The sequence below is a fragment of the Neobacillus sp. BF23-41 genome, from assembly GCF_041106275.1.
Map to the genome: position 1 here is coordinate 38,182 of NZ_JBGBPR010000005.1, position 57,671 is coordinate 95,852.

A 57,671-nucleotide genomic window follows, 5' to 3' on the forward strand; every position below is an offset into this window, starting at 1 on the left:
GCTCAAAGAATCATTCATCGTCTTCCGGTGATAAAGAGTGCTCAAAGAATCATTCATCGTCTTCCGGTGATAAAGAGGATTCCAAAAAGAAGAAACAAAAAAATTCGAATAGTAAAGAAAATTCTGCTAAGAAAAAAGAAGAGCCCGTTAAAGAAGAAGTGATTGAACCTAATAATACAATGGTTTGGTCACAACCAATAAAAATTGAGTCAACAATGGTTCAAACCAAGGATGAGTTCGTTTCTAATATCTTTAAGGTTAAGAAATCACAAACAGAAGAAAATGACTCATTCAAAAATTCCACTGAAATGAAACCAGTAAAAGAAGCAGTTTCTATTCAAAAAACAGATAATCAGCCAGCTCCACCTTATAAATTACAACAGATTGAAACAAAATCAACAAAAACACAAGAAGAAGCAGAGAAAGTAGTTAAATCAACAACTACACAAAACCAAGCAACTAAGAAAACAGAAGATAATAAACCAAATGATATGAACAATAATAGCAACAATCAGAATGTATGGAAACAAAAGGAGAAAGAGCAAAGAGTTCTTCGTTTTTCCGGTGAACCAGTTAATACTGACAGCAAAATACCTTTCCCGTTTTCCGGATGGCCAAACAGAAACAATCGAACATCAAGATTGAATTAATGAAATCACATCGTAATAGTGAAAATATATATAAGACCATTCCTTCATATTGCCCCTGTTAAAATCCCCAAACACCATACAAATATGAGTTGGGCAGTTCTAATCATGTATACAAGTTATAAGTAGTTAATGATATCAGCCCTCCTCTATTTGTAAAATGGGATTACCTAGGAAAGGATGTGGAAAAATGAAGTTGAAAGATAATATTGGAAAATATATCAGACTTGAGATTTCGGGAAAGAAATTCATTAGTGGACTACTGATTGATGTAGGCAGCGATTTATTGGTCGTTTTTAATGGATATGACTACCTGTACATCCCTGTTATTCATTGCCAAAATTGGCGGTATTTAAAACAAGATGAAATTAAAGAATTTGATGAAATTACCCTTAATGACGAACCCACACCTATTTTTAATAATAACGAAGAAATTTCACTAAGAAAAACTCTGACAGCTGCTAAAGGTATTTTTACAGAAATATATGTAACAAGCAATCTAGCAGTACATGGCTATATCATAAGTATTATGAATAATTATTTTGTTTTCTACTCGCCAATATACAAAACCATGTTTATATCTCTTAACCATTTAAAATGGCTAATTCCATACACAAATAATCAACGTCCATACGGTCTAAGCAACGCAAATCTGCCAGTAAATCCGAGCAATATCACCTTTGCCAGATCGTTTGAGGTTCAAATTGAAAAACTAACTGGAGAATTGATCGTCTTTAATATCGGAGAGAATGAAAATGTTATCGGAAAGGTAAAAGGGATTAAGGACAATTTTGTGGAATTAATCGGTGCAAAAGAAGATCCAGTCTTTATTAATCTTCAACATATTAAAACAATCCATTTGACTTAACTGGTTTCTTTTTTATAGCTTATTTGTAAACAAGCTTTTAAAACAAAAAAACAGAGTGTCTAAAGACACTCTTTTTATTAAACTATTTTTCTTTTACATAAGCAGTTTCCGTTTTTCGAGTAAATGACAATAATTCAAACGCAATTCCGTATAGGAAAGTAACAAGGAACATCGAACCAATCATATCAAATATGACATGCTGTTTAACAAATAAGGTTGAAATGATAATCAAAGTCCCGACAACATGGATACAAACATTGTTAATTAGATGTTTGTTTTTAATATGAAGTGAAGCAAGCATGATAACAAATGTGGTAAGTACATGGATACTCGGAAAACAATTAAACGGACGATCATTTGCATAAATCCACAAAACAAGATGATTAAAGATATTATTACCTTCAATAGTTGGTCTTGGGACTGTGGTTTGAAAAAAGAAATAAATAACAAAACAAATCAGTTCTGCTACAACAATTAAAATTAACGTTTTAAGGTATACTTTTGTGTCCTTAAAACAAAAGTAGATTAAATAACAAAAAATATAAGCATACCAAAGAATATATGGAATGATAAAGACCGACAAAAACGGGATCGCTTGGTCAATTGACGTACTAATATCTACAGCTCTATGTGAACGGGAATTTAATAATTCATAAATTTTGGCTAGAAGAGGAATCACAAGCAAAAATAGTAAATAGGGAGCTTTTTTTATTAAACTTTTCAATCATATTCCTCCCTTAATATATATTTAAAAACCTAATTTTCTAGTTTACTATACAGAAATAGTCGAACACACTCCATAGTACCACAAATACGGTAAAAATAAACGAAATTTCCATACAACTCTCAAATTTTTTTGGAGTCCTTAAAAAGTGTTCCAGGATGAAATTATGCTAAACTAAATTACAAAACAAACTTAGTTGTGAAGGTGGTGGAATAGTGGACCGAATTATCTTGTTTGATGGGGTTTGCAATCTGTGTAACAACAGTGTGAAATTTATAATAAAAAGAGACACCTCGGGCTATTTTAAATTTGCCTCACTCCAAGGTGAGACTGGCCAAAGATTATTAAAAAAGCATAGCTTAAACTATGACCTAAATAGTTTCGTCCTAATTGAAAAGGAAAAGGTCTATATAAAATCAAGTGCTGCTCTTCGTGTTTGCAGTCAATTAGGCGGGGCTTGGCGCATATTATCGATCTTCCGCTTCCTCCCTCCACTTTTCAGGGATTTCCTTTACGACATAGTTGCAAAGAATCGTTATAAATGGTTTGGAAAAGAAGAAAGTTGTATCCTCCCTTTGCCAAAATGGAAGCAGAGATTTTTGGACTAAGGGTGAATTGTTTAATACATCGGTAACTGGTAAATGGTGGCAGACACTCTAATTCTAACTAATATTTTATTCCCTATAGCATAGATATTATTAATACTATTTTTTACAGCAGGAGGGTATTTATGGAGGTTGTGGTTAGAAATGGAGATTCATTATGGCATTACAGCCAGATGTTTCATATAAATTTGCAGCTAATAAATGATTCGAATAGGAATGTCGATCATAATAATCTTTCTGAAGGCCAACGTGTACGAATACCAGGCTTTACTGCCCAGGATTATCAGATTCGCCCTGGCGATACCTTATGGAGTATTGGTCAACGCAGATCTCTTCCCCTAGAGGCTATTACTTTGGTTAATCCCAACCTGGATGAAAAAAATCTAAATGTAGGTCAAACCATTAAGGTTCCAACTAGGATCACTTGGAGATTAGTGGATAGTGGCCAAAGTTATGATTACTTCAAATTGATGAATGATATCAAGAGATTATTAGAGGTTTATCCGTTTATGCAGATACCTGTGATTGGTAAGACTGTTCTTGGGAAAAAAATCCCAGAGATCGTCATCGGAACGGGTGAAAAAAGAGTTCATTATAATGGATCATTTCATGCCAATGAATGGATAACCACATCAATCATCATGACCTTTTTAAATGATTATTTATTAGCCCTGACAAATCATAATCTGATCCGCGGATTACCCATGTTTCCACTTTACCAACAAAGCATTTTATCTATTGTCCCAATGGTAAATCCAGATGGAGTAGACCTCGTTCTACATGGCCCCCCAGAAATCGAAAATTGGAATAAAAGAGTGGTTGATTTCAATAAGGGCAGTACAGATTTTACGGACTGGAAAGCTAATATTCGAGGGGTTGACCTAAATGACCAATTCCCGGCTAGATGGGAATTAGAAAAGGCAAGGAATCAGACTGAGCCTGGACCAAGAGATTTTGTCGGAGAAAAACCTTTATCAGAGCCTGAAGCAATGGCAATGGCGAAACTAATAAAAAAACGAGATTTTGTAAGAGTTCTAGCCTTTCATACTCAAGGTGAGGTCATCTACTGGGGTTTTGAAAATCTTGAACCTCCTGAATCAGAGGACATTGTGAAAGAATTTAGCCGAGTAAGTGGTTACGAGCCTATCAAAACGATCGAGAGCTATGCCGGTTGCAAGGATTGGTTTATTCAAGATTGGAAGCGACCAGGATTTACGATTGAACTCGGCCGAGGAATAAATCCACTTCCATTGTCACAATTTGATGAGATCTATCAAAAATCACTGGGAATTTTCTTGGCGGGACTTTATATGTAAAAAAGGAGGCCGAAAAACTCCTGCCTCCTTTCCCTCTAGATAATATTAGGCTTTTGTATAATTAAGATCCCAAATCACACCAAAGGCATCTTTTACCTTCGCATATTTTGCTCCCCAAAAAGTATCTTGCAGCTCCATATAAACCGTTCCTTTTTGACTAAGAGTATCATATATCCCACGGATTTCATCTTCGCTTTCAAATTCCAGTGTTAATGAAATATTACTCCCTACTACGACAGAATTCCCCGGAAACGCGTCTGAGGCCATTAGGAAAAGATCATCCTTTTTAAATTGAGCATGGATTACACGATCATGCGCCTCTGGCGGTGTCGGATAGTCTGCCTCACCAAAGGTTTGAAGATTTGATATTTCACCGCCGAATACTTCACGGTAGTACTCTAAGGCCTCTTTTGCATTTCCATCGAACATTAAGTATGGTGTCGCTTGACCCTTCATTTACAACACTCCCTTTTGATTAACATCAATATTATTTACTCCACTTACCGCAACAAGACCTGCTATTCCTAAAAATTAATTTTTATTTCCTCCGACTTCTGATCCCTGATATGATGCCTTATGAAACTTTTCAATTAACTTAAACAGTTCCTCACCCTTTTCAGGCAAGTTGGTGTCAGGCACCATGTTCAAAAACATAGCTCGGTAAGATTCGGGCACCCATTTGTAATCATGTATGTAATCAGTTAAGGTAAAACCGCACTTTTTCCAAAAATGATTTCTTGAAAGTGTCTCTGGCGTTTCTTCGGATTCAACTTCAATCACTAGACTTTTCATATTTCCTTTGGTCATTGACCATTCTTGAATATACTTCATCATTTTCATGCCTATCCCACGATGCTGCCATTTGTGGTGGACAGCCAAATAATCAATTAGCAGGGCCTGCGTTCCTTCCAACTTCCCGGTCAATGCCATCGCCACTATTTGACCTTCTTCAACTCCAATATGTAGGAAACAAAGCTGTTTCTGAAACATATTCAGAATGATCTTCTCCGGCTTCGCTCCTTTTCCATCGAAAGCTTGATGGTAAATAGGACTCACCTGTTTCCAAAGTTTTTCATCCCATTGATTTATTGTTTGAAATTCCAAGGCAGTTTGCCTCCTACATTTTTCTTTTATTACCAAAATACCCAGTAAGGAAGATTTTTATAAAAAAAAGGACCTTTGAAATAAAATCAAAGGTCCAAATGAGAACTTGGTGGTCTAGGCCAAGTCCTTAATTAGGAGGTCTAAACTCAGAAGAATTTAAACATCTTTATATTACCATTTTCAAAATTTTCTTTCAATCATTATTACTTTAAAGTGTAAAAGTTTTTGCAATTTAAAAAAACAAAAATTTTCCTAGTTGACATACATGTATATACAAGCTAGAATGAAATCGTAATCATAACTTGTATATACAAGCAACGATCGTTTATGAAAACGTACCCATTGACTGTATATAGAGTGATAAAAAAATAGAGGATAGAAAATGGGGACATACCCATTCAAACAGGGGGAAAGACAAATGACGAAGTACACAGATCCTTCAAATGATCTATTAAAACACATTGGCGGTAAAGAAAACATTGCAGCCGTTACCCATTGTGTTACAAGAATGCGGTTCGTTTTAAACGATCCAAGCAAAGCGGATATTAAAGAAATCGAGTCCATTAAGCTGGTAAAAGGTACATTTACCCAAGCCGGACAATTCCAAGTCATCATTGGGAATGAAGTATCTAGCTTTTATAATGAATTTGTAAAAATTGCTGGTGTGGATGGAACTTCTAAAGAAGAAGCAAAAGAAGCAGCCAAACAGAATATGAACTGGCTGCAACGAATGATGGCCCACCTAGCTGAAATCTTTACCCCATTAATTCCTGCATTAGTTGTCGGAGGTTTAATCCTCGGCTTTAGAAACATCATCGGTGATATCAAATTACTTGAGAATGGAACAAAGTCCATCATCGAGGTTTCACAGTTCTGGGCAGGTGTTCATTCCTTCCTATGGTTGATTGGTGAAGCAGTATTCCACTTCCTTCCAGTCGGAATTACTTGGTCCGTCACAAAAAAAATGGGCGGTTCACAAATCCTAGGTATCGTCCTTGGTATTACCCTCGTATCTCCTCAATTGCTTAATGCCTATGGTGTAGCAGGTGCAAAGGATATTCCTGTCTGGGATTTCGGTTTTGCAAAAATTGAAATGATTGGTTACCAAGCACAAGTAATTCCTGCCATTTTAGCTGGATTAGTGCTTGCTTTCTTAGAAACTAGATTACGTAAAATTGTTCCAAATTCCATTTCGATGATTGTCGTTCCATTCTTAGCGTTAATTCCTACTGTTTTAATCGCTCATACTGTTTTAGGCCCTATCGGCTGGAGCATCGGTTCTGGAATTTCTCATGTAGTGTATTCAAGCTTAACTTCTGCATTTGGCTGGGTATTTGCGGCAATCTTCGGGTTCGCATATGCACCACTTGTTATTACAGGGTTGCACCACATGACGAATGCGATTGACTTACAATTAATGAGTGAACTTGGCGGAACAAACCTATGGCCAATGATTGCACTATCTAATATTGCCCAAGGTTCTGCTGTACTTGCGATGATCTTTATCAATCGTAAAAATGAAGAAGAAAAACAAGTATCGATTCCAGCAGCCATCTCTTGTTACCTTGGAGTAACAGAGCCAGCAATGTTCGGGATTAACTTAAAGTATGGCTTCCCATTCCTTGCTGCGATGATTGGTTCCATGATTGCAGGAGTTGTCTCCGTTGGTAGCCACGTTATGGCTAACTCAATCGGTGTCGGTGGTCTTCCAGGCTTCCTTTCCATCCAAGGTCAGCACATGACGATGTTTGCCATTTCAATGGTTGTAGCCATTGTCGTTCCATTCCTACTAACAATTGTTTTTGCTAAAACACGCATGAATAAATTTTCTTTTAAAAAATAAAAGCTAAATCACATATTTAGGAGGGAGAAATGCTCCCTCCTTTTCTCCATTAAATTACTTAAATTAAATAGGCAGGTGTTTTGAAATGTCAGTTGCATGGTGGAAAAAAGCAGTCGTCTATCAAATCTATCCAAAAAGCTTTCATGATACGACTGGAAATGGAACCGGAGATATCCAAGGCATTATTGAAAAATTAGACTATCTAAAAGATCTCGGTGTAGAAGTCCTTTGGCTTACTCCCATCTATAAATCTCCTCAAAGAGATAATGGTTATGACATCAGCGATTACTATACCATTCATGAAGATTATGGAACGATGGAAGACTTTGACCAGTTGTTAGCAGAGGCCCACAAACGTGGCTTAAAAATCATTATGGATATTGTCATTAATCACACATCCACTGAACATGAATGGTTTAAACAAGCACGGTCCTCTCGAGATAATCCTTACCGTGACTTCTACATCTGGAAGGACGGCAAGGACGGTGAGACGCCGACAAACTGGGAATCTAAATTTGGTGGTTCGGCATGGGAATATGATGAGACAACTGAACAGTATTACTTACATTTATTCGATGTGACCCAAGCAGATTTAAACTGGGAAAATGAAAAGGTCCGGGCAGCCCTATACGAAATGATGCACTTTTGGTTAAAAAAAGGTGTCGACGGCTTCCGCCTCGATGTCATCAATCTAATTTCCAAAGACCAAAGTTTCCCACAGGATGACAGTGACGGTCGTAAATTCTATACCGATGGACCAAGAATCCATGAATTTTTACATGAAGTTAACGAACAAGTTTTTTCAAAATACGATATTATGACGGTCGGTGAAATGTCATCCACATCGATCGATAACTGCATTAAATACACGAACCCAACCCAGGAAGAATTAAACATGACATTTAGCTTCCATCATTTAAAAGTTGACTATCCCAATGGTGATAAATGGACTAAAGCGGACTTTGATTTTCATACCTTAAAACAGATTTTATCTAATTGGCAGGTTGGAATGAATCAAGGCGGCGGCTGGAATGCCCTCTTCTGGTGTAATCATGACCAGCCACGAGTCGTGTCCCGTTTCGGCGATGATCAAAAATATCATAAGGAATCGGCTAAAATGCTGGCCACCGCCCTTCATATGCTTCAGGGGACCCCTTATATTTATCAGGGCGAAGAATTTGGGATGACCAATCCTAACTTCAACTCGATCGATGAATATCGAGATGTAGAGTCCTTAAATATTTTTAACATCAAGAAAAATGAAGGCATGGACGAGCAGGCGATTATTGACATCCTAAAACAAAAATCCCGTGACAATTCAAGAACGCCTGTCCAATGGAATGCAAATGAAAACGCAGGCTTCACAAGCGGGACTCCTTGGATTCAAACGGCAAGTAATTTCCAGGAAATCAATGCGGAACAGGCACTTAAAGATTCAGACTCTATCTTTTTCCACTATCAAAAACTTATACAATTACGAAAAAGGTATGATGTGATGACAGATGGAAAATATCTCCCTATTTCAAATGAAGATGATGCTATATTTGCATATGTTAGAACAAGTGGTTCTGAAAAATTACTAGTAATCAACAATTTTTACGATAAAGAGAAAGCATTCGTTCTCCCAGCTGATTTACATCTTGATGAGTATGATAGTGAGATGTTACTCTCTAATTATGAGGATTCGACACCAATTGGCCCGGAAATCTCCTTGCGGCCATACGAGTCGGTTGTGTATTACCTGAAAAGATGAACGGAGATGTCATAATGACGAACAAGTACCTAACAATTTACAACATTATTGTCGAGCAAATAAAAAGTGGAGAAATTCCGCCACAAACGCTTCTTCCCTCTGAGAACGAATTAAAAGATCAATTCGATACATCGAGAGAAACGATTAGAAAGGCGTTAAATTTGCTTTCGCAAAATGGCTATATCCAAAAAGTTAGAGGAAAAGGTTCGATCGTGATCGACATCAGCAAATTTGATTTTCCTGTTTCGGGGCTGGTTAGTTTTAAAGAACTGGCAAATAAAATGGGAAGTAAACCAAAAACGATTGTGAACGAGCTCTCGTTAATCAAGCCCGATGGTTTTGTCAGGCAGCAGCTTCAGCTGGGAAGTAAGGACCTGGTATGGAAGGTAGTTCGTACAAGGGAAATGGGCGGAGAGAAAATCATTTTAGATAAAGATTTTTTATCTAAAAAGCATGTTCCTTCGCTAACAGAAGAAATTTGTGCGGATTCCATTTACCAATATATTGAAAATCAATTAAACCTGACCATTAGTTTTGCCAAAAAAGAAATTGTCGTTGAAGAACCTTCATTCGAGGATCGCTCCCTATTAGACCTTGAAGGCTTTCACAATGTAGTCGTCATAAAAAACTATGTTTATTTAGATGATGCCACCCTCTTTCAATTTACGGAATCAAGGCATCGGCCTGATAAATTTCGGTTTGTAGATTTTGCTCGCAGATCCCATTGATTTCAGCAAGGAGACCTCCAATTCAATTTCGGGGGTCTCCTTTTTTTACTTCACGACATATTTAGAGTTTCGTATAAAAAGGATTTTGTCCATGATGTTTGTTACAATAGACGTAACCAAATCGTGAGGTGAAAATTGTATGTGCGGCCGATTCACGTTAACAGCTACGTTCGAGGAAATCATTGATCGTTTCGATATTATTTCTTTTCTTGAAGAAGAAAATTATGCTCCAAGTTATAATATTGCTCCATCTCAGGCCGTACTTGCCGTGATTAACGACGGCAAGTCAAATCGGATGGGATTTTTAAAATGGGGCTTAGTTCCGCCCTGGGCAAAGGATGCATCCATTGGCCATAAGATGATTAATGCCCGAGCAGAAACATTATCGGAAAAGCCGAGCTTCCGAACTGCCTTTAAAAAGAAGCGTTGTCTAGTCATCGCCGATAGTTTTTATGAATGGAAACGACATGAGGATAAAAGCAAAACCCCGATGCGAATTAAACTAAAGTCCGATAATCTGTTTGCCATGGCAGGCATATGGGAGGCTTGGAAATCACCTGAAGGAAAAACGCTCTATACTTGTTCCGTGATTACAACCGAACCCAATGAACTAATGAAAGATATTCATGATCGGATGCCCGTTATTTTGAAGCCAGACGATGAAAAAACATGGCTGGATCCATCCATCTCCGATACCAATGATTTAAGTAAACTACTTATCCCCTTTGATGAAAACTTAATGGAGACTTACGAAGTATCTTCCTTAGTAAACTCACCGAGAAATAACAACGTTGGGCTTATTCAAAAAATTTGTTAGTCCTTTTTAAAAAAATAGGCTTAAATTTTTAAAAATATTTTTTCCATATGGACATGTTTACTACATGCACGTCCAAGGTTCTACATATCATGTATTAACCCATAAAAGTTTTCCTTCTTTAGAAAGTGGTAATCGGCCACTTTCTTTTTTTTATGGATAAAAATGGGCAAAGGCCAGCAAACCGCGCTATAATGGCGGTAAAGAGATAAATAATGAGAGGAGAATTCTCATGGACCAACTGGTAAAAAAATTTCTGGACCTTCCCACAACTTGTATATCCGACGCGATGGATGGCTTAAATAACCTCCACCCTGCTATTAAACCTCTAAAAGAAGAATATAAGCTTGCTGGAAGAGCATTAACAGTGAAGATTCCTGTCGGTGATAATCTTGCCGTCCTAAAGGCCATCCGCGCGTCAAAACCAGGGGATATTTTAATTATTGATGCTAAAGGAGATCCATATCGTGCCATTGCTGGTGATTTTGTGGTTGGCATGGCTCAAACACTTGGAATCGGTGGAATCGTAGTTGATGGTGTTATTCGTGATATTGTTGGAATCAAGGGCTTGAACTTCCCTGTCTTCTCGAGGGGCACTACCGTTGCAGCAAGTGGTAAGGCAGGAGTTGGAGAGATTAATATCCCGATTTCATGCGGCGGAATGACAGTACATCCAGGCGATATCGTTGTTGGAGACGCGGATGGTGTCGTGGTAATCCCGCAAATGGTCGAACAAGCAGTATTGGAAAAGTCCCTCGAAAAATTAAAAAACGATCAGATTAGAGAAGAACGTATAGCTGGTAATCGTGACGCTATTATGAAACATTTAGATGAACTCATTAATAGATAAAAAACTAACTAACCCCTTTTCCATGCGGAACTGGGGTTAGCTATTATCTTATTCGCTCCCTTTCGAGTCCCACCATTCCCGAACCTCAAAAATGCCGATGACTTCATTTTTAGCTTTTTCAAAAACCTCTACCGTTTCGTTAGTGGAATAAGAGAAAATATAGTGGGTGGATGTTTCGCCTATTATTCGAAAGGAACTGATTTCCCCATCTTTCATTTCAACCATATAAACTTTTCCGCTCATATCTTCATTTTCTGCTGCTAAATTTCTCAAGACTTACCAACTCCTTACATTACTTTATTCTCAGATTAACAGATTTAATGCTTCAAAAAATAAAACAAATTCAAAAAAATAACAAAATTTCGAAACATTTCCTAGTTAAAGGAACTACTATTTCTGGAGTGGGGTGAGCACTGAGTTTCTATAGCATTAATCTACAAAGTTTGGGAAATATAAGCTATATTTACGTGCAAGAGATAAGGATGGATGCTCATGGGGATGAAGATGAAAAACATGCTCTATCATTTAATAAAGCTTCGGGACAAAATTTTTATACCATTTGTCTTTTTGTACATATTAATGGCGGCATATGGGATTTATTTAATTGAGCCGAAAACATTTAAAACATATATAACTGCGGTTTATTGGGTGCTTACCACACTGGCAACCGTTGGATTTGGAGACTATGCACCAGTTACTCATCCTGGGAAAGTATATACAATTTTCCTCTATATCACTGGAATCGGACTTGTCAGTCTAGTAATTGGAAAAGTCATAAATTCGATTTATTTAATGGATAAACTGAAAGTTGGAGGAAAAATGAAATTTACTGGTAAAAATCATATCATTTTGATCGGCTGGAGTGCGAAATCGAAATTAGCGATTGAAGAAATATTAAAATCTGATAAGAAAATTGAAATTGTCATCATTGATGTATTAGATAAAGCTCCACAAATGGAGCAACGGCTATATTATGTTCGCGGAGATGCTACAGATGAAGAAACACTGTATAATGCAAATTTAGCGATGGCAAAGGGCGTTATCATTTTTGCAGACCAAATAACACAGAACAATTATGCAACCACAGATCCAGTACTAGTCGATGGAAAAACGCTATTAATTGCAACCGCAATCACCTCCATAGAAGAAAAATTACATAAATCCATCCACGTCACTGCCGAGGTAATTAATCAAAAGCATATCCGGTTATTTGAGCATGTGAATGTTGATGAGTTTATTCCTACCCAAGAAATGATATCCCATGCAGCAGTGCGATCTTTATTTTCACACGGTGTGACCCATATGTATTCTGAATTAATGAGCAGCCAATATCGGGAAACAATGTATGAAATTCCTACACGACCAGAATGGAAGACGTATCGTGATGCCTTTGAAGATCTTCTTAACAAGGGCGCTACATTGGTGGCGGATCGCGGTGATCTCCAGATAAATCAAAAACTTGACACGATAATTCCAGAAGAAGCACAACTTTTTGTTATTTGTGATAAAGAGACCATTTCTCAACTGAATTAGGATAACCTCACACAAAAAGGATGCAATGGCTAGCATCCTATTTTTTAAATCGAATAATAATAAAAATAGTTTGATTCCCTTTCAAAACCAACTTTTTCATAAAGTCGTTGGGCCTTACTATTTTCCTTACCTGTCTCAAGCAAAATCCCTTTTGCTCCTGTTTCCTCTGCAAACAAAATCGCCTTATGTATTAATTTTTCCCCAGCACCTTTTCCGCGGAATTGTTCCTTCACATATAAATCATTTAATACCCATGATCGCACCATGCTAACAGAAGAAAAGGATGGATATAACTGAACAAAACCAATGGGATGTTCCCCATCAACAGCCATTAACACTACGGATTCGTCATTCATTATTCTTGCTTTTAAAAACTCTCTTGCTCCCTCCAAGTCGGACGTTTGCTTATAAAATACCCGATATAAATCAAACAATACCGTCAACGATTCGAGATCATTAATAGTTGCTTTTTGGATAATCAATTTTTAATTCCTCCTAGTTAAGAACAGTTTACTAATCTATGAGATTGAGTGAAATTCACAATATTACAGAAGGATTATCTTAAGTAAATGCAGAATATTAAAACATTAATATTGAACACGATATTTGGTTGTTTGTTCAACTCTGTAGAATAATTTTGCATGGGGGTAACTAGACATGAACACTTCTTTAGACGTAAGGCACGCTTTGTCTGAAAGAATTATTCCTTTCAATCATAGGCTAGCACCACTATTCATTCGAGACAGCTTACATTCTCTCATTCCGGAAGGCACAGAACATATTTACGTAATAGGGATTGGTTCAAATGTCATAAGTGGTGACAGTCTAGGTCCATTTGTTGGTACCTTACTACATAATCTATACCCCAAACACTTAACAGTATTCGGAAACCTTGAATCTCCCTTAGATGCCCAAACACTTATCCCACAGGTTTCTCGGCTTACTCTGCCCCAAAATAGTTTTGTCATTGCCATTGATAGTGTTCTAGGGTATGAAAGAATCGTTAACACTATTGTTGTTCGAGACGGTTCATTGTTGCCTGGGGCAGGGTTAGGAAAAAAACTTCCTCCGATGGGAGATTGCAGCATTATGGGGGTTATACAAGAAAATGATCCGCGATTGGAATGCTCTCTCCTTTCCACGAATCTGCATCTTATTTTCACTATGGCAACAAATATTGCCAAAGGGATATCACTAGCTGTGAGGCAATATTACAAATATCCTTCGCTCCATCCAATTTTGCATAATTGCTGGTAATGGATGAGGTCGATTTATGTACTATACTTATAGTATCAGATATTTCTATTAATTGAAACGAACCACTTCAAGAGAGAATGAAAAAATGGCCCGGAGATTCCTCCGGACTATTATCTCCCTTCATTTACTATTCCTTTTGATCCCATAAATAATTGACAACGGCATCATATTGTTCTTTTGATAATGAACCTGGAGCGGACTTAGGCATCTTCTTTTCTACAAAACTATAAAGATCCTCTTTCTTTTGAAAATCGGCATGAATTTTCGTTGAATCCAGTTTTACTTGACCACCAGTAATGTCACCCGAACTATGGCAGGTAATACAGCTTTTTTGAAAGATGTCATCCCCTGCTACCGTGCTAGCGGTTTCACTTGCTGGTTTACTAGACGTTTCTTTTGATGTGTCATCATCATTACAGGCACTCAATAAACCAATCATTAAAATAAATAATCCCAAACCAAAAATCCTTTTCAAGCTTCCACCCCTTTTTTGGTTTCCTCGGAATGCTTCATATTGGAAATAGAGGCCTACTGGCAATCTCACAGGTAAAAATAAACATGCCCTATGACATCTTATTTCTAAAGTCCTATGATTATTCCTTCATAAATAGAATGGTTAAGTTACTTAATTTTCTATTTTGATTCCACTGTATGACTTTTTTGACTGAGTGATTTTTTTGCAAAGAAAAAAGGACAGATAAAGCAGGTAACCTGCCTTTATCTGTCCTTTTTTCATTTATTCACTTTCGGATTCATCTTTATTAAACCAAAGTGGATCATTATTATCCTCTTCACCATTATAGTTAATAAGGATTTCTTCCCCTGCTTTGATATCCTTATACGCATAAAAATCAAACGTGTGATTCGGGAAGTTAATTTCATATGTAGCATTGGGCTCATATGAATGGTTAAACAACATCCCGTATCCTAAAAGAAGTGCGGTGTGGTTAATCCCATATTCAAATGCATAATCAGCAAGCAGTGTTTTCTCTATATGAACATGCTCCTCATTAGGATAAGGAATAACGGGTGCTTCATGGATCAGCTCACCTTTTGCAATATTACGAGTCGCAAATACCCCTCTATTTAATTCCCCATCACTAAGCTTCGAAGTCTTAATCTCAATCATCTTAATCACCTATTTGTACTTTCCATTAAAGTTTTTAATCATAATATAGCTTGCCATTATCTACAGAAGAAAGCAAATGTTTTTTCTTTCCACACATTTTTCGCTGGTGCCTGACACCAAGACAGATAAAACTACAATCATCAAAAAACTGTCAAAAGATATTCTTCACAGCTTTAGGTGAATAAGTCATTTTTTTGAAAAGGAAAACATAAAATAAGAATATATGTTCGCAACAGGAGGCGGGTGCATGGGGAACTTGATTACAGGAGAAATGTTGGTTAAGTATTACGAGCTGAATAAACAGAAAAAGGAAATAGAAATGGAAATGAATGAATTAAAGGATGCCTTTCAAAATTACTTTAATAATCTAGTAGGATCTAATCATAAAGGAGAAATTACCATAAGCGGCTATAAGCTTCAACGGCAAATACGAAAAACAGAAAAATATGACGAGGTTGAAACCATTAAAAGATTAGAAGAATTACAGATGAATGAGCTCATCCAAGTGGTGAAAAAACCAGATGATGTAAAAATCAAAGCCGCTCTTAACCTAGGCTTATTAAATCCCGATCATTTAGAGGGCTGCATAATTTCGACTAGCTCCCCTGCTATTTCAGTGAAACCAATCACACCAAGATAAGGTATGACAAAGACCCCCGCATCTACCCTATTGATGCAGGGGTTTTTGTTCATAAAATGTTGTAAATTAATGGAGGAATTTAGGAAGCAATAAAGAAATACCAATATGTACACGCTTACATTATTCTTTGAAAGGAGAATATCGTTATGGCAAGTCAAGAAAGTTTACTAGTAAGACAATATTTAATGACTGCAAAAGCAAGCCAAACAGCAGGAACTAATATTGAAACAGCTAGACTCGGATTAGAAGCATTATCCGCCTTAACCCCTCTTGCACCAGATATCAACCTCGAAAAAACAAGCATTGAGGGAATTCCTGCTGAATGGGTAACGCATTTGGAGTATTAGTTTTCCTTCAATTCATTAACTTTTTAAGAATATAGCAAGTTCCATCTTCGGCAAAAAATAAAGATTCCCCTTCTTTCACGTTGAAATTAACATTTTTTTTGTCATAAATCAGTTTTGCTATTTTTTCAAATTTCTCAACGACTTCTATTGATGGGTTTACAATGATATCTTGTTTTCTATGTGTCGTAACAAATCCCTTGGGGTTATATTTCCTTTCGGGCTTTAATTCTGTACTCCAACTGCCATCTAGAAGAACGGAACATGCGGTAAACTTTGTTTTTCTGGTTTGAACAGACCAAAGCTTTCGACAATTACAACGATGTATTTTGAATTTCATCACCCAATACCCTCTTTCAACTGAAAAATTCAAAATATGATTATTGTAAATTGTATTCCCGCGGTTTAATAATTATTTATAGTAGTCTGATTGAAGATAGGTCCTCCAAAGAATTTGATATAGTTCCAGTTAATGGTATAATTACCATTGAAGTTTATTACAAAGGGGTTATCGCAAATGTCTGTTGATGTTTATCTTAATTTTAATGGAAACTGTCGTGAGGCAGCAGAGTTTTACGCGGTGGTTTTTGGTACAGAAAAACCACAAATTATGACTTTCGGGGAAGCGCCTCCAAACCCAGAATATCAACTTCCAGAAGAAGCAAAAAACTTGGTTATGCACACACGACTGAACATTGATGGAAGCAACGTCATGTTCTCTGATGTTTTTCCTGGAATGCCTTTTGTAGCAGGTAACAACATAAGCCTTGCTATTGTAAATAAGGACTTGGATAAAATTAAATCTTATTTTAACAAACTTCAAGAAGGCGGCACGGTAGTCATGGAGCTTCAAGAAACATTCTGGAGCAAATGCTACGGCTCCCTAAAAGATAAGTTTGGAATTGAATGGCAATTTAATTACGATAATGGCGAAAGCGTAATGTAATTGGGTTTAATAAGGAAGACCGGGCAAATTTGCCCGTTCCTTTTTTGTTTATTTTAAATTTTTTATAAGGGCATCATACGCTTCCTAAGGGTACCGTTAAACCTCGATTTGCTGACTTACTTTTGATTGCTCTTCGTCTTGTCCCCACCCTTTGCAAACATCAATCCATTCTTTAGCAAATGAATACTGATATAATTCATCTTTCGTTAATTCGATTGCAGAGTTCGTGCTGCCACAGGCGGGGAAAACTGTCTCGAAGCGCTGCATTGATACATCTAAATAGACTTCAAGCTCATTATTCAGCCCAAACGGACAAACACCGCCAATGGCATGACCAGTTTGTTCGAGAACTTCATCTGGTGAGAGCATCCTTGCTTTGAATCCGAATTGATGACGAAACTTCTTATTATCAATTTTTGCATCACCTGCAGCAACAATTAAAATAGCTTTTTCCTCGCTCCCTCTAAAAGATAAAGTTTTGGCAATTCGAGCTGAAGCTACTCCGATGGTCTCGGCAGCCTGTTCCACTGTGGCACTTGAGGTATCAAATTCCATTACATCTCCATCACGATCCCATTGTTTAAAATGGGCCATCACACTTTCCAATGACATCTTATACATCCTTTCCCTAACGTATTATTAGAATAATATCATACTTTAAAGGGATAAAGCGAAAAGACGTCTTGTACCAGTAAGTTAGGTAATGTTTATATTTTTATTCCCAAATTTTATATTGATTTTCAATATTGTCAAAATCAATTTTTCCTTTTTTCATCTTTGGAGGACAAATCGAGTTATATTTCAGGATTCTTTCATTAATGGCATCTATCAAGTTCATTATTTCAAATTCAGCGGATTCTAGTTCTTTTAATGTTATGGCTTTAGAAATCTCATATCTGATTTCCTTTTGCAAAATTACAAATGGGGGGAGATAACCAGCCTCGCTAGCTGTGTTGAAGAAATTGGAATAGACATCCCCAGTAAATAGAAGGGATGGAATGGGTTTACCGAATCGCGGGTGCTTTTTGATTTCCTCATCTAATTGGGAATCACTTACTATTTGATCCATCAAATCTGCATGACCAGCTTTCTTATAGACCATAAATTCTCTTCTCCTCTCAACTTCTTACATATATTTTCTTTATTCGCTACTTCCCACCCATAATCCTTCGATTAAAATTGATTTTTCCATAAGTTTTTTAAACTAGTTTCCTAAGAAGTGTTATAATCATTGTTATATTTAAAAAATTAAGATATTAGTATTGTTTCATATTGGAGGGATCAAATGAATTCGCAAGTAGCTATAATGTCCTCCCCAAGGATAAAAGGCATTTTTTTAGTGCTGATTGCGGCGACATTTTGGGGTGTTTCAGGAACTGTCGCTCAATTCTTATTTCATCAACAAGGATTTAGTACCAACTGGCTAGTTGTTAACAGGCTGATTTTTTCAGGTTTTGGCTTGTTATTTTTTTCTCATACGGTGGGGAAACAGAATATTTGGGCCATTTGGAGAAATAAACAGGATATCTTCCGCCTAGTAATCTTTGGTGTTATTGGCATGTTTGGCGTACAATATACGTATTTCGCTGCCATCGAACAAGGAAATGCAGCAACGGCAACCGTTTTGCAGTACCTGGCACCGGTGATTATTGTCTGTTATTTAAGTTTTCGTGCAAAGGAATTACCCAAAATACATGAAGTAATTGCGATTGGATTAGCCATCTTCGGAACCTTTCTACTTGTGACGAAGGGTAATATCCATTCACTCTCCATTTCATCCTCTGCCTTTACATGGGGAATTCTATCTGCTTTTGCACTCGCTTTTTATACACTCTATCCTGGAAGTTTGTTGAATAAATGGGGGTCGCTTCTTACTGTTGGCTGGGGAATGATGATCGGTGGGATTGGCTTTAGCTTGATCCATCCTCCATGGAAGTTTCAAGGCCATTGGAGTTTAACGTCCTTTCTAGCTGTAGTGTTTGTGATTATTTTCGGTACATTAATCGCCTTTTTTTGTTTTATGGAAAGCCTTAAATACATTCGTGCTTCTGAAGCAAGTCTTCTCGCTTGTGTCGAGCCATTATCAGCGGCCTTTTTAGCCGTAGCCTGGCTCCAGGTATCATTCGGCCCTGCCGAATGGATTGGGTCCATTTCAATAATTTCAACTATTTTTATTTTATCTGCTGTTAAACGGTAATCATAGCTTTAAAAATGGTGCCTGACACCACTAAATAAATAAAAGAAGCAGACCTACAAAGGTCTGCTTCTTTTATTTACTCACCTAAATCAACATTATGGTACACTTGTTGAACGTCTTCTAGGTCTTCTAATACATCAATCATTTTCTCGAATTTAGCTTGTGCGTCTTCAGGAAGGTCAATTTCATTTTGCGCAAGCATCGTTAGTTCAGCCACAGTAAAATCAGTAATCCCCACATTTTTGAATGCTTCCTGTACGGCATGGAATTGTTCTGGCTCAGCATAAACAATCACCGACTCATCTTCTTCAATGATATCACGTACATCAACATCTGCTTCCATCAACAATTCAAGTACATCGTCCGCCGTTTTTCCTTCGACGCCGATAACAGCGGTTGCATCAAACATATAAGCAACTGATCCACTTACTCCCATGTTTCCGCCGTTTTTACCAAATGCAGCACGTACATCAGAAGCCGTGCGGTTCACGTTGTTTGTTAGGGCATCAACAATAACCATCGATCCGTTTGGACCGAAGCCTTCATACCGAAGTTCAGAATAGCTTTCCTCAGAACCGCCTTTAGCTTTTTCAATTGCTCGGTCAATAATGTGTTTGGGTACATTGTATGTTTTTGCACGCTCTAATACGAATTTTAAAGATTGATTCGATTCAGGATTTGGTTCACCCTGTCTAGCAGCTACATAGATTTCAACCCCAAATTTCGCATAAATACGGCTTGTATTTGCATCCTTTGAAGCTTTCTTTTCTTTAATATTGTTCCACTTACGTCCCATTATGAACACTCTCTTTCCGCTTTTGAATCTACACAAAATTATTAATATGAAACTAGATCTACTTCAAGACATATTCCATATAATAATTAAGTGTTCATTACTTATTTGATTGTTTCTATCATTGACAAATAATATTATACAGTAATTGCATCATTTGTTAAGAGTCTATTACTTAAATTCTGTTAAGAAATTGCTTTTAGTATAGAATAAATGACAAAAAGAGGTTGAAACCCATGAGTTTCGACCTCTTCATAGTATTAGATAACTAAACCAGCATTTGAAACAGGGTACTATCTTTATTGACTTCGCGATATAAAAAGCCCTTTGCTTTGATTCGTTCAATCAATGGTGTGTAGTCTTCCTTATCCTTCAGTTCAATTCCAACCAAGGCTGGACCTGTTTCTCGATTATTCTTTTTCGTATATTCAAAATGGCTAATATCATCGTTTGGTCCAAGGACATCATCCAAAAACTCACGTAACGCACCCGGGCGTTGCGGGAATTGGACAATAAAATAATGCTGCAGTCCTTCATAAATTTTTGAGCGCTCTTTGATTTCCTGCATCCGACCAATATCATTGTTACCGCCACTGACGATACAGACAACCGTTTTGCCCTTAATTTCATCTGCATACATATCCAAGGCTGCTACAGAAAGGGCTCCAGTCGGCTCCACAACGATGGCATTTTCATTGTATAACGATAATAATGTCGTGCAAACCTTTCCTTCCGGAACAACAAGAATATCATCAACGATTTCTTTACAAATGCTAAAGGTCATAGATCCCACCGTCTTCACAGCTGCACCATCCACGAACGGGTCAATTTCTTTCAATGAGGTAACTTCCCCTTTTAAAAATGATTCCTTCATTCCAGGTGCACCTTGTGGCTCAACACCAATTAATTGCGTTTCTGGAGAATAGTGCCTTAAATACGTGCCGACTCCAGACAAAAGCCCGCCTCCGCCAATTGCGGCAAACAGATAGTCAATTTTTTCAGGGCAATCATTGAGCAGTTCAACGGCAACCGTCCCTTGTCCGGCAATCACATCGGGATCATCGAAGGGATGAATAAATGTCCGATTTTCCTCTTGACTGCATTCCCTTGCTTTTTCATAAGCATCATCAAAGGTATCCCCAACCAAAACAATCTCAACATCCTCTTTACCCCAAAATTTAACTTGTTTTACCTTTTGCTTTGGTGTTGTACTTGGCATAAAGATTTTCCCATGAATATTTAAGAGATGACAAGAATAAGCAACCCCCTGCGCATGGTTTCCTGCACTTGCACAGATAATTCCATTCTTTAACTCATCTTCATTAAGTTTCTTAATTCGATTATATGCGCCGCGGATTTTAAAGGAACGAACACTTTGTAAATCCTCTCGTTTTAAGTAGACATGGCAGCCGTATCGTTCTGACAACAAGTGATTGTATTGCAGGGGAGTTGGCGAAATAACATCCTTAATGGTATGGCTGGCAATAATAATATCCTCCACATTAAACACTTTCTTATCAACTTGTTGATTCATCTTCCTTTTCCCTCCTAATTTTTTGCATCCATAAAGAAATTTTCATAAGAATAAATACATTTTTTAAACACAAAAAACTCGCCCCCAATGTATAGGGACGAGTTAACTCGCGATACCACCCTACTTCCGCAACAAACAAACACTGCGGCTCTCGATCAACGTACCATTCTAAGTACGTGTTCCATTGTAACGGCGGAATTTCCGGTCTAGCTTACTTAACAGTTTCAGCTACACATCTCCGAGATGATCTTCGAATACGTCCTGACATCGACTTTCAGCAACTGTCGACTCTCTGTAGAACAAGGGCTTAATCTACTTTTCTCATCATTGATTCATCTTCAATTTTTATAAGGGTACCACTGAAAAAATAACCTGTCAATATTTTTTGACTATTTTAATTATTTAGTTAATTATAAAGCGCTTACATCGTTTTTAGGGTTCTTTCACCTATTTCATTCCCTTAAATTTTATATTTTATTTCGCCATCGATGATCGTCATTTCAATTTCAGTTTGGAGTAGATCATCAGGATTCTCCATTGTAAATAAGTTTTTAGAATAAACCGTTAGATCCGCTAGTTTTCCTCTTGAAATCGTACCTTTTTGATTTTCTTCATTGGTGGCAAATGCGCCCCCAACTGTAAATAACTTAACGGCATCAAGCATCGAGAGCTTCTCTTTGGCGTTCCAGCCTTCATGAAGATCCCCAGGAGTTCTACGAGTTATCGCAGCATGGATGCCAAGCAGAGGGTCTATAGGTTCAATTGGTGCATCGGACCCGCCAGCACATAATACGCCCGAATCAAGTAACGTTTTCCATGCATATAAATAGGGCTCCCTCTTTTTGCCTACTCTTTCTTTCACCCATGGATAATCACCCACAACGAACCTTGGTTGAATATCAGCAATCCGACTCGAATCAACTAAGCGGTGAATTAAATCATTCCGAACCAGGGATGTGTGAATAATCCGATCACGATATTCCACTTTTGGCAATTGATCAAGTACATCTAGAACATTTTCTAACGCCTTGTCACCAATCGTATGTACAGCTAGTGGCATGGAGTATTCTCGTACCTCTTTTACCACTCTATAAAGGGTTTCTTGGTCAAACATGGCATCCCCAAGCTGGCTTGGCTCATCGTGATAGGGTTCTGAAAGTAGCGCAGTTCTTCTCCCAAATGCTCCATCAGCAAAAATTTTTATTGCTCCTATTTGTAATTTCTCATTTCCATAGCCTGCATACAATCCTCTTTCTTTCAATTGATTAAGATAGGGGTAATCAATGAGCAGATTACAGCGTAAGCCTTGGCCTTCATGGTTAATTAGTTCATCATACATTTTATACGTTGATTCCAGACCGCCTAAATAAGCAGGATCATTGGTATGTACACTTGTTAAACCCTTCTTCACTGCAAATTGCATCGCTTGTTGCAAACCATTCTTTAACTCTTGATAGGTTCGTACCGGTATGTATTTTGTTATCAGCTGGGAAGCCGATTCGAGCAGCATCCCTGTCGGCTTTTTGGTAATCGGATCAAGTACAACTGTTCCGCCAGTTGGAATATTAATCTCCGGATAATACTGGCTCATTTCAAGTGCCTTGCTATTCACTAAAAAGGCATGGTGACAAATCCGTTTTAGATAAACAGGACTGTGTGGTGCAACAAAGTCTAACTCTCCTATTGTAGGAATAGTTCCTCCTTTAAAAAGGTTTTCATCCCAGCCCATACCGACAAGCCACTTTCCAGGCGCAACTTTATTCGCCTTCTCCCTAATTTTATCAAGCATTTCGCTTTTTGATTTTACACCAGTTAAATCAAGGTCTAAAAAGTTGAAAGCTACACCTGAAAGATGCAGGTGACTATCAGTCAATCCAGGTGTAACCATTTTCCCCTGTAAATCAATTATGTTTGACCCTTTTCTACCCCATTGTAGGATCATCTCGTCGTGAGAACCTATATCTACAATTCTACCTTTCTCAACAACCACAGCTTCCACTACCGGCTGATTCGTTTCCAAAGTATAAATTGTTCCATTTGTAAAAATTGTCTTTGTCATCAAAACCCTCCTACCTAAATAGAACTTATCTCCTATTATAATTATGAGTGATTATATTATTTTTATAATTAAACGGTTGAACCCTTTTAGTATACAGCAAAACAAATTTTAAAAAAATTCATGAAAAAATTATCGCAAACATGCAAAAAAACTCTTTCCGGACGAATGGAAAGAGTTTTTTAACAGCTTATCGAGTTATTTAATCAGATCCTGTAATTAACAAATCATCTTGGATGGTTGCTAGGGCTGTTTGAGTAGTAACTTCTTGGCCCTTCTTAATAGGTAAAGATGTGATATACCCGCTGATCCCGATCGAAATCTCTTCAATTCTACCGTTCTGGGTTTTTATTAAAAACAGTTTTTCCCACTCATATACATGGTCGTTTTCCTCTGTTAAAACAGTTTCCACGGTCCCAGAACATGGACTGAAAATAACTTCTTCCACTACTACTGACAATTTTCGTCACTCCTTTTTTAATTTCGTACAGTCATAGAACAGATAGAGATTTTTCCGTCCATCCTTGTAGGGAGATTTCAATCATTTAAAGATTACTCTACTCCTTTTAAACCCATCCTCTGAAACGAGAGGCCTCCGCAACTTTCTTTATTCCAACCATATAAGCTGCTAAACGCATGTCTACTTGATGGGATTTAGAAGTTTGATAGATAGTATCAAACGAGCTAACCATTACCTTCTTCAGCTTTTCTTCTACTTCTTCCTCAGTCCAATAATAACCTTGATTATTTTGCACCCATTCAAAATAAGATACAGTTACCCCGCCTGCGCTTGCAAGGATGTCAGGAACAAGAATAATACCACGTTCCGTTAGTATCTTTGTTGCCTCGATTGTTGTCGGACCATTCGCTGCTTCCACAACAATCGCTGCTTTAATATTGGCAGCATTTTTGGCTGTGATTTGGTTCGAGATAGCTGCCGGCACTAGAATATCACACTCTAATTCAAGTAGCTCTTGGTTTGTAATCGTATTTTTAAATAGTTGCGAGAAGGTGCCGAAGCTATCCCTTCGATCAAGCAAGTAATTAATATCAAGTCCGTTTGGATCGTATATAGCGCCATACACATCGGATACAGCCACAACCTTAGCACCTGCATCATGCATAAATTTGGCCAAATAACTTCCCGCATTCCCAAAGCCTTGAATGACTACACGGGCTCCTTGCAACTCTTTCCCTATTTTCTTGACTGCTTCTTCAATACAAATTGTTACACCACGGGCAGTCGCTGTTTCACGGCCTTGAGAACCTCCAAGGACGATGGGTTTCCCAGTAATAAATCCTGGTGAATCAAATTCACGTAAACGGCTGTACTCATCCATCATCCATGCCATAATTTGTGAATTCGTATAAACATCTGGTGCTGGAATGTCTTTTGAAGGTCCTACGATTTGGCTGACCGCACGAACATAGCCGCGGCTTAAACCTTCCAGCTCTCTAAAGGACATATTTCGCGGATCACAAATGATACCGCCTTTACCGCCGCCATAGGGAAGATTCGTGATTCCACACTTTAAGCTCATCCAAATGGACAACGCTTTTACTTCTTCTTCATCCACTTCAGGATGGAAACGGACGCCGCCTTTAGTTGGGCCGACTGCATCATTATGCTGGGAGCGATAGCCCGTAAATATTTTGACAGAACCATCATCCATTTTTACGGGAATGCGGACTGTTAACAATCTGATCGGTTCTTTTAGTAATTCATACATTTCGCTATTATAGCCCAATTTTGATAATGCTTGTTGAATAATCGTTTGGGTTGAATTGAATAAATTTAATGATTCTTGTTCTTTTTGTTGTTCTTTTTCCATTTCAGTTACTATCGCTTTAACAGACATGACTGACACCCCGTCGAATAATAGATTATTAGCATTTTAATTTAAATAATTAACTTAAAACTGTTTTGATTTTTTCAAAAGCCCAATCGATTTCTTCTTTTGTAATAGTAAGCGGTGGTGCAAAACGAATAACGGTATCATGTGTTTCTTTGCATAATAAACCTTTTTCTTTTAACTGCTCACAATAAGGTCTTGCAGCTTCTGTTAGTTCTACTCCGATAAATAATCCTCGGCCTCTTATTGTTTTAATTTTTGGATTATCGATAGATTGTAATTGTTCAAAGAAGTATTTACCTAATTCAAGCGAACGTTCGGCTAGTTTTTCTTCTTCAATTACATCCAAGGCTGCAAGCGATACTGCGCAAGCAAGTGGATTTCCCCCAAACGTTGAACCGTGGGAACCTGGATTGAATACGCCTAATACATCCGAATTGGCAACAACACAAGATATTGGGAACACACCGCCGCCAAGTGCTTTACCTAGGATCAACATGTCAGGGTTTACATCTTCCCAATCACATGCAAACATTTTTCCAGTACGTGCCAAGCCTACTTGAATCTCATCGGCAATGAATAATACTTTGTTTTCTTTACATAAATCAGATGCCGCTTTCAAAAATCCTTCTGGTGGTAAAATAATTCCTGCTTCACCTTGAATTGGCTCGATTAAAAATGCTGCTGTGTTTGGTGTGATCGCTGCTTTCAATGCTTCGAGGTCACCGTATGGAATTAAGTTGATTCCAGGCAGCATCGGACCAAAACCACGCTTATATTCCGGATCAGATGATAAGGAAACGGCACCCATTGTACGGCCGTGGAAATTCCCTACGCAGGCAATAATTTCTGCTTGATTTTCAGCAATCCCTTTTACATCATAACCCCAGCGACGTGCTGCTTTTAGTGCCGTTTCAACAGCTTCTGCTCCAGTATTCATTGGGAGTGCCATATTTTTATTGGTTAACTGACAAATTTTCTCGTACCATGGACCAAGTTGATCATTATGAAAAGCACGGGAAGTAAGCGTTACTTTATCGGCTTGGTCTTTCAATGCTTGAATAATTTTTGGATGACGATGTCCTTGGTTAACGGCAGAATAAGCGCTCAGCATATCCATGTAACGATTACCTTCTGGACTTTCCACCCAAACTCCTTCTGCCTTGGCAATAACGATTGGCAGTGGATGATAGTTATTTGCACCAAATTTATCTGTTTGTTCTATGATTTGATTTGTTTTAGTTGTCTCAGTTACTGTCATTATAGTTCCTCCTTCAAATTTCCTCGACAGGTGGAGTAAAACCCACCTCCACCTATCGAGGCATCTAAGCTGTAGTTTTTATAGTGTTTCAGATGTTGTTTTAGCCTGCATGTGAAGCAGTAAATATTCAGGACCGCCTGCTTTGGAATCTGTACCCGACATATTAAATCCGCCAAACGGTTGATAACCAACAATCGCGCCGGTACATGTGCGGTTAAAATAAAGGTTTCCAACGTGGAATTCGTCACGTGCTCGTTCAATATGTGCACGATTATTTGAAATTAATGCACCTGTTAATCCGTAGTCAGTGTTATTTGCAATGGTCATCATATGATCAAAGTCACGTGCTTTACTAATACCAAGAACTGGACCAAAAATTTCTTCCTGCATGAGGCGTGCATTTTCATCTAAATCAGCGAAGATTGTTGGTTGGATGAAGTAACCTTTAGAATCATCGCCTTCTCCGCCAGTCATAAGCCGGCCTTCTTGCTTGCCAACTTCAATATAATTCATGATTTTTTTGAAGGATTTTCCATCAATAACAGGTCCCATATAGGTATTTGCATCTTCAGGGTTGCCAAGAGTTAGTGTTCTTGTTAAAGCAACCACCTTCTCAAGTACGACATCATAGACATCCTGATGAATAACTGCACGAGATCCTGCCGAACATTTTTGACCTGAAAAGCCGAAAGCGGAATAGACAATGCTTGCTGCTGCTAAATCTAAATCCGCATCATTATCTACTACTACGGTATCTTTACCGCCCATTTCAGCAATAACTCGTTTGATCCATTTTTGGCCTGGATGAACCTTGGCAGCACGTTCATTAATGCGGCAGCCAACTTCACGAGAACCGGTAAAGGATACGAAGCGTGTTTTTGGATGATCAACAAGGTAATCCCCGATTTGCGCACCGCTGCCTGGAACGAAGTTTAGAACTCCTTTTGGAAGTCCTGCTTCCTCCATTAACTCAACGAATTTTGCTGCTACTACTGGTGTCGAGTTAGCTGGCTTTAGAAGAACTGTATTCCCAGAGACGATGGCTGCTATTGTTGTTCCTGCCATAATCGCTAATGGGAAGTTAAAAGGTGAAATGATAATCCCCACACCTAGTGGAATATAATTATATTGATTGTATTCTCCGTCACGGCTTTGTACTGGTGAGCCCTCTTTCAATCTCAGCATTTGACGGCCATAATATTCGATGAAGTCAATTGCTTCTGCTGTATCGGCATCTGCTTCCTTCCATGGCTTTCCGGCTTCCTTGACAAGATAAGCAGAAAACTCATGTTTCCGGCGGCGCATAATTGCTGCTGCCTTGAACAAAATGTTGGCACGATGTTCCGGCTTCCATGTTTTCCACGTTTCGAATGTGGTTAATGCGGCATGCATAGCCTTTTCTGCTAACTCTTGATCAGCCATGGAAACTCTACCAATGATTTCTTCTGTATTTGCTGGATTAATAGAGATAATTTTTTCTTCTGTTGTAATTGATTCCCCTCCAATTACAACTGGATAATCCTTTCCTAACTGCGATTGAACGTAGTCAAGAGCAGCTTGAAAAGCTAGTATATTTTTTTCATCTTCAAAGTTTGTAAATGGTTCATGTGTATACGATTTCATTTGTTTGTTCCCCCTTGTCGTTTGTTACAGTTATTTATAATGCAAGTTCCGTGCCAACATTGATTTTGCATGAATAAAGGATTTCTTGTTCAATATGTGCCAAAATATTTTGCGCAAAATATATAATTAATTGAAAACAGCAAAAAAATTTTGCATTTTAATAACTCAATACTTAAATAGGTGCATACAAATTGTTTTAATCGAATGAGCAAAAAGAGTTCATTGGAACTGAATAAATACATATTAGACATCTAGTCTTTGATTTCATGATATATTTAGATTAATAGAAAGATAATTCAGTTATTTCAAAGGAGAGATTTATATGATTATCCCTTACAAAGGAATTTCCCCAGATATTCATGAATCAGTTTTTGTGGCACCTGGCGCTTATTTAATTGGTGATGTGAGAATTGGAAAGGATTCATCTGTTTGGTTTAATGCGGTATTACGTGGTGATGACGGGCCAATTATCATCGGTGAACGCTGCAGTATTCAGGACAATTCAACGATTCATTTATTCGAAGGATTCCCAGTCGAAATTGCTGATGATGTGACAATTGGCCATAATGTTATTTTGCATGGCTGTAAGGTTGGCAATCGATGTATTATTGGAATGGGTTCAACGCTTTTAGACAATGTAGAAGTTGGCGAGGATTGTATAATAGGAGCTAATACGCTGCTATCTGGAGGCATTAAAATTCCCCCTCGCTCACTCGTGTTGGGTTCTCCAGGAAGGGTGGTCCGCGAAATTACTCAGAAGGACCTGGACTTGTTACAAATGTCCAGCGAGCACTATGTCCAAAGGGGAAAAGAGTTTAGGGAAATACTTAAATAAACCTTAAGAATAAAAAAGTGGTGCTTGACACCAACCATTGCTGGGTGTCAGGCACCATGAAGTTTAAAACTATTTACTCTCACTTAAAGCAGTGGTTTTAGCAGGAATGACAAAGCTGAGTACAATCGTAATTAAGCTCAAACAAAGGGCATAAAGAAACACGTTTTTCATTCCAATAACGATACTTGCTGCCTGATTGATGATGAGTCCCATGATGGTAACCCCAATCGATGTCCCAATGTTTTTTATAAACATTTGCAGCGAAGTGGACATGCCTCTGATATGGGATTCAGCAAATTCTTGGGAAGCGATCGTTCCAACCGCAAATAATAATCCAAAGGAAACTCCTTGGATAGTTAAGATTAGAAACAGGCCGAGATAAGATAAATCAGTGATGAATAGGTATAATGCTAAGCCTGAAGCAGTTGTGATGAAGCTTCCGATAATAAATAAGCTTTTATAACCATAGCGTATAATCCACTTCCCTGCCGGGGTACTGCCAAACATCCAGCCCACCGCAATACTGAGAAGAATTAGTCCACTTTTATAAATACTCATATCCTTTCCTTCTTGGAGATACAATGGAATAAAGTTGGATGTTCCAAAAAAGGACAGACAGTAAAATAACATGAAAAGGTTAGTCATTAGGATTCCTTTGTTTTTAAACAATGATACTGGAAGGAACGGATGTGCTTCTTTCCTCTCTACCAATATGAAGACAATCAAACCGATAATCCCAAAGATAATGTACCAAATAGAATTTTTTACATTCGTAGATAACAATAATAGCGTAATCGAAATCCCAAATAAGAAGAAACCTTTGTAGTCGATATGTGTCTTTTTAAATTCGATTTTTTCCTTATAAGGAATCATACAAAGAACCGTTGCAATGCCAATGGGAATATTGATAAAGAAAATCCATCTCCACGTTAGTGCTTCAACAAAGAAGGAACCCAATACAGGTCCAACAATGGATGAAATTGCCCATATGCTGCTAAAGACCGCTTGAATTTTCCCGCGGTTTTCTATTGTAAACAAATCACCTACGATGATCATGGAGAGAGGGATCATCCCGCCTGCCCCTATTCCTTGGACACCTCTAAAAATAATCAGCGTACTAATGGAATTGGCCATTCCACAGAGAATCGAACCTAGGGTAAATATTGAAACAGCGATAATTAACAGCTTTTTCCGACCATACATATCAGATAATTTCCCGTAAAGCGGGACCGTAACCGTACTTGCTAACATATAGACAACAAATATCCAAGCAAACAGCTCCATCCCTCCGAGCTGTTTCACTATGGTGGGACTTGCCGTTTGCATAATATTTGCATCAAGTGCTGATATTAGGGTAGATATTACAAGACCCCAAAACACATACCTATTCTTTTTCATACATTCCTCCGACACAGTTTAATTAAAATTCCTAATTCCTTTGTTGAACATAACCAAAATAGATATAACTACTATTACAATACTAAAAGTAACTAAGGTGAAGATTTCACCGATCCCTTCAGCTAACCACCCCGTAACTAAATAACCAACAGGCAGTAAGGAAAAAGAACCCAGCATATCTAAACTCGCTACCCGTCCGAATTTGTCTTCGGGAACAAGTTCTTGAAGACTAGTTTCCCAGATCAATCCAAATAACATAATCCCTGCACCCTCTAGAAACATACATAGCATCAATAAGGGGATGCTCGACACGAATGGCATAAACAGTAAGGCAAGACCGCTTATCGCCACACCAACATATGCGAGCAATCCTCTTTTCTTCCATTCTTTTCGTAATCCAAAGACAAGCCCGCATACGATGGCACCAGCCCCTGAAGCGGAAAGGACCAAGCCATACACAACGGGTTCAAATTCATAATATATATTAATGAGCCATGGAATTAAGATTCGAATAATCCCGCCTGAAAAAATATTTATTAACGAGAATGCCAGAATGGTAATCCAAAGCCATGACTCCTCCTTCAGTACCTCGATCCCTTCGAAAAAATCTTGTTTAAGAGAATTTTTCTTTCCAAGCATCTCTGTGGGTTTTTGAAAAGACAAAGAACGCAGGCTAAATAAAAAGAACAAAGAAATTATATATGTTAGCGCATCAATCCCAAAACCCCAGGCCGCTGAAAAAGAGGTGACAATCAATCCACCTATGATCGGACCAAATATTCGTAATGCCTGCATACTTACTTGAGTCATGGAGTTTGCAGCATTGCGAATATCCTGGGTAAACACCTTCGCTCTTACAGCAGAATACGCTGGCTGAAAGAAGCTATCCATTGTTCCCATAATAAACATTATGATAAAAAGGTAAATCATATTTAGCTGATCCAAAATAGCAAAAATAGCTAAAATCATCATCAGAAAAAAACGAACAATATCAACAACAAACATAATTTTGACTTTGTTCATTTTATCGACAAGTACACCTGAAAATGGGAGAAGAATAACAAATGGCAGCATATAGATTGCCATGACAGTACCCATCATCGCGGTTGATTTTGATACTTGAAGGACTACAATCGGGAGAATCACATTTGTAATCGAACTTCCTAACAATGAAAAAATTTGGCCAAAAAGCAACGCGGAAAAATGTTTAGATTTCCTAAATATTTGCAAATAAGAAACCTCACGAAGCATCTGTTTAGTTTGTAACAAACCCACAAACCCCCTCCTAATCTCTTGAATCTCTGTCTATTATGATATTTTATCATTTTTTTAAGTAAATAGAATAAGCCATTCGCTATGAATGGCTCACCTCCATCTTCAATAATGGCTGAGTAATTGTTGGTAAAATTATTTCAATGGTGGTTCCTTCGTTAATTTTACTATAGATGTTTAGTTCCCCATTATGGCCTTCGATAATTTTGTAGCAGGTCATTAAGCCGAGTCCGGTTCCCTTTTCCTTCGTAGTATAAAAAGGTTCCCCTAGAGTAGAGATCCGTTCCTCCGGAATCCCAACCCCCTGATCAATGATTTGTACCGAAATTTTCCCATCTTCTTTTTTCATAACGTATACATTAATATTTCCGCCTTTAGGCATTGCTTCAATCGCGTTCTTAAGTAAGTTTAAAAAAACTTGTTTTAGTTGATTTTCTTCGCAGCTAATCAACGGCAAATCATTGTCATATTCAACAAAGATTAGAACATTATTTAAAAGAGACTGGTTGTTAATTAAAGTGACAACATCCTTTAATAATATCCTTATATCCTTTGTAATGTAAACGGCAGCTGTCGGTTTGGCAAGCACGAGGAACTCCCCGACGATATCATTGATCCGGTCAAGCTCTGTTAACAGAATATCAAAGTATTCCTCTTTCCTAGTGCTGGTCCTTAGGAGTTGGATAAAACCTTTTATAGATGTGAGTGGATTTCGTATTTCATGGGCTATACCTGCCGCCATTTGGCCTAATAATGCCAATTTTTCAGACTTTTGAAGGAGACGTTCTGTTTCTTCCATTTTTTCAGTAATATCCTTGCCAATGGACAACACCGCCTCTTTTCCCCCAAAAACGATAAACAAGGAAGATACTTCAAAGAAAAATGGTGTTCCATCCAAACGTTTTGCTTTGTATTCGATTGTGTTTACGGGCTGCTTTTCTTTCTTTATTTGTTTAAAACGTTCAAACAAACGACTGTTATAGTCTGGAATAATAAATTCAAAAATGGATTTCCCCATTACATCTTCTAGTTTGGTAGCACCAATCAAGTTCATGGCAGCCTTATTTACATATAAAAACCTATGATTACTCGTAATATAGACGGGTGCAGGCAATGAATCTATTAACTTCTTATAGCTCTCCTCACTAGCACGTGACTTTTTTTCATAATAGCGTGCTTTATCATATTGCCACCCCACTAACCATGCAATAAGGGTAAAAAGAAAAAAGTCTATCGAAAAAAAAGGATGATGATCGTAAATCTTTTGGTAACTGCTATATAAAACCGAAATCAGCAACAGGATAATTTGACCGGATTTATTCATTATTCCGCCCTCTTAATCAGGTATATTTACTTATGCTATTCGACATAATTCTATTTAATCCTTCATTAAAATTAATTAATTATTATTATGGAGAGAAACAGAAAAAAATCCACCAAATTTCAATGACAATGATTTTTAGTTCGACGATTTTTGAATTTTTTCTGATTGTAATATCATATATTATCACAAAAAAAGAGTCTATAATATTTAATTATAAACTCTTACAATCTCATTTTTTTATATAAGTATCTCTTCTTTGATTCTTTCTGGAAACCAGGATAGTTTTTCAGATAGTTTGACAACTTCTCCGATGACTATCATGGCTGGATTTGTGATTCGATTTTCATTTACAACTTCAACAATCGTCTCAAGTGTCCCGACAACTGTTCGTTGATTTCCTGTTGTCCCTTGTTCAATTACAGCTATAGGTGTTTGAGACTCCTTTCCACAGGATATAAGTTGGCTGCATATAAAAGGAAGATGTTTGACACCCATATATATGGCAAGTGTATCGACACCATGGGCTAGATGGTCCCACCGAATGTTTTTAGGTTTGCCACTCAAACAGTGACCTGTAATCATAGCAAACGATTGACTCCATTCACGGTGAGTGACAGGAATTCCCGCATAAGCCGGTGCAGCAATACCCGAAGTAATCCCAGGTACAATTTCAAATTCGAGCCCATTTTGAACAAGCACTTCCGCTTCTTCACCGCCTCGGCCAAAAATAAATGGGTCTCCCCCTTTTAATCGAACAACTGTTTTACCTGCCAAGGCCTTATCTACTAATATTTGATGGATGGATTCTTGGGAAACACAATGGTTTCCCGGCTCTTTTCCGCAATAGATGAACTCAGCGTCGCTCTTACCGTATTTCAGCAACACCGGATTGACTAACCGATCATAAAGAATAACGTCTGCCTGTTCAAGACATTTCGCTGCTTTAACCGTAATTAAATCAGGATCACCAGGACCAGCTCCAACAATATAGACTTTCCCCTTTGTTTGAATCATAAAGACCTCCATTTTACTGAACTAATCGATTAAGAGAAATACTTCTTCCCCTTCTATTCTAGTTTTATAGGTTTTCACACAGCCTGCATCCGGCTCTTGTACCTTCCCATTATCCAAACATATTTTCCAATCATGCATGGGACAGAAAACAAATTCGCCGCTTACCATTCCTTCGCTCAAAACCCCGCCTTTATGTGGACAGCGATTTTCAACGGCACGCACGCTCCCATTTAATAATTTAAATACAGCCACTTCTTTATCCCCGACACAAAAAGTCTTTCCTAATCGTTCTGGAAGATCCCGTACAGAACCGATCGACACCGCTTCAACACTTTTCTTTGTCATTTGACTATTTCCTCCTTTAAATGTAAGAACTTACGACATTACTACACTCTCAAACAATTCTTTTCTTACTTTTTCATCCTCTGTTATTGTCTTCCATGGGTCCTTAATTACAGATAATGCGTCATCCATACGTTTATTTAACTCTTGACGTTTTCCCTTATCATCAAGAACCGTTCGTACATGTGTTAACCCCATACGTTCAATCCATGCCGAAGTACGTTCTAAATAGTTGGCTGTTTCACGGTAATATTGAAGATACGCACCGGTAATTTCCATCGCCTCTTCTGATGTTTTCACGGTGTATAGTAAATCTCCCCCGCGAACATGGGTACCGCCGTTCCCTCCGACATAAAGTTCCCAGCCCCCGTCAATTCCAATAAACCCAATATCTTTAAACCCCGACTCTGCACAGCTTCTCGGACAAGCAGAAACGGCCATTTTCACTTTATGAGGTGTTTGTAGTCCTTCAAATTTCTTCTCGAGGTCGATTCCCAGCCCCATGGAATCTTGGGTTCCAAAACGGCAGAACTGTTCACCGACACATGTTTTCACTGTACGTAGTGATTTTCCGTAGGCAGATCCTGACGGCATATCCAAATCAGTCCATACTTTTGGCAAGTCTTCCTTTTTTACCCCGAGTAGGTCAATCCGTTGTCCTCCTGTTAGTTTTACTAATGGTATTTCGTATTTATCTACCACGTCAGCAATCCGTCGTAGGTCTTGTGAATTCGTTACACCACCGTACATTCGCGGTACAACAGAATATGTTCCATCCTTTTGTATATTGGCATGCATCCGCTCATTGACAAACCGGGACTCTCTTTCGTCCGTATATTCAATCGGATGGACCATCCCTAAATAGTAATTCAAAGCAGGGCGGCATTTTGAACAACCTTCCTCAGTACTCCACCCAAGCACATTCATCACTTCTTTGATAAGGGTCAAACCCTTGGATTTAATCTCTTCCACTATTTCATCTCTCGAAAAATGAGTGCAGCTGCAAATCGCTTCTTTCTGTAAAGTGCCGTCATACGCTGACCCAAGTGTATGTTGTAACACTTCAGCAACAAGCGGCTTACACCCCCCGCAAGAACGAGAAGCACTTGTACAAGCTTTGATTTCATCAACGGATGAACAACCCTGATTCTGTATCGCCTGGATAATCGTTCCTTTGGTTACACCATTACATCCGCAAATAATGTCCTCCTCACTCATGGAAGCTACTAAACTGCTCCCGAAATCATCATTTAGTGGCTGTAAAAGTGATACCTTCGTGGTAAAGGAGACATCTGCTTGCTGTTGAATCATCGAAAAAAGGCGATTTCCATCACTGCTATCACCAAACAGCACGGCGCCAACAATTTTATTGTCTTGAATCACGATCTTCTTATAAATGCTGTCATTTCCATCAAAGACTTTAATGGCTTCCTTTCCTTCACCTTCCATAAAATCTCCGGCAGAGAATACCTCGACCCCAGAAACCTTCAGTTGTGTAGACAAAACGGAGCCATGATAGCCATTGGTCTTAACTCCGCAAATGTGATGAGCTAATACTTTTCCTTGTTCAAACAATGGTGCTACAAGACCGTATACCGATCCGTTGTGTTCGGCGCACTCTCCTACAGAGTAAATATTAGGAACGCTCGTTTGGAGGAAATCATTCACGACAATACCGCGATTAATAGCAATACCGCTTACTTTGGCCAATTCGATATTTGGCTTAATACCAACAGCCATCACGACTAAGTCTGTATCAAGGATCGTTCCATCGCCAAACCTTACACCTTCTACGCGGTCATCTCCAACAATTTCTTGCGTTTGTTTTTCTAATAAAAACTTCATTCCTTGTTTTTCTAATTCCGACTGTAATAGTTTCCCTGCCTGTGGATCTAATTGTCTTTCCATCAAATAAGGGGCGAGATGTATAACAGAAACATCCATTCCTAGGTTTAAAAGTCCTCTAGCAGCTTCGAGCCCGAGTAATCCGCCGCCAATTACGGCCGCTTTTTTATACTTCCTCGAGGCCTCAAGCATCACTTCGGTATCCTTTATATCACGAAAAGCTGTCACACCGATCTTTTCAGCTCCTGGAACCGGAAGAATAAATGGGAGTGACCCTGATGCAATGATCAACTCATCATACGGTTCGATTCTTCCTAAGTCAGTTACAACGACTTTCTTCATCGGATCAACTTTGATCACTGTTTCACTTGTAAACAACTGAATATTGTTTTCTGTGTACCAATCCCAGTCATTAAGCGTAATGTCTTTTACCTCCGTATCACCTTGTAAAACCTTTGAAAGCAGTATTCTATTATAATTCGGATGTGGTTCGCTTCCGAAAATGGTAATCTCAAATAACTCCTTAGATAGTTTTAAAATCTCTTCAATGGCTTTAACTCCAGCCATTCCATTACCTACAAGAACCAATTTTTTCTTACTCACGTTAGGTTTCCTCCCTTAGAATGTTTCTTAAACTATAGCACAGAGCATTCAATAACTAACTTAATGTGTAAGGTCTTCTAACATAGAAATTTTAATTTAGGAAATCCTTTACTGGACTTACCTTTACAACACTGACTTTAAATCCAGGCATTTTACAGGCAGGATCCAATTCTTTTGAAACGAGGAGATTAATATTTTGTGAATCTGCCCAGTGAAAGGGAACAAAAATGGTATCATGACGAATCGTTTCCGACCATTTGCTTCTAACCACTATACTTCCTCTTCTGGATTCAATTTTCACTAATGATTGATCATGGATCTGAAATTTCAATGCGGTTGCAGGGTGAATTTCCATAAATGATTCCACATTCCTTGCCGCTAAGGCTGGACTTTTTCTTGTTTGCACTCCAGTTAAGTAGTGTGACATGACTCTTCCTGTTGTTAAATAGAGTGGAAACTCTTCAGATAGTTGTTCTTTCGGAACCTCAGGGATGTTCGGTACAACCACCATCGCTGCCTTTCCATCTGAATGGGCAAAGGATGTCTCAAACACTCTTTTCGTACCTCTATGCTCAGGAGCTGGGCATGGCCATAATATTCCGCCTTCCTTCCTAAGACGTTCATATGTCATTCCAAAATAATCAGCATTACCCCCGCGGCTTGCCATTCTTAATTCAGTAAAAATTTCCTCAGCAGATGAAAAGGAAAAATATTTTTCTTTTCCAAGCACACGGGCAATTTCGCAAATGATTTGCCAATCATGCTTCACTTCTCCCGGACAAGGATAGCTTGCTTCCCGTAATGTTACCCGCCCCTCTACATTCGTCATCGTTCCTTCATCTTCTAGGTAGGAAGAAGCTGGCAATATTAAATCGGCTAATCTTGCTGTTTCTGAAACAAACAGCTCCACTGCGACAAAGAATTTTAATTTTTTAATTGCCTCTTTGACGAAGTGGGCATTTGGATTGGAGACAATCGGATTGGAACACATCAAGAACAAGCCCTGAATTTCACCTTCATGGATTTTCTCGATCATTTCATAGGCAGAAACCCCTTTACGTGGTAAATCGTCCTTGTCAACTCCCCAGACACTGGCCACATATTCTCGATGTTCTTCATTCTCAATTGAACGGTATCCAGGCAGTTGGTCTGCTTTTTGGCCATGCTCTCGCGCCCCTTGGCCATTCCCTTGTCCTGTAATAGCGCCATAACCGCAGCCTGGTTTGCCAATTTTACCGGTTGATACCAGAATATTTAGGAAATTACGGACAGTCATCGAGCCATTTGTGTGCTGTTCTACCCCTCTCGCTGTAAATATCATTCCTGTTTCTTCTTTACCAAACCTTACTGCCGCTTTGCGAATGAGTTCAATTGGGACGCCGGTTATCTCTTCAATTTCCTCTAAATTAAGGGATAATACATACTCTCTAACTTCTTCAAATCTGTTTACGCGTTCTTGAATAAAGTCCTTATCAACATAATTTTCTTCAATGATAACTTTCAATAACCCATTAGCTAACACAGCATCTGTTCCCGGTTTAGGTTTTAAATGCAAGTCTGCTATTTTCGTTGTTGCTGTTTCCCGAGGATCGATAGCGATAATATAGGTACCATTTTCTTTCGCTTTTTCAAAATAGGGCATAATCGTTGGCTGACATTCGGCAATATTCGTCCCGGCTAATATAATGCAACGAGTCGACGGAATTTCTGCCAAGCTGTTCGTGAATCCTCGGTCCAACCCAAAGGTTTGACTTGCCGCTGAAGCAGCTGCAGACATACAAAGGCGTCCATTATAATCAATGTATTTTGTTTTTAAAGCAACCCGGGCGAATTTACCCAATAAGTAAGCTTCTTCATTTGTGATTGACGCGCTCCCATAAACTGCTAAGGCATTAAGTCCAGATTCTGCCTGGATTTTAGTAAAGTTTTCTTTAATTTCATTCAAGGCCGTCTCCCAAGAAACACGAACAAATTCTCCATTTACTTTTAATAATGGATATTTCAAACGGTCCTTATGAAATGCATGTTGATGGGCGTTCATACCCTTAATACATAAACGCCCCTCCGAGGTTGGATTCTCTTTACCAATGGTTATATATTTTTTTCTCGTAACAATCGATTGTTCAATCAATTGCATTTTACATTGCATACTACAGTACGGACATTGAGACTCGTATTTTTTTTCTGATTTCACTTCTTGTTCCTTTGTGCGAAAATACTTTAAAAATGCTTCCGTCAAAATAGCTCACCCTTTTCTCACTTTTTTTCGTAATAGTTAACTTTAACGAACGTTCCTTACAGGACGGTTGATGACCTGGAACTTTTTTCTAAAAGCTTTTTGCGTAAGAAACGATCTTTCTCTAACCGCAGCAATAATTGCTGGCGATGTTCTAAGTCAAACAGGATTTCGCGCACATGCACTAAACCAACTCGTTCGATCCATTGCCATGTACGTTCAAGGAAATTGGCCGTTTCACGGTAATATTGAATAAAGGCACAAATAATTTCGATCACATCATGATTCAATGATTCAAGGCATAACAACTCTCCTGCGCGTACATTTCGTCCACTGCTGCCACCGACATAAATTTCCCAGCCAAGACCTGTTCCGATTACACCGATATCTTTCGTAGTCGAACCTGCACCATTATGCATACAAGCAGATATGCCCATTTTCACACGGTAGGGCGTGGTGAGGAATTCCAAATTTTTTTCGAGACTGACAGCCAGTTGAATCGATGATTGTTTGTCACATCGGCAAATATGTTCACCGATACTTGTTTTAATATTTTGAACCATATTTCCATAAGTCGAACTAACATCCATGTTCAAATCAGCCCAAACATCAGCCAGGTCCTCTTTCTTCACCTCCATCAAATGAATTCTTTGTTCACTTGTTATCGCAACATTAGAGATTCTATATTTCTCAGCAACATTGGCAATCGTTCGCAATTGTTCTGCTGTCGTTTTTCCGCCGTACATCTGTGGGACAACGGTGTAAGTGCCATCTTGTTGAACAATTGCATTCATTTGTTCGGATACAAAAAGTGTTTCTTGTTGGCTCTCATACTCCGGATAGATCATTCCTAAATAATAGGCCAAGGCAGGACAACAGGTAGTACATCCTTCCTTACTTTTCCAATCAAGCACCTCCATTACTTCTTGTACCGTAGTGCAGCTTTGTAATTGCATCTCATAAACCACTTCATCCTCTGTTAATGATGTACAAGGGCACATCGATTTTTGATCAATGACCTCATCAAATTCATCGCTCTGGATATAGGAAAGAAGATCGGATACTAACGGTTTACAACCGCCGCACGAGCTGGACGCCTTGGTGCACTTTTTTACTTGTTCCACGGTCGTTAAATCATTTTTTAGAACCGCTTCAATAATGGCCCCTTTCGGCACTCCGTTACAATTGCAGATCATTTCACTATGCGCCATAGAAGCGATGGAATCTCCACCTCCATTTGAAGATTGAAACAAAGTAACTTTCTCTACGTCCGACACATCTTGTTTTTTCATGATCATATCTAGCAATCTTGTACGATCCCTTGTATCGCCAAATAAAACGGCGCCAACTATTTTAGAATCTTCAAAGACAAGCTTTTTATAAACGCCAGCTAACTCATCATGAATTTCAATTGATTTAAGACCTTCATCACAAGAAAACTGACCAGCTGAAAACACATCCACACCCGATATTTTTAATTGAGTGGAAAGAATAGTTCCTTCGTATCCTTTAGATTCCAACCCGCAAAGACGTTTGGATAAAATCTTCCCTTGGTCATAAAGAGGTTTTACCAATCCATAGACAATTCCTCGATGCTCTACGCATTCACCAACAGCATAAATATTCGGTATATTCGTTTCCATATAATCATTAACGAGGATGGCACGGTTAGTTTCGATCCCACTTTCCTTTGCTAACTGTATATTTGGTCGCACCCCTACTGCCATTACAACCAAATCAGCTTCTACTTCGGTACTGTCCTTAAATGACACTCCTTCCACGCGCTTGCTTCCCCGAATCTCCTTTGTTTCTTTTTCAAAAAGAAAATGAAATCCTTGCCTTTCTAACTCTGTTTGCAACAATTTCGCTGCGCTTTCATCCAGTTGTCTTTCCATTAAATTTCGGGCATTATGAACCACTGTTACTTCCATACCAAGATTGAGCAGACCTTTGGCAGCTTCTAAACCTAAGACTCCACCTCCAATGACTACCGCTTTTTTATGTTGTTTAGCTGTTTCAATCATTTTCTGACAATCTTCCATGGTACGAAACGTGATGACTCCTTCTTTATCAACACCCGGCAGAGGAAGCTGAAATGGAACAGAACCTGTTGCGATAATTAGTCGGTCATAAGGAACCTCCTGATTTTTATCCGTCTTAACAAGTTGTTTTTCGGTATCAATTATTTTCACCGTTTCTCCGGTAAACAGTCTGATATTCTGTTGGTTATACCAATCACGATCATTGATTGTAATATCTTTAAACGATGTACCACCCTGCAAGACGGCCGATAATTGGATCCGATTATAGTTAGGGTGTGGTTCGCTTCCGAAAATCGTAATGTCAAAGGAATCAGGTAAATGCTTTAAAATCTCCTCAATGCACCGCACCCCTGCCATTCCATTACCTATCAGTACGAGTTTTTGCTTATTCATTCTAAAAGCCTCCGTATGTTCGATATTTGGGTAACTGCAACGATAAATATCACCTATTATTCCATAAAACTCATCAAAAGAAATTCAGTGTGTCACATTTTCTAACACAATAAGTTTCATGTTAGAGTTCCTTACACGCTATGAGACATCTCCTGTTTCAATACGTTATTGTTTAACAAAGCAAGGGAAACACAAATACCAACAATGTTAAGGAGGGAAAGTGATGAAAAACAATATCGGTTTATTTTCATTCTTGGTTTTACTAGTAAGGGTCATGCTTTCAAAAAACAGCTGTTTTGAATGGTAATAAAAGTAAAAATGTATATTGGAGATTAACTATGATACAAATTGAAGGGAGAACAACATTATGAGGTTATCAGATCTAAAAAAAAGCGGGCATACGCCATCATTAGCAGCGTCATTTTTATATTTTGATGTTAGTTTCATGATTTGGGTGATTTTGGGGGCACTAGGGGTTTATATAACAAAGGATTTTGGACTATCTCCCGCTCAGAAGGGTTTCATCGTAGCTGTTCCAATCCTAAGCGGATCGTTTTTCCGGCTCATCCTTGGAGTCTTAACGGATCGTATTGGTCCTCGAAAAACAGCAATAAGCGGGATGCTCGTCACCATCATCCCGCTAGCTTGGGGCTGGTTATTCGGACAGACGTTAACCGAACTTTACTTGATCGGAATCCTACTCGGAGTAGCAGGAGCAAGTTTTGCGGCTGCCATACCAATGGCAAGCCGTTGGTACCCGCCACACTTACAAGGACTTGCAATGGGGATTGCGGGCGCTGGGAATAGTGGAACACTTTTTGCTACATTATTTGGCCCGCGTCTTGCAGAAAATATTGGCTGGCATAATGTAATGGGATTAGCTATTATTCCTCTTTTGATTGTATTTATCTTGTATATTCTTCTTGCGAAAGATGCACCTTCACAACCAGCAGCAAAACCGGTGGTTGAATATTTGAAAGTATTTAAACAAAAAGATACATGGTTTTTTTGTTTGCTTTATAGTGTTACCTTCGGAGGATTTGTCGGTTTGTCCAGTTTCTTAAGCATCTTTTTTGTGGATCAATACGATTTATCAAAAGTCAGAGCAGGTGATTTTGTCACTCTTTGCGTAGCAGCAGGAAGCTTTTTCCGGCCAGTTGGGGGGTTCATAGCCGATAAAATCGGCGGCGTACGTCTTCTGACCTTTTTATTTATCGGGGTAGCTCTCACTATGTTCGGCGTAAGTCAGCTTCCATCTTTGGCTATTGTGACAACCTTATTGTTTTTCGGAATGCTCTGCCTTGGAATGGGAAATGGTGCAGTCTTTCAATTGGTTCCACAGCGCTTCCAAGAAGAAATTGGAATGATTACCGGGATTGTCGGAGCAGCTGGCGGGGTTGGCGGATTTTTTGTACCAAATATACTTGGATCACTTAAGGAAATTACCGGAACGTACGGATCTGGATTTATCGTTTATACAGGGGTTGGAATCACGGCTTTAATAGTGTTACTTATTGCACAAATGTCGTGGCGAAAAACCTGGTCGCCAAAGGAAGCCTCCATAAAAAATTAGAGATAATTTTTTATGGACAGCTACTAAATAGTAAGAAAAAGAAGTAGAACCTGAAGAAGGCTATTCTTGAACCTAACTGGGTCCTAGAATAGCCTTCTTCAATTTAACTGCTTCTTTGTATATGATGCATTCACCCATCTTCTAAATTCTAGGTTGTGGGTTACCGCTTGTAAGATGCGCATCAAACATATCAATAATTTCAAGAAATCTATCAGCCTCACGAAAAACATGGTCTGCTAATAGTGGATGGATGATACTCTTTATTTTACATTGCTCAATTAAATCACGTGCCGTTTTCTTGAAGTCCCGTAGAGAGGAGACCGACACACGATTCTGATCCAGGAATTGATCTAAAAGAGGAACAGTTTGAGATTGTGGTTTCATAGATTCTAAGTCTCTTGCTTGATACATCAATTGATCAAAGTCATTGCTGAAATTTTGGGCTATATCAATTAACTTCCTTTCGGATGGATCTAGTAGATGACCAATAAATTTAGCATGGTCTGCCATAATTCTTAGGAAGAAGACATTTTCCTTTATTATGGCATCTGGAAGGGGTTTTAATTTACCTTCGTTTAATTCCACTAATCGTTTTCTAAAATAATTAGCTTCTCTACTTGTATGATCAACTAACAGTGGAAAATTATTTGCCCCCGGCAATTTACATGTAAGTATTAAACCTAGTACTTTTCGTTTAAATGCAAAAATGCTGGTTGCAGCTTGTTGTACTTCCGAATTAAATCTTCTTATTTGTTCAGGATCTGCTTGATTGGAAGTGGAATGTGCAGTTTGTTCGATGCGTTCAAACAATTGATAAAATTGATTAGCCTCTTGGATTAGTTGAGTATCCTCTGCTCTAAAGCCTAATCGAAGAAATAAAGAATGTTCTTTCATGATCCTAGACCAAAAACGTATTTCATTTAACGATCGCTCAACAAACATTCCGGATGTAACACCTGTATCAGGATGTTGTAAGTTTTCATTCCCATTCATTCAAAAACCCCCCAGTAAATACTTCATTCGTTCTATTCTTATTAATAAATTCATATAAATATACCCAAATAAGAGGTTCAAAAGATTCCCTACCTAAATTAAGAAAAATATAATAACAATAGAAAAGAAGTTAACAGACATATATTATTTTATGTAGAAACGAGAATTTAAGGGGGATTTTATGGGTTTCTATTGGGTGGGTTTTGTTTTATGGTTATTAATTGGGATTTCATTGATTTTCCTAGTATGGGGAGTAGGTAAAAAATCCTGGAAAGCGTTATTAATCAGTGGAATTTCCTTAGTGGTGCCATCCCTTTATTTCATTGGTGCTGAAAATTGGTTTAGACTAATTGCTTTCCTTCCAATAATATGTTTTTTACTTGCCTATTACACAAGAAAAAATATTAAGTAATTCGAAGGACCTAATCATAGTACTGCACTCAGGCCCTTTTTAAGTTATCATACTAGTCAGTTGGATCTTTTTTTTGTGCTAATTCGTCTCGATCTAATGCCATTGGAGGCTGTTCTAACCACTCGTTATCGATCAGGATATTTGAACCATCCTCAGAAAACAATTGAACTTCTAAAGACAATCGGTTATACATAACACCTAAATCCATCCGAGGACTTTGAGCAACTCCTGTCCCATAGAAACCCACACTCAAGGCAATCAAACCCGATGTAAAAAACATCATGAGCTGATCAGAAAACGTTTGATCCGTACTGCTCGTTACTTCTGATGCCAATGTCTTGGGGACGGGCAGATAACTTTCCTCCAATTTTGAAGCAAATAATTTGATGTGTTTATTTGCAATTTTTATTCCTCTTAGAAAGAATTGTTTCACTTCCTTATCTTTTGCAACCTGACTAAAGCCAGCTAGCGTGGCAGCTCCTAATGCATTTCTTTGAAGGTTTGCGTAAAGATTACTGATTTCAGCTACGATTAACGGTCTTTTTTCCCCAAACACATCTAACATAAATCCTTGCCTTTTTACATATTCAACATGATCCATCTCCTGCATATAAGGGGTCTTTACAAATAGTCCTTTTAACAATAACAAATCCTTTGACAACTTATATAATTGCATTGTCTCTGTCGTGCATTCCATATAATAATCTGTAATGTCATCTCTTATAGATGATGCAACACTGGCAGCATAATTGGTAAGTCCAATTTTTGCCATCTGATTAATAAACTCTAACACAAAACTATCAGAAAATAGTTTAGAAGAGGCTAAATTTACATGCTCATCAACCTTAAAGCCATTCGGAACTACAAAGTTTTCCTCTACGAAAATAGATGTTAATTTTTGTAAATGAGTTTTTGAAAGATTTAATGCAAATTCTATAACAGGTCTAATCTCTTCATCCTCAGCTTTTTCTAAAAAATGCGTCAGAACACATTTACTTCCACTATCATTCATGTATTGCGCCCACAATTGAGCCATCTCTCCTGTGGTCAGCTTTATTTGTTTTTCTTTATCCATTAATAATTTACCTCCATACGGAAAATACCTATTACCATCTTTTCCTATTATGATAAGTTATATGTAATTACATAATTAATACCAAAGAAAAGAACACCCCGATAAATTGAACAGGCGCTCCTTTTATCTTGATATTATCACGTTGAAAAAACATTCTACATATTCCTTTTTTTCTTCTCATAAAATGGACAAGGAGTGATAGTCCTGAGGAGGTATTTATGTGGAATTGAAAAATACAATTGATATGGTTTATTTCTTTAAACTATGAAAAGAACTTATTTAACCTATTTCTGCATTTTATTTGGGGCTACCCTTCAGGGCATGTCGATGTCCTTGTTTTTATTTCCTCACTCCATCCCTTCCGGCGGGGCAGCAGGACTTGCGATCTTGGTAAATCACTGGTTTCATTTATCTCTTGGTTTCTCTTTATGGCTATCTAATATTGTTTTTCTACTTTTCGCATTAAAGTATTTTGGATACACCTGGACCATTCGAACGATTCTTTCGGTTGCTATTACCTCCACAACCGTAACTTTTCTAACAGCCCTAGTTCCACATCTTCATATCCATATTATGGTGGATATACTATGTGGAAGTGTTTTCTTTGGTATTGGTGTAGGATTATTGATTCGAGCGGGGGCATCCAGCGGCGGAATGGTCATTCCAGCATTAATGATCGCTTCCTATAAGAAATGGAGTCCTGGAAAAGTAATGATGGGAATAAACTTTTTGATTTTTTTATTAACCGCCCTTGTGATTGATTATAAAATTGTTATTTTCGCGGTTATTTGCCAATTCTTTTCGACGAATATTATTGATTTTATTTTTGAATTAAAATTACAAAAAATAAGATTCCTAACAACAAATTGGAGAAAAAGATAAGAAGATCCCTAGAGAATCTTCTCTTCCTTTAAATTCTACAAATGGTTCGCCTTAAGGGGTCTCCAAACGGCGGGTTTCATCTAAGTAAGCTTCTTTCATTCCTTGGATTAGAATTTCGACCACTTCAGGACGGCTAAATTCCTTTGGCGGCTGTTCCCCGTTTTTTAACATACCTCTAACCTTTGTGCCTGATAAAATTACGTGTTGCTGTGAATCATGAGGACATGTTTTTTCAGAGGCCATGTTTTCGCATTTTTTACAATAAAAGCTATGTTCAAAAAAGAGCGGTTTAATGCCGAGTTCTTCGTCAGTGAAGTGACTAAATATTTTTTGGGCATCATATGTTCCATAATAGTTTCCTACTCCGGCATGATCTCTCCCTACTATAAAATGAGTACATCCAAAATTTTTCCGGACGACGGCATGAAAAATTGCTTCCCTAGGTCCAGCATATCTCATCGCGGCAGGAAAAACAGAAAGGAACACCCGATCTTTCGGGTAATAATTTTCGATTAAGACTTGATAGCTTTTCATACGGATTTCGCCGGGAATATCATCCGATTTTGTCTCACCCATCAACGGATTTAAGAAAAGCCCATCGACAGTCTCTAATGCTGTTTTTTGAATATATTCATGGGCCCGGTGCACGGGATTTCTAGTTTGGAAACCAACTACCGTATTCCATCCTAATCTCCTAAACTGCTTCCTTGTTTGGATGGGGTCCAAATAATAGCTTTCAAATTTTCTTTTCTCAGGTCTTTTTATCAGGGTAATGGGACCTCCGAGATAGATATCCGGTCGTTCTAACAGCCTTTTAACCCCTGGGTGATGAATATCGGTTGTTCTGTATACCATCTCAGCTTCAAACTTTTTATCAGGGATAAATAATTCCATCACATCCATTACACCATACACAGTGCCATTATGGATTAGATTGATCATCTCACCGGTTTTAAGTTCCTTCGCTTTATCTTTGGTGATAGCTAATGTAATCGGTAACGACCACGGGAGTCCATCGGACAATCTCATATTTCTAACGACTGAATTATAGTCAGTTATCCCCATAAACCCAGTAAGCGGGCTATATGCACCATTTGCAATTAACTCCAAATCACTTAATTCTAAATTTCCTAGTTCTACATAATTACGAGTGTAATCAATTGGAGTATTTAGGTTGATCCTATTTACCAATTCACCCCCATGGGGGACACTTTCACTCATTTTACTCCCTCCCTAATCTCTTGAATTTGCCTTTGTGGCCTATTATGTTTCATGGAGTCCGCATTCAGTTTTCGATTGACCAGCCCACCGTCCGGAACGGGAGTCTCTTGAATCTGCGATAGGCTTTGTACAGGGAGCACAGCCAATACTTGGGTACCCTTTATCGTGTAAGGGATTGTAGGGTAAATGATTTAGATGGATATAAGTCATAATGTCTTCCCATGACCAGTGAATAAGGGGGCAAATTTTTATTTTCTTAAATTTTTCATCCTTATTTATATATTGGGTGTTACTCCTTGTGGGGGATTGATCTCGCCTTAGACCTGAGATCCATGCTTCAGCATCCTGTAATGCTTCCTTAAGAGGAACCACCTTTCTTAAATGACAGCACAGATTGGGGTTACTCTGCCACAATTCGTCTCCATACCATTTGGTTTGTTCATCCAACGATATCCTTGGTTTAATAAGATCGATCTGCAGCGATGGGTAGCTGTTCCTAACTTCCTCAATTAATTGATAAGTTTCTGGAAAGTGTAGGCCGGTATCGAGGAAAATTATTTTCGCATGTTTATTTACTTTATGAATTAAATCGATTAAGACCATTCCCTCTGCGCCAAAGCTGCACGAATAGACAATTCTGTCTCCATAATTTTGGTATGCCCATTTTAAAATATCTAGAAAATCACGAGGATGGTCCAAAAGGGTACCTACCTTTTTTTCATCCCAATTTTCATACGTCAACAGTTCAGACAAGTAAGGTCACCTCGACTTTCTATTCTCGAAGATTGGAGTTCAATGCGAGTGTAATACAGGCATTGTTTTCGACGATTATTTTATTCATATGATTAACATCGCCAAACTGCGAATATGAAATCATTGCCCTAATCCACGATCCATGGCCGAACACTAAAATATTGGACAACTTCTTATATTTTTCGATAAACAAAACAACCCTTTCTTCCAAATTCTTAATACTTTCTCCTAACACGAGATCTTTTGGATTATGAATCCAAAGCTCACGATATTTCTCGAAAAGTTCTTCCTTTGGACGCCCTTCAAAAGGACCAAAATCTAATTCATCTAATAAGCCCTCTGTTTGGCATGCGTGGCCATACAACTGAGCTGTTTGATGAGTTCGTTTCAAGGTGCTGGCTAAAACAAGTTCAAATGGTGACAACTTTTTTAGCCTCTGCGCATTCTCTGCGATTCCTAAATATAATTCATCAGTTAATGGGGATAGTTCTATATCTCTCCTGCCTTGCAGCCAGGTTTTTTTATTCCATTCTGTGGGAAGATGTCTGATTAGCGTTATTTGCATTCATTTCCCTCCAAAAAAAATGTTTCACTTCTTAGACCACAGCGTTGCGCTTCTAATATTAGAACATCTCGTATTTTCACATTTCCTAAATTGACATTCGGTCCAATTTCTTTAATAAAATACATTTGATGTTTTGCCGATGGTGCTTCAAAGATGATTTTTTTGCTGTCAACATCGCTGACCAACTCTTGTATTAAATCGGACTTAAGATCACCACATTTTTCATAAATACCTGATGTCCCAGATTCCCTCCCTTCTGTAATCACATATTCACATCCGGCTTCTAAGAAGATCGATATTTCTTCTTTCCACCCAGAAATAGACATTTCCTGATTAGGATCTTTGGAACCAACCTCGGCGATGATATGAAAGTCATTTTTTAATTGTGAAATTAAACGGAGGCGTTCATTTATCGGAATATCTAGTGTCCCATTAGATATTTCAAGCCATTCAATCCCTAAATCCTGTAAAAAGGATAAGTATTCAGGAATTTTTTTTTGGTAAAAGCATTTTTCAAATAATGTACCGCCACAATAAGTCCTAATATGATATTCCTTGTAAAGCTGAACCTTTTCCTTTATGTTTGGCGTTACATATGCTGAACCAATCCCGATCTTAGCTATATCAATAAAGCTGCCATAATCAGATAAAATATTCTTTAATTCTCCTAGCGGGGTCCCCGAATCGATCACAGATGTTAGACCGTATGATCTACTTCCTGAAGTCCTTTCAGGAATGGTTAAAAAACTCATAGGGAATGCGCCTCCTCTATTTTTCTAGAATAGATTATTCGAAAAATGGGTGAATGTGTATATAATGGGCATTATTCCTAGGAAGTAAGCAATTGCGATTGTATAATCTGCTGTCTCATTCCAAACAATAATAGGGCTTAATTTTACAGTTAGGGGTGTACATACATTGCCGAAGCAAAAGCATAAAGGCTTGACGATTACTGCAATCAGTTCAATCCCGCTTATTTTAGTGTTAGGAAACTCAATGCTAATCCCAATTCTCCCAAAAATGAAATCAGAACTGAATATAACTCAATTTCAGACTAGCTTAATTATCTCTGTATTTTCGATTGCAGCGGCAATATCTATACCTGTATTAGGATATTTATCTGACCGATTTTCACGGAAAGCGATTATTATCCCAGCACTTATTTTATATGGCAGCGGAGGCCTTTTAGCTGGAGCTGCAGCTGCCTGGTTCTCCAATTCTTATACATGGATTATAGCAGGGAGGATTTTGCAAGGAATGGGTGCTGCCGGTACGGCTCCAATTGCCATGGCATTGGCAGGCGATTTATTTAAGGGTGGAGAACAAAGTAAAGTTTTAGGTTTAGTGGAAGCGTCGAATGGATTCGGGAAAGTAATCAGCCCAATTATCGGTTCGCTACTAGCTCTTCTGTTTTGGTACGCAGCATTTTTTGCCTTTCCGATTTTTTGTGCCCTATCAGTCCTCTTTACCATCTTTTTTATCAAGGAAAAGAAAGCAGAGAAAGAACCTCCCCCTTTAGGAAAATATGTAAAGGGCCTTGTTTCTGTTTTCAAAACAGAAGGACGCTGGTTATTTGCCGCTTATTTCACAGGTTCCTCCTGCCTTTTTACACTATTTGGGATTTTGTTTTATATATCCGATATTCTCGAGAAAGATCATCAGATTGATGGTTTACTAAAAGGTGCCATTTTAGCGATCCCCCTATTATTTATGACAACAACCTCCTATTTTACAGGCAGTAATATTGGAAAAAAAATGAAGGTAATGAAAAGATTAATCGTCATTGGCTGTTTATTAATGACTGCTTCCTTTGCATCATTGGTCTTCTTTACAAATTTACTTCCATTTTTTGCTGTCTTAGTCATAAGCAGTATTGGAACTGGTCTCGTTCTTCCTTGTATCAATAGCTTTATTACTGGTTCCGTACCGGCAGACCGGCGTGGATTCGTTACCTCCCTCTATGGATCCGTTAGATTTTTAGGTGTTGCCATTGGTCCACCTATTTTTGGGGCATTAATGGAATGGTCCCGTTCAGGGATGTTCTTATCTACAGCAGGTTTAACATTGTTATGTGGATTGCTTTCCATGATGCTCATCCATGTTGCTAAAAAGGAGCCTTCAGAAGAAAGTGATTCCTTGTTTGAAAAATTATCTTTCACATAAAATTGAAAAAGGTCCGTTTAGGAGAGTTTACTTGACAATGGAGCAAGATAAAAAGGAGTAGATGTCATTGCAAATTTATTTTTCTCCTGAGGTAATCACACCGCAGTTTCAGGTATTAAATGTGGTGGATGGAAAAAACAAAGCAGTAGGAAACGTGGCTCTTCTATTTGATGAAAAAAAGCTTTATGTTTATGGAATTTTAGAAGAAATAGAAGTCGGAGCGGATTTTAAGGATTTAGTCACACCTTATATAAAAGGATTAGCTAAGGCTCGGCCCGGATTAGATATTTTCTCTTGTTTATATGTCGGATGTAAAAAAATAAATTTGAATGAAGAAGAAAAAGATAAATGATGATTTAGGTGGACTCCAAGCTGGGTCCACTTTTTTTTTGGCATACCTTCCATGTCACAGGTGTCTAACTCTTTCATATTTTAATGTTATAAATCAACATTAGATTAGATATTCGGGGTGTGCGTGAATGAGCATGGGGATCATTGTAATGGGTCTTTTAATCGGCTTTATGGTCGGATTAACAGGTGTTGGAGGGGCCGCTTTGTTGACACCAATTTTAATTTTATTAGGTATCAGCCCTTCAATTGCGGTAGGTACTGATCTTGTTTATAACTCCATAACTAAACTTTTTGGTTCAATTCAACATTGGAGGCAGAAGACTATAAACTTCAAGTTAGTAAAGTATCTAGCTATTGGGAGTATTCCAAGTGCGATCTGTGCAGTAGGAATTCTCCATTTATTTGATTCTTTTTTTCATAATCAAGAAGTGGTGATTAAACACGCATTAGGTTACGTTTTAATATTGGTAGCATTGACTACCTTGTTTAAAACATTTATGAAAAATAAATTAGAATGGAATCATTTTCAAAAGAAGCCGATCCATGAAAAACGGAGCTTAACCATTCTGATTGGTGCTATATTAGGTTTTATTGTAGGCTTGACATCGATAGGATCTGGTTCATTGTTTGCATTAGCTATGATTTACTTGTACAGATTGAGAACTCCAGAATTGGTCGGAACAGATATCGCTCATGCCTTTTTATTAGTCTCCGCTGCAGGGATTATGCACGCAGGAATCGGCAATGTTGATTATCTATTAGTGTTTAACCTATTAATGGGGTCAATCCCCGGCGTTATTTTAGGAAGCACCTTATCCTCTAAGGTACCTGCAAAACCTCTAAGAACCATTATGGCACTGATGATTTTGATTAGTGGGTTTAAACTAATTTAATATAAGCAATTAACTTCTGTAACAGCTAAAAAGTCTATCAAATTTGATAGACTTTATTTTTATTGCCTTGTTCTATCTTGTGGCGTTAGGATTGCAGCCCTTGTATTATTAAGCGGGATTGGCGTCCGAGAGAGCATTATCCGAAAATCTCGAGGATTAAATGGAATAAACGGATACAAAAAAGGTGTATTCATGCTCTTAGTTTCAACAAGGAGCATGATCCATAACGTGATTCCTATGATCAACCCTGGAACTTTAAATAAAGCAACCATGATTAAAAAGAAAACCCGAAAAAGTCGATTGGCAAGGCTTAACTCATAACTTGGTGTGGCAAAAGTTCCAATTGCAGCAACAGCCACATATAGGACGACCTCATGAGTAAAAATCCCTACCTTTACAGCTACATCTCCAATGATAATTGCAGAAACGATACCAAGTGCTGTAGCAAGGGCATTCGGGGTATGAATAGCTGCCATTCGCAAAATTTCGATTCCGACTTCAGCAATGAGAAATTGCCAGATTAATCCAATCTCCCCTTGATCTTCTACACCGATAAACTTCCATCGATCGGAGAGTAATTGTTCATTTGTCGCATAAGTGTACCAAAGTGGTAAGAGAAATAAGGAGGATAACACAGCGACAAATCGTGCCCATCGTAAAAAAATCCCAATTACCGGCTTTTGACGATATTCCTCAGCATGCTGCAGGTGATGCCAATAGGTTGCTGGACAAATCATTACACTAGGTGACCCATCCACCACTATTAATACATGGCCTTCCATTAAATGAACGGCACTTGTATCTGATCTTTCTGTGTATCGAACTAATGGATATGGATTATAATTTCGGCCAAATACAAATTCTTCAATCGTTTTTTCCGCCATAGGAATCCCATCTATGGATATTTTTTCAAGTTCATTTCTTAACATTTTTACATTATCCGGGTCAACAATGCTATCTATGTATACTAATGCAATATCTGTTTTGGATCGCTTTCCTACTTGGACGTATTCCATTACAAGGGAGCGATCCCGTACACGCCTGCGAATTAACGCTAAGTTAAATACAATCGTTTCAACAAAGCCATCACGGGGTCCCCGTACAACCCGTTCAATATCTGGTTCCTGAGGAGAACGGATTGGATATTCACGTGAATCAATCAGGATTACTTGTTTCCCGCCTTCTACAACTACTGCAGTTTGTCCTGCAAGAATTTGGGCTATAACTTCCTCTAAATCATCTGATGTATTCACCTCTACATGAGGAATAAAACTTTTAAATAGCTTATCAATGGGATTATTTCCAAAATCCTCTGGTTTGCGTTTCTCAATTTCCTTCATAATTAAAAGTAAGAGATTAGCTGAAGCAAAACCATCTATCAAAAACATCCCGAACCGGAGTCCTCCGTATTCCAACGGTCGATGAATCACATCAAAGCTTTTTCCAATTCGTAATTCTTTTATTAAGTATTCTATATTATCTTCAAACTTTTCCTTAACCGGAATTTGAGTCCCCTTTTTTCCCAAACATGCCAACTCCTAAATTTTCATTATTGGTATTTTGCAACATGTTTGAGGTTAATATTCTCTTTTCAATATCATTAAGGAGTTCTATACATTAATGTTTAATGATTCGGATAAACTATTTTCGTGCTGTGCTTAAAGAAAGGTGGCACTTGGAGATGAATAAAATTTCTTATACACTGAGGAGGGCAACAATGGGAATTTTAAGTGGAAATCCTAAGGAAGAACCTTTACATTACGGTGAAGTCTTTGATATTTGGGCTTCTCAATTAGTCGGAAATAGTATGATAGCTGGTTATCAAACGATGTTAAACCATACCGGGGACGATGATTTAAAAAAATTATTAGTTGAAGCGATTGAAACCTGCCAGCAGCAAAAGAAACAAGTGGAAGAACTTTTAAAAGAAAATGGTATTGGATTACCACCTGCAGCACCCGAGCCGCCAGAAGCATGCCTAGAAGAGATCCCGGTTGGAGCAAGAATCCCGGATCCAGCCATTGCCGCTACACTTTCAGCAGATTTAGCTGCTGGTTTAGTTGCTTGCAGCCAGATTATAGGTAAATCCATTAGAGAAGATGTTGCAATGATGTATGGTCAATTTCATATTCAAAAGGCAGCACTCGGAGCGAAAGTCCTTCGCTTGAACAAAGAAAAAGGCTGGTTAATCCCACCTCCACTGCATCTAAATAAACATCATGATTGTTAAACAGTGTTTAGAATACGAGTTATAACATTCAATAATTAATTCAAAAAATCCACCATGTCAAATTCAGGTGGATTTTTTTGTGCATATTTCAAAAATCATGTTATTACCCAACTTTTATCCAATGATCTGGAATTCTTAAAGCAGATGGTAATTTGGTAGTACTATCTCCCAATGCCGAATTGACTTGTGCTTGTGTGAGAAAGATACTTCCGGTGAGATCAGCACCACGTATATCAGCATCTCTAAAGTCTGCACCAATCAGATCTGTTACTCTCATATCAGATTTCCGGAGATCCGCCGCAATTAGCAACGCTCCTCTTAAATTAGCTCCCTTTAGGTCAACACCTTTTAATTTTGCACCAAAAAGGTCTTTCCCCCTTCTAATGTCTTTCTTAGGTGAAACTTTAGCACGGACAAGTTCACTAGTGCGGAGAAGTAAATCATTAACGACCACTCGATGCGCTTGTACATTAAGCTCTATGATAGATTTTGGATTCAGATGGGTAAAATGCTCCGTTTCTTCTAGTACTGACTGCAAATCTTTATGGATAGGCTGTGCATCTTCTAAGCTAAGCGCTTCATTTAAGTAACAAAGCATCTCGTGAAGTTGTTGCATAATTGGAAATACATTAAACATTTCTTTAGCTATGGCTGGGTCATCCCGCCAATCCCTTCCATTGTATGTCACTTGTGATACCTTTTGACCTGCACCAAAGCATTCATATCCAACACAGCCTCTAAATCCTTCTTTTCTGAGATTTTTATGGATACCACAACGATAATCTGACTGTAAATTGGGACAAGGAGTACCTGCTTCTTTATCAAATGCAAAATCAGCCGATTTAGCATAGGGCAGCGCAACACAGCATAATCCAAAACAATTTTCACAGTCCGCACTAAATTTTTTAAGATTAGTGTTGTTTTCTTTTATTTGACTAGACATTCCTTCACATCCTTTTATGTAAATCAGCTATTGCGCCAAGTTATTTATAAATCTTCTATACTTCTAATTAAACACAAAATACCCTCTTATCCGCAATAGATAAGAGGGTTTATGATCAATGAATCATTCAGGAAAGTGCTTTTCTCTTTAGCGCCCTACTGTTTAAGTTATTACCATTCCAAAAAGCCATACTGGTAGCAATTAATAATAAGATACCTGTTACGATAAATACACTTTGAACCGGGAACATTCCACCAAGGAACCCACCAATCATCGGCCCAATCATCCCGCCTAGTTGGTTAGCAGTTTGATTCAAACTAAATGCTCTGCCACGGAAATCCTCTGGGGTCGACTTTACAACGAGCCCATTTAACGCTGGGAAGACTGCACAGAAAAATATCCCAAATACAAAGCGAATGAACGAAAATCCCCAAATCTCACTAAATAAAACTTGAGCAATTGTTCCTAATCCGCCGCCCAATAACCCGATAAATAAAACACGTTGAAATCCAACTTTGTCCGCCCATTTCCCCCATATTGGAGCAAAAAGAGCACTAGCGATTCCAGGCAAAGAGAACACTACACCCGCTAATAATGAGGCATTTTCAGACGACCCACCCAGTTTCACGATATATAAGGGGAGCACGGGCTCAATAGTCATCACCGAACAACTAGTGAGAACAGTTAGAATAAGGACGAGTAAAAAAGGGCGATTGGACAACGCTACTTTAAAGTCAGTCTTAATAGAACCCCGAACCTTACTTGGAGTGAAATTTTCCTCAACTACCCAAAAAATGATGAGGAGTGTGGCAATGAAAACAATCATACCTGCAGTCGCAAAGGCCCAGCGATTTCCGACTAAATGAGAAATCCCCCCACCTAACAAGGGACCAAGAATCGTTCCTGATGCCGATGCGGTAGAAATCAAGGAAAGGGCATACCCTACTTTATTATTAGGAGTATTGGTCCCTATCAAAGCGATTGAACCAGGAATGAATCCACTAAGTAATCCTTGCAAAATACGCAGAACTAATATTTCATAGGGATTCGTAACAAAAGCCATTAACGTATAGATGACAAAGAGGACAAATCCTGCACGGATAATCATCGGTTTTCTTCCATACTTATCTGCCATCCTCCCCCAAAATGGGGATGCAATCGCTCCTGCAAAAAAGGCGGAACTAAATAATAATCCTGACCACATTTCCGTATGTTCGTGCACACCAATTTGCAGAAGAAAAATTGGTAAAAAGGGAATGACCATGGAAAAGCTTGCGGCTGTAAAAAAGACCCCAACCCAAAGTACCCATAAATTCCGCTTCCAGTTTAGCATGCATTCCATCTCCAATGTTTGATCAAATTAGTACCAATTTTCTTCCTTACCAATGATCATTTTATTTTGGTTAATAATAACATACTGTTCATTTATTTTCACTTCCGAAATTTTTGTATACAGAAATATATGGATTCTATGAAAGAATAGCTTTTCTTTCTACCACAAAAAAAAGACCAGGATTCCTGATCTTTTGAGCTTGATATTTTAATTAAAGGGTTTTTTCTTTTCCGGAATTTTTCCTGACTGAATGAACCAGGAATGTACCTGAGAATACCGCAATTAATATGGAAAAGAAAACAAATTCATCTAATTGGTATCCAAATGCAGAAATGATCATTTTTATCGCGATTATCGCAATTAAGATAAACGCGGTAGTTTCTACTTCAGGAACCTTTTCAATCAATGTTAGGAATAGTTGAGCTACCCCTCGCATCATTAAAATCCCGATCACACCACCTAGAAAGAGAACCCACTCTTGATTAGAAACTCCAAATGCCGCAATTACACTGTCCAAACTAAAGGCAATGTCCATTAACTCAACCGTTAACACGGTTCTCCA

Annotated in this window: 58 protein-coding genes and 1 other annotated feature (1 of these 59 running past the window's edge); of the genes, 23 read left to right on the top strand and 35 right to left on the bottom strand. The window is 38.2% G+C overall.

From position 1 onward, the window contains the following. Both AB7942_RS10095 and AB7942_RS10100 read left to right on the top strand, forming a co-directional pair. Positions 1 to 650 (top strand): hypothetical protein (locus AB7942_RS10095; RefSeq protein WP_369446743.1); only part of this gene is annotated, 650 nt, incomplete at its 5' end. Positions 651 to 837: 187 nt separating this feature from the next. Next, the gene (locus AB7942_RS10100) at positions 838 to 1,515 is read left to right on the top strand and encodes a DUF2642 domain-containing protein (protein WP_369446744.1); all 678 of its coding nucleotides are present in this window, start codon (positions 838 to 840) and stop codon (positions 1,513 to 1,515) included. An 82-nt stretch (positions 1,516 to 1,597) separates the two neighbouring features. Here AB7942_RS10100 and AB7942_RS10105 read toward each other — a convergent pair whose 3' ends face one another. After that, positions 1,598 to 2,239 (bottom strand): phosphatase PAP2 family protein, encoded by a 642-nt coding sequence (locus AB7942_RS10105; RefSeq protein WP_168244120.1) that lies wholly within the window; start codon positions 2,237 to 2,239, stop codon positions 1,598 to 1,600. 215 nt (positions 2,240 to 2,454) lie between these two features. On the opposite strand from AB7942_RS10105, the gene AB7942_RS10110 reads away from it, so the two are divergent. Next, a complete protein-coding gene (locus AB7942_RS10110; protein WP_369446745.1) occupies positions 2,455 to 2,847 on the top strand; it encodes a thiol-disulfide oxidoreductase DCC family protein in 393 nt (130 codons plus the stop codon). A 122-nt stretch (positions 2,848 to 2,969) separates the two neighbouring features. Beyond that, a complete protein-coding gene (locus AB7942_RS10115) occupies positions 2,970 to 4,160 on the top strand; it encodes a M14 family metallopeptidase (RefSeq protein ID WP_369446746.1) in 1,191 nt (396 codons plus the stop codon). Between the two features lie 45 nt (positions 4,161 to 4,205). Here AB7942_RS10115 and AB7942_RS10120 read toward each other — a convergent pair whose 3' ends face one another. Continuing rightward, positions 4,206 to 4,616: a VOC family protein gene (locus tag AB7942_RS10120; protein WP_369446747.1), complete on the bottom strand. Its 411-nt coding sequence runs from the start codon at positions 4,614 to 4,616 to the stop codon at positions 4,206 to 4,208. 75 nt (positions 4,617 to 4,691) lie between these two features. Then, the gene (locus AB7942_RS10125) at positions 4,692 to 5,264 is read right to left on the bottom strand and encodes a GNAT family N-acetyltransferase (protein ID WP_369446748.1); all 573 of its coding nucleotides are present in this window, start codon (positions 5,262 to 5,264) and stop codon (positions 4,692 to 4,694) included. Between the two features lie 418 nt (positions 5,265 to 5,682). On the opposite strand from AB7942_RS10125, the gene treP reads away from it, so the two are divergent. The 5 genes from treP to AB7942_RS10150 all read left to right on the top strand — a co-directional run bounded on the left by treP (position 5,683) and on the right by AB7942_RS10150 (position 11,252). Continuing rightward, a complete protein-coding gene (treP, locus tag AB7942_RS10130) occupies positions 5,683 to 7,107 on the top strand; it encodes a PTS system trehalose-specific EIIBC component (protein ID WP_369446749.1) in 1,425 nt (474 codons plus the stop codon). Positions 7,108 to 7,192: 85 nt separating this feature from the next. Beyond that, positions 7,193 to 8,860 (top strand): alpha,alpha-phosphotrehalase, encoded by a 1,668-nt coding sequence (treC, locus tag AB7942_RS10135; protein WP_369446750.1) that lies wholly within the window; start codon positions 7,193 to 7,195, stop codon positions 8,858 to 8,860. A gap of 14 nt (positions 8,861 to 8,874) precedes the next feature. Next, complete coding sequence (gene treR / locus AB7942_RS10140; RefSeq protein ID WP_088087754.1) at positions 8,875 to 9,588, top strand: trehalose operon repressor; 714 nt, start codon at positions 8,875 to 8,877, stop codon at positions 9,586 to 9,588. Positions 9,589 to 9,727: 139 nt separating this feature from the next. Next, on the top strand, positions 9,728 to 10,405 hold the full coding sequence (locus tag AB7942_RS10145; protein ID WP_369446751.1) for an SOS response-associated peptidase: 678 nt from the start codon (positions 9,728 to 9,730) through the stop codon (positions 10,403 to 10,405). 229 nt (positions 10,406 to 10,634) lie between these two features. Beyond that, the gene (locus AB7942_RS10150) at positions 10,635 to 11,252 is read left to right on the top strand and encodes an RraA family protein (RefSeq protein WP_369446752.1); all 618 of its coding nucleotides are present in this window, start codon (positions 10,635 to 10,637) and stop codon (positions 11,250 to 11,252) included. Positions 11,253 to 11,300: 48 nt separating this feature from the next. Here AB7942_RS10150 and AB7942_RS10155 read toward each other — a convergent pair whose 3' ends face one another. Beyond that, the gene (locus AB7942_RS10155) at positions 11,301 to 11,525 is read right to left on the bottom strand and encodes a BRCT domain-containing protein (RefSeq protein WP_369446753.1); all 225 of its coding nucleotides are present in this window, start codon (positions 11,523 to 11,525) and stop codon (positions 11,301 to 11,303) included. 219 nt (positions 11,526 to 11,744) lie between these two features. Here AB7942_RS10155 and AB7942_RS10160 point away from each other — a divergent pair, with 219 nt between their 5' ends. Continuing rightward, the gene (locus tag AB7942_RS10160; protein WP_369446754.1) at positions 11,745 to 12,785 is read left to right on the top strand and encodes an ion channel; all 1,041 of its coding nucleotides are present in this window, start codon (positions 11,745 to 11,747) and stop codon (positions 12,783 to 12,785) included. 44 nt (positions 12,786 to 12,829) lie between these two features. Here AB7942_RS10160 and AB7942_RS10165 read toward each other — a convergent pair whose 3' ends face one another. Further along, on the bottom strand, positions 12,830 to 13,267 hold the full coding sequence (locus AB7942_RS10165) for a GNAT family N-acetyltransferase (protein ID WP_369446755.1): 438 nt from the start codon (positions 13,265 to 13,267) through the stop codon (positions 12,830 to 12,832). A gap of 175 nt (positions 13,268 to 13,442) precedes the next feature. Here AB7942_RS10165 and yyaC point away from each other — a divergent pair, with 175 nt between their 5' ends. Further along, on the top strand, positions 13,443 to 14,042 hold the full coding sequence (yyaC, locus tag AB7942_RS10170) for a spore protease YyaC (RefSeq protein WP_369446756.1): 600 nt from the start codon (positions 13,443 to 13,445) through the stop codon (positions 14,040 to 14,042). A 127-nt stretch (positions 14,043 to 14,169) separates the two neighbouring features. Here yyaC and AB7942_RS10175 read toward each other — a convergent pair whose 3' ends face one another. Both AB7942_RS10175 and AB7942_RS10180 read right to left on the bottom strand, forming a co-directional pair. Further along, positions 14,170 to 14,517: a c-type cytochrome gene (locus tag AB7942_RS10175; RefSeq protein WP_369446757.1), complete on the bottom strand. Its 348-nt coding sequence runs from the start codon at positions 14,515 to 14,517 to the stop codon at positions 14,170 to 14,172. Positions 14,518 to 14,778: 261 nt separating this feature from the next. Next, positions 14,779 to 15,171 (bottom strand): SET domain-containing protein, encoded by a 393-nt coding sequence (locus tag AB7942_RS10180; RefSeq protein ID WP_369446758.1) that lies wholly within the window; start codon positions 15,169 to 15,171, stop codon positions 14,779 to 14,781. A gap of 247 nt (positions 15,172 to 15,418) precedes the next feature. On the opposite strand from AB7942_RS10180, the gene AB7942_RS10185 reads away from it, so the two are divergent. Together AB7942_RS10185 and AB7942_RS10190 are read left to right on the top strand one after the other, a co-directional pair. After that, on the top strand, positions 15,419 to 15,811 hold the full coding sequence (locus tag AB7942_RS10185) for a hypothetical protein (protein WP_179195849.1): 393 nt from the start codon (positions 15,419 to 15,421) through the stop codon (positions 15,809 to 15,811). A 146-nt stretch (positions 15,812 to 15,957) separates the two neighbouring features. After that, positions 15,958 to 16,158: a hypothetical protein gene (locus AB7942_RS10190; protein WP_369446759.1), complete on the top strand. Its 201-nt coding sequence runs from the start codon at positions 15,958 to 15,960 to the stop codon at positions 16,156 to 16,158. A 7-nt stretch (positions 16,159 to 16,165) separates the two neighbouring features. On the opposite strand, the gene AB7942_RS10195 is transcribed toward AB7942_RS10190, so the two are convergent. Then, positions 16,166 to 16,495 carry a hypothetical protein gene (locus tag AB7942_RS10195; RefSeq protein ID WP_369446947.1) on the bottom strand — a complete coding sequence of 110 codons (330 nt, stop codon included), beginning with the start codon at positions 16,493 to 16,495 and terminating at the stop codon, positions 16,166 to 16,168. A gap of 177 nt (positions 16,496 to 16,672) precedes the next feature. On the opposite strand from AB7942_RS10195, the gene AB7942_RS10200 reads away from it, so the two are divergent. After that, complete coding sequence (locus tag AB7942_RS10200) at positions 16,673 to 17,101, top strand: VOC family protein (RefSeq protein ID WP_088087764.1); 429 nt, start codon at positions 16,673 to 16,675, stop codon at positions 17,099 to 17,101. A 96-nt stretch (positions 17,102 to 17,197) separates the two neighbouring features. On the opposite strand, the gene AB7942_RS10205 is transcribed toward AB7942_RS10200, so the two are convergent. Continuing rightward, positions 17,198 to 17,713, bottom strand: coding sequence for a YbaK/EbsC family protein (locus AB7942_RS10205; protein ID WP_098934276.1), 516 nt, complete (start codon positions 17,711 to 17,713; stop codon positions 17,198 to 17,200). A gap of 103 nt (positions 17,714 to 17,816) precedes the next feature. Continuing rightward, complete coding sequence (locus AB7942_RS10210) at positions 17,817 to 18,203, bottom strand: DUF1992 domain-containing protein (protein ID WP_369446760.1); 387 nt, start codon at positions 18,201 to 18,203, stop codon at positions 17,817 to 17,819. A 183-nt stretch (positions 18,204 to 18,386) separates the two neighbouring features. On the opposite strand from AB7942_RS10210, the gene AB7942_RS10215 reads away from it, so the two are divergent. Next, a complete protein-coding gene (locus AB7942_RS10215) occupies positions 18,387 to 19,298 on the top strand; it encodes a DMT family transporter (RefSeq protein WP_369446761.1) in 912 nt (303 codons plus the stop codon). Positions 19,299 to 19,374: 76 nt separating this feature from the next. Here AB7942_RS10215 and AB7942_RS10220 read toward each other — a convergent pair whose 3' ends face one another. From AB7942_RS10220 to pruA, 7 genes are all read right to left on the bottom strand, one after another. Beyond that, a complete protein-coding gene (locus AB7942_RS10220) occupies positions 19,375 to 20,094 on the bottom strand; it encodes a YebC/PmpR family DNA-binding transcriptional regulator (protein ID WP_369446762.1) in 720 nt (239 codons plus the stop codon). 265 nt (positions 20,095 to 20,359) lie between these two features. Further along, on the bottom strand, positions 20,360 to 21,625 hold the full coding sequence (gene ilvA, locus AB7942_RS10225) for a threonine ammonia-lyase IlvA (protein WP_369446763.1): 1,266 nt from the start codon (positions 21,623 to 21,625) through the stop codon (positions 20,360 to 20,362). A 90-nt stretch (positions 21,626 to 21,715) separates the two neighbouring features. Further along, positions 21,716 to 21,962, bottom strand: a binding site (T-box leader). A 123-nt stretch (positions 21,963 to 22,085) separates the two neighbouring features. Next, entirely contained in the window at positions 22,086 to 23,684 is a 1,599-nt protein-coding gene (locus tag AB7942_RS10230) for an amidohydrolase (RefSeq protein ID WP_369446764.1), read from the bottom strand. Between the two features lie 199 nt (positions 23,685 to 23,883). After that, positions 23,884 to 24,141, bottom strand: a complete 258-nt coding sequence (locus tag AB7942_RS10235; protein WP_369446765.1) for a biotin/lipoyl attachment domain-containing protein — start codon at positions 24,139 to 24,141, stop codon at positions 23,884 to 23,886. 106 nt (positions 24,142 to 24,247) lie between these two features. Beyond that, positions 24,248 to 25,513, bottom strand: coding sequence for a Glu/Leu/Phe/Val family dehydrogenase (locus AB7942_RS10240; protein ID WP_483310864.1), 1,266 nt, complete (start codon positions 25,511 to 25,513; stop codon positions 24,248 to 24,250). Positions 25,514 to 25,589: 76 nt separating this feature from the next. Further along, complete coding sequence (locus AB7942_RS10245; RefSeq protein WP_098934272.1) at positions 25,590 to 26,795, bottom strand: ornithine--oxo-acid transaminase; 1,206 nt, start codon at positions 26,793 to 26,795, stop codon at positions 25,590 to 25,592. A gap of 78 nt (positions 26,796 to 26,873) precedes the next feature. Beyond that, positions 26,874 to 28,418 (bottom strand): L-glutamate gamma-semialdehyde dehydrogenase, encoded by a 1,545-nt coding sequence (gene pruA, locus AB7942_RS10250; protein ID WP_369446767.1) that lies wholly within the window; start codon positions 28,416 to 28,418, stop codon positions 26,874 to 26,876. A gap of 322 nt (positions 28,419 to 28,740) precedes the next feature. Between pruA and AB7942_RS10255 the strand changes: the two genes are divergently transcribed. Further along, positions 28,741 to 29,253, top strand: a complete 513-nt coding sequence (locus AB7942_RS10255; RefSeq protein ID WP_088087775.1) for a gamma carbonic anhydrase family protein — start codon at positions 28,741 to 28,743, stop codon at positions 29,251 to 29,253. Positions 29,254 to 29,322: 69 nt separating this feature from the next. On the opposite strand, the gene AB7942_RS10260 is transcribed toward AB7942_RS10255, so the two are convergent. The 8 genes from AB7942_RS10260 to nirB (AB7942_RS10295) all read right to left on the bottom strand — a co-directional run bounded on the left by AB7942_RS10260 (position 29,323) and on the right by nirB (AB7942_RS10295) (position 41,722). Next, entirely contained in the window at positions 29,323 to 30,651 is a 1,329-nt protein-coding gene (locus AB7942_RS10260) for an MDR family MFS transporter (RefSeq protein ID WP_369446768.1), read from the bottom strand. 18 nt (positions 30,652 to 30,669) lie between these two features. Then, entirely contained in the window at positions 30,670 to 31,902 is a 1,233-nt protein-coding gene (locus AB7942_RS10265) for an MFS transporter (RefSeq protein WP_483310865.1), read from the bottom strand. A 103-nt stretch (positions 31,903 to 32,005) separates the two neighbouring features. Next, entirely contained in the window at positions 32,006 to 33,247 is a 1,242-nt protein-coding gene (locus AB7942_RS10270; protein WP_369446770.1) for an ATP-binding protein, read from the bottom strand. A 237-nt stretch (positions 33,248 to 33,484) separates the two neighbouring features. Beyond that, positions 33,485 to 34,261, bottom strand: coding sequence for a uroporphyrinogen-III C-methyltransferase (cobA, locus tag AB7942_RS10275; protein WP_369446771.1), 777 nt, complete (start codon positions 34,259 to 34,261; stop codon positions 33,485 to 33,487). A gap of 21 nt (positions 34,262 to 34,282) precedes the next feature. Continuing rightward, positions 34,283 to 34,606: a nitrite reductase small subunit NirD gene (gene nirD / locus AB7942_RS10280; RefSeq protein ID WP_369446772.1), complete on the bottom strand. Its 324-nt coding sequence runs from the start codon at positions 34,604 to 34,606 to the stop codon at positions 34,283 to 34,285. A gap of 30 nt (positions 34,607 to 34,636) precedes the next feature. Further along, positions 34,637 to 37,051 carry a nitrite reductase large subunit NirB gene (gene nirB, locus AB7942_RS10285; RefSeq protein ID WP_369446773.1) on the bottom strand — a complete coding sequence of 805 codons (2,415 nt, stop codon included), beginning with the start codon at positions 37,049 to 37,051 and terminating at the stop codon, positions 34,637 to 34,639. A 91-nt stretch (positions 37,052 to 37,142) separates the two neighbouring features. Next, positions 37,143 to 39,290 (bottom strand): assimilatory nitrate reductase catalytic subunit NasC, encoded by a 2,148-nt coding sequence (gene nasC, locus AB7942_RS10290; protein WP_369446774.1) that lies wholly within the window; start codon positions 39,288 to 39,290, stop codon positions 37,143 to 37,145. Between the two features lie 56 nt (positions 39,291 to 39,346). Further along, positions 39,347 to 41,722: a nitrite reductase large subunit NirB gene (gene nirB / locus AB7942_RS10295; RefSeq protein ID WP_369446775.1), complete on the bottom strand. Its 2,376-nt coding sequence runs from the start codon at positions 41,720 to 41,722 to the stop codon at positions 39,347 to 39,349. 367 nt (positions 41,723 to 42,089) lie between these two features. On the opposite strand from nirB (AB7942_RS10295), the gene AB7942_RS10300 reads away from it, so the two are divergent. Next, entirely contained in the window at positions 42,090 to 43,295 is a 1,206-nt protein-coding gene (locus AB7942_RS10300) for an MFS transporter (protein ID WP_088087783.1), read from the top strand. A gap of 141 nt (positions 43,296 to 43,436) precedes the next feature. Here the strand turns inward: AB7942_RS10300 and AB7942_RS10305 are convergent, their stop codons facing one another. Then, positions 43,437 to 44,288, bottom strand: coding sequence for a DUF2935 domain-containing protein (locus AB7942_RS10305; RefSeq protein WP_088087784.1), 852 nt, complete (start codon positions 44,286 to 44,288; stop codon positions 43,437 to 43,439). 181 nt (positions 44,289 to 44,469) lie between these two features. Between AB7942_RS10305 and AB7942_RS10310 the strand changes: the two genes are divergently transcribed. Continuing rightward, on the top strand, positions 44,470 to 44,700 hold the full coding sequence (locus AB7942_RS10310; protein ID WP_369446776.1) for a hypothetical protein: 231 nt from the start codon (positions 44,470 to 44,472) through the stop codon (positions 44,698 to 44,700). 52 nt (positions 44,701 to 44,752) lie between these two features. Here the strand turns inward: AB7942_RS10310 and AB7942_RS10315 are convergent, their stop codons facing one another. Then, positions 44,753 to 45,775: a DUF3231 family protein gene (locus AB7942_RS10315; protein WP_369446777.1), complete on the bottom strand. Its 1,023-nt coding sequence runs from the start codon at positions 45,773 to 45,775 to the stop codon at positions 44,753 to 44,755. Positions 45,776 to 46,039: 264 nt separating this feature from the next. On the opposite strand from AB7942_RS10315, the gene AB7942_RS10320 reads away from it, so the two are divergent. Continuing rightward, positions 46,040 to 46,657, top strand: a complete 618-nt coding sequence (locus tag AB7942_RS10320; protein WP_168244158.1) for a YitT family protein — start codon at positions 46,040 to 46,042, stop codon at positions 46,655 to 46,657. A 51-nt stretch (positions 46,658 to 46,708) separates the two neighbouring features. Here the strand turns inward: AB7942_RS10320 and sat are convergent, their stop codons facing one another. From sat to AB7942_RS10340, 4 genes are read right to left on the bottom strand one after another with little or no spacing between them, the layout of a single operon-like run. Next, on the bottom strand, positions 46,709 to 47,878 hold the full coding sequence (gene sat / locus AB7942_RS10325; RefSeq protein WP_369446778.1) for a sulfate adenylyltransferase: 1,170 nt from the start codon (positions 47,876 to 47,878) through the stop codon (positions 46,709 to 46,711). Positions 47,879 to 47,920: 42 nt separating this feature from the next. Further along, positions 47,921 to 48,631 carry a phosphoadenylyl-sulfate reductase gene (locus AB7942_RS10330; RefSeq protein WP_369446779.1) on the bottom strand — a complete coding sequence of 237 codons (711 nt, stop codon included), beginning with the start codon at positions 48,629 to 48,631 and terminating at the stop codon, positions 47,921 to 47,923. A gap of 19 nt (positions 48,632 to 48,650) precedes the next feature. Then, positions 48,651 to 49,196, bottom strand: coding sequence for a histidine phosphatase family protein (locus tag AB7942_RS10335; RefSeq protein WP_369446780.1), 546 nt, complete (start codon positions 49,194 to 49,196; stop codon positions 48,651 to 48,653). Further along, positions 49,187 to 49,948 carry a phosphosulfolactate synthase gene (locus tag AB7942_RS10340; RefSeq protein ID WP_369446781.1) on the bottom strand — a complete coding sequence of 254 codons (762 nt, stop codon included), beginning with the start codon at positions 49,946 to 49,948 and terminating at the stop codon, positions 49,187 to 49,189. Before AB7942_RS10340 ends, AB7942_RS10335 begins: the two co-directional genes overlap by 10 nt. A 166-nt stretch (positions 49,949 to 50,114) precedes the next feature. Here AB7942_RS10340 and AB7942_RS10345 point away from each other — a divergent pair, with 166 nt between their 5' ends. The 3 genes from AB7942_RS10345 to AB7942_RS10355 all read left to right on the top strand — a co-directional run bounded on the left by AB7942_RS10345 (position 50,115) and on the right by AB7942_RS10355 (position 52,603). Beyond that, entirely contained in the window at positions 50,115 to 51,359 is a 1,245-nt protein-coding gene (locus AB7942_RS10345; protein WP_369446782.1) for an MFS transporter, read from the top strand. 61 nt (positions 51,360 to 51,420) lie between these two features. Further along, on the top strand, positions 51,421 to 51,711 hold the full coding sequence (locus tag AB7942_RS10350; RefSeq protein ID WP_373408499.1) for a hypothetical protein: 291 nt from the start codon (positions 51,421 to 51,423) through the stop codon (positions 51,709 to 51,711). Between the two features lie 127 nt (positions 51,712 to 51,838). Next, the gene (locus AB7942_RS10355; RefSeq protein ID WP_369446783.1) at positions 51,839 to 52,603 is read left to right on the top strand and encodes a sulfite exporter TauE/SafE family protein; all 765 of its coding nucleotides are present in this window, start codon (positions 51,839 to 51,841) and stop codon (positions 52,601 to 52,603) included. A 59-nt stretch (positions 52,604 to 52,662) separates the two neighbouring features. Here AB7942_RS10355 and AB7942_RS10360 read toward each other — a convergent pair whose 3' ends face one another. Continuing rightward, positions 52,663 to 54,129 carry a spore germination protein gene (locus tag AB7942_RS10360; RefSeq protein WP_369446784.1) on the bottom strand — a complete coding sequence of 489 codons (1,467 nt, stop codon included), beginning with the start codon at positions 54,127 to 54,129 and terminating at the stop codon, positions 52,663 to 52,665. A 191-nt stretch (positions 54,130 to 54,320) separates the two neighbouring features. Here AB7942_RS10360 and AB7942_RS10365 point away from each other — a divergent pair, with 191 nt between their 5' ends. Continuing rightward, positions 54,321 to 54,833 (top strand): DUF3231 family protein, encoded by a 513-nt coding sequence (locus tag AB7942_RS10365; RefSeq protein WP_335711632.1) that lies wholly within the window; start codon positions 54,321 to 54,323, stop codon positions 54,831 to 54,833. A gap of 103 nt (positions 54,834 to 54,936) precedes the next feature. On the opposite strand, the gene AB7942_RS10370 is transcribed toward AB7942_RS10365, so the two are convergent. The 3 genes from AB7942_RS10370 to AB7942_RS10380 all read right to left on the bottom strand — a co-directional run. Then, positions 54,937 to 55,776 carry a pentapeptide repeat-containing protein gene (locus tag AB7942_RS10370; protein WP_369446785.1) on the bottom strand — a complete coding sequence of 280 codons (840 nt, stop codon included), beginning with the start codon at positions 55,774 to 55,776 and terminating at the stop codon, positions 54,937 to 54,939. Between the two features lie 127 nt (positions 55,777 to 55,903). Next, the gene (locus AB7942_RS10375) at positions 55,904 to 57,109 is read right to left on the bottom strand and encodes an MFS transporter (protein ID WP_369446786.1); all 1,206 of its coding nucleotides are present in this window, start codon (positions 57,107 to 57,109) and stop codon (positions 55,904 to 55,906) included. Between the two features lie 211 nt (positions 57,110 to 57,320). After that, positions 57,321 to 57,671, bottom strand: the end of a protein-coding gene (locus tag AB7942_RS10380) for a DUF475 domain-containing protein (protein WP_369446787.1). The gene runs 381 nt beyond the window's last position; the window shows 351 of its 732 coding nt (coding positions 382-732); its start codon lies off the right edge, out of view; it ends in the stop codon at positions 57,321 to 57,323.

Bases quoted from the DNA above. Each gene is read 5' to 3' on its own strand.
- yyaC (WP_369446756.1), top strand. From the start codon at position 13,443: ATGAACACTTCTTTAGACGTAAGGCACGCTTTGTCTGAAAGAATTATT.
- AB7942_RS10355 (WP_369446783.1), top strand. From the start codon at position 51,839: ATGAGCATGGGGATCATTGTAATGGGTCTTTTAATCGGCTTTATGGTC.
- AB7942_RS10340 (WP_369446781.1), bottom strand. From the start codon at position 49,948: ATGAGTTTTTTAACCATTCCTGAAAGGACTTCAGGAAGTAGATCATAC.
- AB7942_RS10100 (WP_369446744.1), top strand. From the start codon at position 838: ATGAAGTTGAAAGATAATATTGGAAAATATATCAGACTTGAGATTTCG.
- treC (WP_369446750.1), top strand. From the start codon at position 7,193: ATGTCAGTTGCATGGTGGAAAAAAGCAGTCGTCTATCAAATCTATCCA.
- AB7942_RS10245 (WP_098934272.1), bottom strand. From the start codon at position 26,795: ATGACAGTAACTGAGACAACTAAAACAAATCAAATCATAGAACAAACA.
- AB7942_RS10220 (WP_369446762.1), bottom strand. From the start codon at position 20,094: ATGGGACGTAAGTGGAACAATATTAAAGAAAAGAAAGCTTCAAAGGAT.
- AB7942_RS10365 (WP_335711632.1), top strand. From the start codon at position 54,321: ATGGGAATTTTAAGTGGAAATCCTAAGGAAGAACCTTTACATTACGGT.
- AB7942_RS10205 (WP_098934276.1), bottom strand. From the start codon at position 17,713: ATGTCATTGGAAAGTGTGATGGCCCATTTTAAACAATGGGATCGTGAT.
- AB7942_RS10195 (WP_369446947.1), bottom strand. From the start codon at position 16,495: ATGAAATTCAAAATACATCGTTGTAATTGTCGAAAGCTTTGGTCTGTT.
- AB7942_RS10210 (WP_369446760.1), bottom strand. From the start codon at position 18,203: ATGGTCTATAAGAAAGCTGGTCATGCAGATTTGATGGATCAAATAGTA.
- AB7942_RS10310 (WP_369446776.1), top strand. From the start codon at position 44,470: ATGGGTTTCTATTGGGTGGGTTTTGTTTTATGGTTATTAATTGGGATT.
- sat (WP_369446778.1), bottom strand. From the start codon at position 47,878: ATGAGTGAAAGTGTCCCCCATGGGGGTGAATTGGTAAATAGGATCAAC.
- AB7942_RS10315 (WP_369446777.1), bottom strand. From the start codon at position 45,775: ATGGATAAAGAAAAACAAATAAAGCTGACCACAGGAGAGATGGCTCAA.
- AB7942_RS10215 (WP_369446761.1), top strand. From the start codon at position 18,387: ATGAATTCGCAAGTAGCTATAATGTCCTCCCCAAGGATAAAAGGCATT.
- AB7942_RS10305 (WP_088087784.1), bottom strand. From the start codon at position 44,288: ATGAATGGGAATGAAAACTTACAACATCCTGATACAGGTGTTACATCC.
- cobA (WP_369446771.1), bottom strand. From the start codon at position 34,261: ATGATTCAAACAAAGGGGAAAGTCTATATTGTTGGAGCTGGTCCTGGT.
- AB7942_RS10145 (WP_369446751.1), top strand. From the start codon at position 9,728: ATGTGCGGCCGATTCACGTTAACAGCTACGTTCGAGGAAATCATTGAT.
- treP (WP_369446749.1), top strand. From the start codon at position 5,683: ATGACGAAGTACACAGATCCTTCAAATGATCTATTAAAACACATTGGC.
- AB7942_RS10335 (WP_369446780.1), bottom strand. From the start codon at position 49,196: ATGCAAATAACGCTAATCAGACATCTTCCCACAGAATGGAATAAAAAA.
- AB7942_RS10160 (WP_369446754.1), top strand. From the start codon at position 11,745: ATGGGGATGAAGATGAAAAACATGCTCTATCATTTAATAAAGCTTCGG.
- AB7942_RS10350 (WP_373408499.1), top strand. From the start codon at position 51,421: ATGTCATTGCAAATTTATTTTTCTCCTGAGGTAATCACACCGCAGTTT.
- AB7942_RS10230 (WP_369446764.1), bottom strand. From the start codon at position 23,684: ATGACAAAGACAATTTTTACAAATGGAACAATTTATACTTTGGAAACG.
- AB7942_RS10120 (WP_369446747.1), bottom strand. From the start codon at position 4,616: ATGAAGGGTCAAGCGACACCATACTTAATGTTCGATGGAAATGCAAAA.
- nirD (WP_369446772.1), bottom strand. From the start codon at position 34,606: ATGACAAAGAAAAGTGTTGAAGCGGTGTCGATCGGTTCTGTACGGGAT.
- treR (WP_088087754.1), top strand. From the start codon at position 8,875: ATGACGAACAAGTACCTAACAATTTACAACATTATTGTCGAGCAAATA.
- pruA (WP_369446767.1), bottom strand. From the start codon at position 28,418: ATGAAATCGTATACACATGAACCATTTACAAACTTTGAAGATGAAAAA.
- AB7942_RS10115 (WP_369446746.1), top strand. From the start codon at position 2,970: ATGGAGGTTGTGGTTAGAAATGGAGATTCATTATGGCATTACAGCCAG.
- nirB (WP_369446775.1), bottom strand. From the start codon at position 41,722: ATGAATAAGCAAAAACTCGTACTGATAGGTAATGGAATGGCAGGGGTG.
- AB7942_RS10300 (WP_088087783.1), top strand. From the start codon at position 42,090: ATGAGGTTATCAGATCTAAAAAAAAGCGGGCATACGCCATCATTAGCA.
- AB7942_RS10150 (WP_369446752.1), top strand. From the start codon at position 10,635: ATGGACCAACTGGTAAAAAAATTTCTGGACCTTCCCACAACTTGTATA.
- AB7942_RS10375 (WP_369446786.1), bottom strand. From the start codon at position 57,109: ATGCTAAACTGGAAGCGGAATTTATGGGTACTTTGGGTTGGGGTCTTT.
- AB7942_RS10270 (WP_369446770.1), bottom strand. From the start codon at position 33,247: ATGAATAAATCCGGTCAAATTATCCTGTTGCTGATTTCGGTTTTATAT.
- AB7942_RS10185 (WP_179195849.1), top strand. From the start codon at position 15,419: ATGGGGAACTTGATTACAGGAGAAATGTTGGTTAAGTATTACGAGCTG.
- AB7942_RS10320 (WP_168244158.1), top strand. From the start codon at position 46,040: ATGAAAAGAACTTATTTAACCTATTTCTGCATTTTATTTGGGGCTACC.
- AB7942_RS10180 (WP_369446758.1), bottom strand. From the start codon at position 15,171: ATGATTGAGATTAAGACTTCGAAGCTTAGTGATGGGGAATTAAATAGA.
- AB7942_RS10190 (WP_369446759.1), top strand. From the start codon at position 15,958: ATGGCAAGTCAAGAAAGTTTACTAGTAAGACAATATTTAATGACTGCA.
- AB7942_RS10240 (WP_483310864.1), bottom strand. From the start codon at position 25,513: ATGGAAAAAGAACAACAAAAAGAACAAGAATCATTAAATTTATTCAAT.
- ilvA (WP_369446763.1), bottom strand. From the start codon at position 21,625: ATGAATCAACAAGTTGATAAGAAAGTGTTTAATGTGGAGGATATTATT.
- AB7942_RS10255 (WP_088087775.1), top strand. From the start codon at position 28,741: ATGATTATCCCTTACAAAGGAATTTCCCCAGATATTCATGAATCAGTT.
- AB7942_RS10260 (WP_369446768.1), bottom strand. From the start codon at position 30,651: ATGAAAAAGAATAGGTATGTGTTTTGGGGTCTTGTAATATCTACCCTA.
- AB7942_RS10370 (WP_369446785.1), bottom strand. From the start codon at position 55,776: ATGTCTAGTCAAATAAAAGAAAACAACACTAATCTTAAAAAATTTAGT.
- AB7942_RS10265 (WP_483310865.1), bottom strand. From the start codon at position 31,902: ATGCTTCGTGAGGTTTCTTATTTGCAAATATTTAGGAAATCTAAACAT.
- AB7942_RS10200 (WP_088087764.1), top strand. From the start codon at position 16,673: ATGTCTGTTGATGTTTATCTTAATTTTAATGGAAACTGTCGTGAGGCA.